General features: G+C 70.4%; 55 protein-coding genes and 4 tRNA genes (2 of these 59 only partly in view). 44 read left to right on the top strand and 15 right to left on the bottom strand.

Features of this window, described 5'->3' with window-relative positions:
• Nucleotides 1–190: the 3' end of a 1-deoxy-D-xylulose-5-phosphate synthase gene (dxs, locus tag GQQ93_RS10130; RefSeq protein WP_157424112.1), read on the top strand. The gene continues 1,760 nt to the left of window position 1, outside the view; the window shows 190 of its 1,950 coding nt (coding positions 1,761–1,950); its start codon lies off the left edge, out of view; the stop codon is at nt 188–190.
• A gap of 176 nt (nt 191–366) precedes the next feature.
• Here dxs and GQQ93_RS10135 read toward each other — a convergent pair whose 3' ends face one another.
• The 4 genes from GQQ93_RS10135 to GQQ93_RS10150 all read right to left on the bottom strand — a co-directional run bounded on the left by GQQ93_RS10135 (nt 367) and on the right by GQQ93_RS10150 (nt 5,570).
• Nucleotides 367–2,508 (bottom strand): 3-hydroxyacyl-CoA dehydrogenase NAD-binding domain-containing protein, encoded by a 2,142-nt coding sequence (locus GQQ93_RS10135; protein WP_157424113.1) that lies wholly within the window; start codon nt 2,506–2,508, stop codon nt 367–369.
• Nucleotides 2,505–3,713 (bottom strand): thiolase family protein, encoded by a 1,209-nt coding sequence (locus GQQ93_RS10140; protein WP_157424114.1) that lies wholly within the window; start codon nt 3,711–3,713, stop codon nt 2,505–2,507. The genes GQQ93_RS10135 and GQQ93_RS10140 overlap by 4 nt, the downstream gene beginning before the upstream one ends.
• 77 nt (nt 3,714–3,790) lie before the next feature.
• Nucleotides 3,791–4,987 carry a ribonuclease D gene (locus GQQ93_RS10145; protein WP_157424115.1) on the bottom strand — a complete coding sequence of 399 codons (1,197 nt, stop codon included), beginning with the start codon at nt 4,985–4,987 and terminating at the stop codon, nt 3,791–3,793.
• Nucleotides 4,980–5,570, bottom strand: a complete 591-nt coding sequence (locus tag GQQ93_RS10150; RefSeq protein ID WP_157424116.1) for a DUF3000 domain-containing protein — start codon at nt 5,568–5,570, stop codon at nt 4,980–4,982. Before GQQ93_RS10150 ends, GQQ93_RS10145 begins: the two co-directional genes overlap by 8 nt.
• Nucleotides 5,571–5,688: 118 nt before the next feature.
• Here GQQ93_RS10150 and GQQ93_RS10155 point away from each other — a divergent pair, with 118 nt between their 5' ends.
• Nucleotides 5,689–6,882, top strand: a complete 1,194-nt coding sequence (locus GQQ93_RS10155) for an alpha/beta hydrolase family protein (protein ID WP_170296171.1) — start codon at nt 5,689–5,691, stop codon at nt 6,880–6,882.
• A gap of 24 nt (nt 6,883–6,906) precedes the next feature.
• Here GQQ93_RS10155 and GQQ93_RS10160 read toward each other — a convergent pair whose 3' ends face one another.
• Nucleotides 6,907–7,347 carry a SufE family protein gene (locus tag GQQ93_RS10160; RefSeq protein WP_157424118.1) on the bottom strand — a complete coding sequence of 147 codons (441 nt, stop codon included), beginning with the start codon at nt 7,345–7,347 and terminating at the stop codon, nt 6,907–6,909.
• A gap of 58 nt (nt 7,348–7,405) precedes the next feature.
• Nucleotides 7,406–8,305 carry a sulfurtransferase gene (locus tag GQQ93_RS10165; protein WP_157424119.1) on the bottom strand — a complete coding sequence of 300 codons (900 nt, stop codon included), beginning with the start codon at nt 8,303–8,305 and terminating at the stop codon, nt 7,406–7,408.
• 139 nt (nt 8,306–8,444) lie between these two features.
• Here GQQ93_RS10165 and zapE point away from each other — a divergent pair, with 139 nt between their 5' ends.
• The 3 genes from zapE to GQQ93_RS10180 all read left to right on the top strand — a co-directional run bounded on the left by zapE (nt 8,445) and on the right by GQQ93_RS10180 (nt 11,566).
• Nucleotides 8,445–9,500, top strand: coding sequence for a cell division protein ZapE (gene zapE, locus GQQ93_RS10170; RefSeq protein WP_157424120.1), 1,056 nt, complete (start codon nt 8,445–8,447; stop codon nt 9,498–9,500).
• 172 nt (nt 9,501–9,672) lie between these two features.
• On the top strand, nt 9,673–10,935 hold the full coding sequence (locus GQQ93_RS10175) for an ammonium transporter (protein ID WP_157424121.1): 1,263 nt from the start codon (nt 9,673–9,675) through the stop codon (nt 10,933–10,935).
• 43 nt (nt 10,936–10,978) lie between these two features.
• On the top strand, nt 10,979–11,566 hold the full coding sequence (locus tag GQQ93_RS10180) for a type II toxin-antitoxin system PemK/MazF family toxin (protein ID WP_246192265.1): 588 nt from the start codon (nt 10,979–10,981) through the stop codon (nt 11,564–11,566).
• Between the two features lie 184 nt (nt 11,567–11,750).
• On the opposite strand, the gene GQQ93_RS10185 is transcribed toward GQQ93_RS10180, so the two are convergent.
• Nucleotides 11,751–11,823, bottom strand: a tRNA-Val gene (locus tag GQQ93_RS10185).
• Nucleotides 11,824–12,063: 240 nt separating this feature from the next.
• Here GQQ93_RS10185 and GQQ93_RS10190 point away from each other — a divergent pair.
• The 3 genes from GQQ93_RS10190 to GQQ93_RS10200 all read left to right on the top strand — a co-directional run bounded on the left by GQQ93_RS10190 (nt 12,064) and on the right by GQQ93_RS10200 (nt 12,366).
• Nucleotides 12,064–12,135: transfer RNA gene (locus GQQ93_RS10190), tRNA-Gly, on the top strand.
• Between the two features lie 57 nt (nt 12,136–12,192).
• Nucleotides 12,193–12,266: transfer RNA gene (locus GQQ93_RS10195), tRNA-Cys, on the top strand.
• A gap of 25 nt (nt 12,267–12,291) precedes the next feature.
• Nucleotides 12,292–12,366, top strand: a tRNA-Val gene (locus tag GQQ93_RS10200).
• 68 nt (nt 12,367–12,434) lie between these two features.
• Here GQQ93_RS10200 and GQQ93_RS10205 read toward each other — a convergent pair.
• Entirely contained in the window at nt 12,435–13,028 is a 594-nt protein-coding gene (locus GQQ93_RS10205; RefSeq protein ID WP_157424122.1) for a hypothetical protein, read from the bottom strand.
• Nucleotides 13,029–13,370: 342 nt separating this feature from the next.
• Between GQQ93_RS10205 and thrS the strand changes: the two genes are divergently transcribed.
• Both thrS and GQQ93_RS10215 read left to right on the top strand, forming a co-directional pair.
• Nucleotides 13,371–15,305, top strand: a complete 1,935-nt coding sequence (gene thrS, locus GQQ93_RS10210) for a threonine--tRNA ligase (RefSeq protein WP_246192278.1) — start codon at nt 13,371–13,373, stop codon at nt 15,303–15,305.
• Nucleotides 15,302–15,883 carry an HIT family protein gene (locus tag GQQ93_RS10215; protein ID WP_157424124.1) on the top strand — a complete coding sequence of 194 codons (582 nt, stop codon included), beginning with the start codon at nt 15,302–15,304 and terminating at the stop codon, nt 15,881–15,883. Before thrS ends, GQQ93_RS10215 begins: the two co-directional genes overlap by 4 nt.
• Before the next feature lie 90 nt (nt 15,884–15,973).
• On the opposite strand, the gene pdxY is transcribed toward GQQ93_RS10215, so the two are convergent.
• Both pdxY and GQQ93_RS10225 read right to left on the bottom strand, forming a co-directional pair.
• The gene (gene pdxY / locus GQQ93_RS10220) at nt 15,974–16,825 is read right to left on the bottom strand and encodes a pyridoxal kinase PdxY (protein ID WP_157424125.1); all 852 of its coding nucleotides are present in this window, start codon (nt 16,823–16,825) and stop codon (nt 15,974–15,976) included.
• Nucleotides 16,822–18,168 (bottom strand): aminotransferase class I/II-fold pyridoxal phosphate-dependent enzyme, encoded by a 1,347-nt coding sequence (locus tag GQQ93_RS10225; protein ID WP_376863332.1) that lies wholly within the window; start codon nt 18,166–18,168, stop codon nt 16,822–16,824. Before GQQ93_RS10225 ends, pdxY begins: the two co-directional genes overlap by 4 nt.
• Before the next feature lie 105 nt (nt 18,169–18,273).
• On the opposite strand from GQQ93_RS10225, the gene pdxS reads away from it, so the two are divergent.
• The 12 genes from pdxS (at nt 18,274) to GQQ93_RS10280 (ending at nt 30,024) form a co-directional block, all read left to right on the top strand.
• Nucleotides 18,274–19,164 carry a pyridoxal 5'-phosphate synthase lyase subunit PdxS gene (gene pdxS, locus GQQ93_RS17935; RefSeq protein ID WP_212277305.1) on the top strand — a complete coding sequence of 297 codons (891 nt, stop codon included), beginning with the start codon at nt 18,274–18,276 and terminating at the stop codon, nt 19,162–19,164.
• Complete coding sequence (pdxT, locus tag GQQ93_RS17940) at nt 19,161–19,802, top strand: pyridoxal 5'-phosphate synthase glutaminase subunit PdxT (protein ID WP_246192267.1); 642 nt, start codon at nt 19,161–19,163, stop codon at nt 19,800–19,802. The genes pdxS and pdxT overlap by 4 nt, the downstream gene beginning before the upstream one ends.
• A gap of 94 nt (nt 19,803–19,896) precedes the next feature.
• Nucleotides 19,897–20,610 carry a hemerythrin domain-containing protein gene (locus GQQ93_RS10235; RefSeq protein ID WP_157424126.1) on the top strand — a complete coding sequence of 238 codons (714 nt, stop codon included), beginning with the start codon at nt 19,897–19,899 and terminating at the stop codon, nt 20,608–20,610.
• An 81-nt stretch (nt 20,611–20,691) separates the two neighbouring features.
• Complete coding sequence (locus tag GQQ93_RS10240; RefSeq protein ID WP_157424127.1) at nt 20,692–21,252, top strand: DUF1697 domain-containing protein; 561 nt, start codon at nt 20,692–20,694, stop codon at nt 21,250–21,252.
• Nucleotides 21,253–21,363: 111 nt separating this feature from the next.
• Nucleotides 21,364–22,119, top strand: coding sequence for a YebC/PmpR family DNA-binding transcriptional regulator (locus GQQ93_RS10245; RefSeq protein ID WP_157424128.1), 756 nt, complete (start codon nt 21,364–21,366; stop codon nt 22,117–22,119).
• 10 nt (nt 22,120–22,129) lie between these two features.
• A complete protein-coding gene (gene ruvC / locus GQQ93_RS10250) occupies nt 22,130–22,759 on the top strand; it encodes a crossover junction endodeoxyribonuclease RuvC (RefSeq protein ID WP_212277306.1) in 630 nt (209 codons plus the stop codon).
• Entirely contained in the window at nt 22,756–23,376 is a 621-nt protein-coding gene (gene ruvA, locus GQQ93_RS10255) for a Holliday junction branch migration protein RuvA (RefSeq protein ID WP_157424130.1), read from the top strand. The genes ruvC and ruvA overlap by 4 nt, the downstream gene beginning before the upstream one ends.
• Before the next feature lie 5 nt (nt 23,377–23,381).
• The gene (gene ruvB, locus GQQ93_RS10260) at nt 23,382–24,413 is read left to right on the top strand and encodes a Holliday junction branch migration DNA helicase RuvB (RefSeq protein WP_157424253.1); all 1,032 of its coding nucleotides are present in this window, start codon (nt 23,382–23,384) and stop codon (nt 24,411–24,413) included.
• Nucleotides 24,414–24,484: 71 nt separating this feature from the next.
• Nucleotides 24,485–24,877, top strand: coding sequence for a preprotein translocase subunit YajC (gene yajC / locus GQQ93_RS10265; protein ID WP_157424131.1), 393 nt, complete (start codon nt 24,485–24,487; stop codon nt 24,875–24,877).
• Nucleotides 24,878–24,940: 63 nt separating this feature from the next.
• Nucleotides 24,941–26,680, top strand: coding sequence for a protein translocase subunit SecD (gene secD, locus GQQ93_RS10270; protein WP_246192268.1), 1,740 nt, complete (start codon nt 24,941–24,943; stop codon nt 26,678–26,680).
• Complete coding sequence (gene secF, locus GQQ93_RS10275; protein WP_157424132.1) at nt 26,680–27,696, top strand: protein translocase subunit SecF; 1,017 nt, start codon at nt 26,680–26,682, stop codon at nt 27,694–27,696. Before secD ends, secF begins: the two co-directional genes overlap by 1 nt.
• Nucleotides 27,697–27,771: 75 nt before the next feature.
• Nucleotides 27,772–30,024 carry a RelA/SpoT family protein gene (locus tag GQQ93_RS10280; protein ID WP_157424133.1) on the top strand — a complete coding sequence of 751 codons (2,253 nt, stop codon included), beginning with the start codon at nt 27,772–27,774 and terminating at the stop codon, nt 30,022–30,024.
• Here GQQ93_RS10280 and GQQ93_RS10285 read toward each other — a convergent pair.
• From GQQ93_RS10285 to GQQ93_RS10295, 3 genes are all read right to left on the bottom strand, one after another.
• The gene (locus tag GQQ93_RS10285; RefSeq protein ID WP_170296172.1) at nt 30,003–30,641 is read right to left on the bottom strand and encodes a type IV toxin-antitoxin system AbiEi family antitoxin; all 639 of its coding nucleotides are present in this window, start codon (nt 30,639–30,641) and stop codon (nt 30,003–30,005) included. The genes GQQ93_RS10280 and GQQ93_RS10285 overlap by 22 nt on opposite strands.
• 97 nt (nt 30,642–30,738) lie before the next feature.
• The gene (locus tag GQQ93_RS10290) at nt 30,739–31,971 is read right to left on the bottom strand and encodes a DUF349 domain-containing protein (RefSeq protein WP_212277307.1); all 1,233 of its coding nucleotides are present in this window, start codon (nt 31,969–31,971) and stop codon (nt 30,739–30,741) included.
• Nucleotides 31,972–32,056: 85 nt separating this feature from the next.
• Nucleotides 32,057–32,836 (bottom strand): peptidylprolyl isomerase, encoded by a 780-nt coding sequence (locus tag GQQ93_RS10295; protein ID WP_157424135.1) that lies wholly within the window; start codon nt 32,834–32,836, stop codon nt 32,057–32,059.
• Between the two features lie 123 nt (nt 32,837–32,959).
• On the opposite strand from GQQ93_RS10295, the gene GQQ93_RS10300 reads away from it, so the two are divergent.
• From GQQ93_RS10300 to aroQ, 11 genes are all read left to right on the top strand, one after another.
• A complete protein-coding gene (locus GQQ93_RS10300) occupies nt 32,960–34,411 on the top strand; it encodes a replication-associated recombination protein A (RefSeq protein WP_157424136.1) in 1,452 nt (483 codons plus the stop codon).
• 187 nt (nt 34,412–34,598) lie between these two features.
• Complete coding sequence (gene rpsD, locus GQQ93_RS10305; protein ID WP_022887983.1) at nt 34,599–35,222, top strand: 30S ribosomal protein S4; 624 nt, start codon at nt 34,599–34,601, stop codon at nt 35,220–35,222.
• A gap of 140 nt (nt 35,223–35,362) precedes the next feature.
• On the top strand, nt 35,363–35,563 hold the full coding sequence (locus GQQ93_RS10310) for a hypothetical protein (protein WP_022887984.1): 201 nt from the start codon (nt 35,363–35,365) through the stop codon (nt 35,561–35,563).
• Nucleotides 35,564–35,621: 58 nt separating this feature from the next.
• On the top strand, nt 35,622–38,279 hold the full coding sequence (gene alaS / locus GQQ93_RS10315) for an alanine--tRNA ligase (protein WP_157424137.1): 2,658 nt from the start codon (nt 35,622–35,624) through the stop codon (nt 38,277–38,279).
• Nucleotides 38,280–38,286: 7 nt separating this feature from the next.
• The gene (gene ruvX / locus GQQ93_RS10320; RefSeq protein WP_157424138.1) at nt 38,287–38,769 is read left to right on the top strand and encodes a Holliday junction resolvase RuvX; all 483 of its coding nucleotides are present in this window, start codon (nt 38,287–38,289) and stop codon (nt 38,767–38,769) included.
• On the top strand, nt 38,766–40,475 hold the full coding sequence (mltG, locus tag GQQ93_RS10325; RefSeq protein ID WP_246192269.1) for an endolytic transglycosylase MltG: 1,710 nt from the start codon (nt 38,766–38,768) through the stop codon (nt 40,473–40,475). The genes ruvX and mltG overlap by 4 nt, the downstream gene beginning before the upstream one ends.
• Complete coding sequence (locus tag GQQ93_RS10330; protein WP_157424139.1) at nt 40,468–41,346, top strand: shikimate dehydrogenase; 879 nt, start codon at nt 40,468–40,470, stop codon at nt 41,344–41,346. The genes mltG and GQQ93_RS10330 overlap by 8 nt, the downstream gene beginning before the upstream one ends.
• 21 nt (nt 41,347–41,367) lie before the next feature.
• Complete coding sequence (gene aroC / locus GQQ93_RS10335) at nt 41,368–42,585, top strand: chorismate synthase (protein WP_157424140.1); 1,218 nt, start codon at nt 41,368–41,370, stop codon at nt 42,583–42,585.
• On the top strand, nt 42,578–43,096 hold the full coding sequence (locus tag GQQ93_RS10340) for a shikimate kinase (RefSeq protein ID WP_246192270.1): 519 nt from the start codon (nt 42,578–42,580) through the stop codon (nt 43,094–43,096). The genes aroC and GQQ93_RS10340 overlap by 8 nt, the downstream gene beginning before the upstream one ends.
• Complete coding sequence (gene aroB / locus GQQ93_RS10345; RefSeq protein WP_157424142.1) at nt 43,093–44,178, top strand: 3-dehydroquinate synthase; 1,086 nt, start codon at nt 43,093–43,095, stop codon at nt 44,176–44,178. Before GQQ93_RS10340 ends, aroB begins: the two co-directional genes overlap by 4 nt.
• Nucleotides 44,175–44,630 (top strand): type II 3-dehydroquinate dehydratase, encoded by a 456-nt coding sequence (gene aroQ, locus GQQ93_RS10350; protein ID WP_157424143.1) that lies wholly within the window; start codon nt 44,175–44,177, stop codon nt 44,628–44,630. Before aroB ends, aroQ begins: the two co-directional genes overlap by 4 nt.
• Before the next feature lie 16 nt (nt 44,631–44,646).
• Here the strand turns inward: aroQ and GQQ93_RS10355 are convergent, their stop codons facing one another.
• Nucleotides 44,647–45,102, bottom strand: coding sequence for a luciferase domain-containing protein (locus tag GQQ93_RS10355; protein WP_246192271.1), 456 nt, complete (start codon nt 45,100–45,102; stop codon nt 44,647–44,649).
• A 150-nt stretch (nt 45,103–45,252) separates the two neighbouring features.
• On the opposite strand from GQQ93_RS10355, the gene efp reads away from it, so the two are divergent.
• The 3 genes from efp (at nt 45,253) to GQQ93_RS10370 (ending at nt 47,037) form a co-directional block, all read left to right on the top strand.
• Nucleotides 45,253–45,816: an elongation factor P gene (efp, locus tag GQQ93_RS10360; protein WP_157424144.1), complete on the top strand. Its 564-nt coding sequence runs from the start codon at nt 45,253–45,255 to the stop codon at nt 45,814–45,816.
• Complete coding sequence (gene nusB / locus GQQ93_RS10365; protein ID WP_022887995.1) at nt 45,816–46,229, top strand: transcription antitermination factor NusB; 414 nt, start codon at nt 45,816–45,818, stop codon at nt 46,227–46,229. The genes efp and nusB overlap by 1 nt, the downstream gene beginning before the upstream one ends.
• A gap of 292 nt (nt 46,230–46,521) precedes the next feature.
• Entirely contained in the window at nt 46,522–47,037 is a 516-nt protein-coding gene (locus GQQ93_RS10370) for a DoxX family membrane protein (protein WP_157424145.1), read from the top strand.
• On the opposite strand, the gene GQQ93_RS10375 is transcribed toward GQQ93_RS10370, so the two are convergent.
• The gene (locus tag GQQ93_RS10375) at nt 47,012–47,713 is read right to left on the bottom strand and encodes a hypothetical protein (RefSeq protein ID WP_157424146.1); all 702 of its coding nucleotides are present in this window, start codon (nt 47,711–47,713) and stop codon (nt 47,012–47,014) included. The two genes, GQQ93_RS10370 and GQQ93_RS10375, sit on opposite strands and share 26 nt — an antisense overlap.
• 149 nt (nt 47,714–47,862) lie before the next feature.
• Between GQQ93_RS10375 and pyrR the strand changes: the two genes are divergently transcribed.
• The 8 genes in view from pyrR to gmk are tightly spaced (each overlapping or abutting the next) and all read left to right on the top strand, a layout consistent with a single transcriptional unit that may run on beyond the window.
• Nucleotides 47,863–48,423, top strand: coding sequence for a bifunctional pyr operon transcriptional regulator/uracil phosphoribosyltransferase PyrR (gene pyrR / locus GQQ93_RS10380; RefSeq protein WP_157424147.1), 561 nt, complete (start codon nt 47,863–47,865; stop codon nt 48,421–48,423).
• Complete coding sequence (locus GQQ93_RS10385) at nt 48,420–49,370, top strand: aspartate carbamoyltransferase catalytic subunit (RefSeq protein ID WP_157424148.1); 951 nt, start codon at nt 48,420–48,422, stop codon at nt 49,368–49,370. Before pyrR ends, GQQ93_RS10385 begins: the two co-directional genes overlap by 4 nt.
• Nucleotides 49,370–50,713: a dihydroorotase gene (locus GQQ93_RS10390; protein ID WP_157424149.1), complete on the top strand. Its 1,344-nt coding sequence runs from the start codon at nt 49,370–49,372 to the stop codon at nt 50,711–50,713. Before GQQ93_RS10385 ends, GQQ93_RS10390 begins: the two co-directional genes overlap by 1 nt.
• Complete coding sequence (locus GQQ93_RS10395; RefSeq protein ID WP_157424150.1) at nt 50,706–51,263, top strand: PH-like domain-containing protein; 558 nt, start codon at nt 50,706–50,708, stop codon at nt 51,261–51,263. Before GQQ93_RS10390 ends, GQQ93_RS10395 begins: the two co-directional genes overlap by 8 nt.
• Nucleotides 51,256–52,503, top strand: a complete 1,248-nt coding sequence (gene carA / locus GQQ93_RS10400) for a glutamine-hydrolyzing carbamoyl-phosphate synthase small subunit (protein WP_212277308.1) — start codon at nt 51,256–51,258, stop codon at nt 52,501–52,503. The genes GQQ93_RS10395 and carA overlap by 8 nt, the downstream gene beginning before the upstream one ends.
• A complete protein-coding gene (carB, locus tag GQQ93_RS10405) occupies nt 52,503–55,793 on the top strand; it encodes a carbamoyl-phosphate synthase large subunit (protein ID WP_157424151.1) in 3,291 nt (1,096 codons plus the stop codon). The genes carA and carB overlap by 1 nt, the downstream gene beginning before the upstream one ends.
• The gene (gene pyrF / locus GQQ93_RS10410) at nt 55,790–56,671 is read left to right on the top strand and encodes an orotidine-5'-phosphate decarboxylase (protein WP_212277309.1); all 882 of its coding nucleotides are present in this window, start codon (nt 55,790–55,792) and stop codon (nt 56,669–56,671) included. Before carB ends, pyrF begins: the two co-directional genes overlap by 4 nt.
• A protein-coding gene (gene gmk / locus GQQ93_RS10415) for a guanylate kinase (protein ID WP_157424152.1) crosses the window boundary here: on the top strand, nt 56,664–56,782 show its 5' end (the start). The gene runs 802 nt beyond the window's last position; 119 of the gene's 921 nt are visible here — the first part of the coding sequence; it begins with the start codon at nt 56,664–56,666; its stop codon lies off the right edge, out of view. Before pyrF ends, gmk begins: the two co-directional genes overlap by 8 nt.

A 56,782-nucleotide genomic window follows, 5' to 3' on the forward strand; every position in this document is an offset into this window, starting at 1 on the left:
GCTCGGACTGCCCGACGAGTTCCTGGAGCACGGTTCACGCGCCGACATCCTCGAGCGGGTCGGACTCACGCCCCAGCACATCGCACGCGACGTGACCGCGATGGTGCTCGGCTCGAAGCTGCCGCACGCCCGGGCGGTCGGCGCCGAGCCGTCCGTGCCGACCGACACCAGCCCGCAGCCGCGCATCTAGCCGACGGACACGGCGCTTCCCCCCTCGCGAACCCGACCCCTCGGTTCGCGGCCTCGGTGGCTGCGGGATGCCCCGGGGTGCTCGTCGAGCGAGGCGGGCGGGAGGCATCCACCCGAACATGAACGCGGCCCCCGGCAGAAGCCGGGGGCCGCGTTCGCGTGCCGTCGTGCGTCGGACTAGGCGCCGACGCCCACCACCTGCGGGTGGTGGAAGGTATCGCCGAAGACGCGCTCAGAGGCGCCGACCCGGTCGAGGTAGGGCGTGACGCCGCCCATCTGGAACGGGAAGCCCGCGCCGAGCACCATGCAGAGGTCGATGTCTTCAGGAGCGGCCACGACGTCGCCGTCGAGCATGAGCTTGACCTCTCGGGCCAGGCCGTCCTGCAGGGCCCCGAGGATCTCCTCGGCCGAACGCGGGTTCTTGCCGCCCGCGACCAGCTTCAGGGCGCCCTTGTCGAAGCCCTTGACCTTGCCCTTGTCGTCCTTGTCGAGCAGCTTGCCGTACTCGGCGAGCTTGTGCAGGTTCTCGCTGCGGTAGAAGCGCTCGGGGAACGCCGCGTGGTGCGTGTCGAGCACGTGCGCGCCGACCTTGAGCCCGACGAGGTCGAGCAGTGCCGACGGTGCCATCGGCAGGCCGAGCGGGGCGATCGCCTGGTCGACCGTCTCGAAGGAGGTGCCCTCGTCGACGGCGCGCATGGCCTCGCCGAGGAGCACGGCGAGCAGGCGGTTGACGACGAAGCCCGGGGTGTCGGCCGTGATGACGGCGTTCTTCTTCAGGTTCTTCGCGGCGACCATCGCGGTCGACAGCGTCGCCTCGTCGGTGTGCGGGGTCTTCACGACCTCGATGAGCGGCATGACCGCGACCGGGGTGAAGAAGTGGAAGCCGACGAGACGCTCGGGGTGGGCGAGCTTGGCGCCGATCTGCTCGACCGACAGCGACGAGGTGTTCGTCGCCAGCACGGCCTCGGGGGAGATGTGCTGCTCGATCTCGGCGAACACGTTCTGCTTGATCTCGAGCTCTTCGAACACCGCCTCGATGACCCAGTCGCAGTCGGCGAAGTCGGACTTGTCGACAGTGCCCGTGACGAGCGCCTTCAGGCGGTTCGCCTCGTCGGGGGAGACCCGGCCCTTGGCGAGCAGCGCGTCGATCTCGCCGGCGATGTAGGCCACACCCTTGTCGACGCGCTCCTGGTCGATGTCGGTGATCACGACGGGCACGCGGAGACGACGCACGAAGAGCAGCGCGAGCTGGCTCGCCATGTACCCGGCGCCGAGCACGCCGACCTTCGTGACCTTCTTCGCGAGGGCCTTGTCGGGAGCACCGGCAGGGCGCTTGGTGCGCTTCTGCACGAGGTTGAAGGCGTAGATCGACGCCTGCAGCTGGTCACCCGCGATGAGTTCGGCGAGCACCTCGTCCTCGCGCTGGAAGCCCTCGGCGCGCGTGCCGCTCTTCGCCGCCTTCATGAGCTCGAGCGCCGCGTACGGCGACTGCGGAACCGAGCCGATGCGGCTCTTCAGCATCTTCGTCGCGATGCCGATCGCGGCATCCCACTTGACGAGCCGCTCCATCTTGCCCGGCTCGTTGGGACGCTTCACCTTGATGCGGCCCGAGATGACGTCGTCGGCCCAGCGGATCGAGTCCTCGAGATAGTTCACTGCGGGGAAGATCGCATCGGCGATGCCGAGGTCGAGGGCGTCCTGGCCCTTGAGCGTGCGATTCTGCTTGAGCGGGTTCTCGATGACCACCTTGAGCGCGTTCTCGATGCCGATGAGGTTCGGCAGGATCGTCGCGCCGCCCCAACCGGGGATCAGTCCGAGGAAGACCTCGGGAAGTGCGAGCGCCGGGGCCGAGGCGTCCACCGTGCGGTAGTCGGCGTGGAGGCCGATCTCGAGGCCGCCGCCGAGCGCGAGCCCGTTGTAGAAGGTGAACGACGGCACGCCCACCTCGCCGAGCTTCGCGAGCGCGTAGTGGCCGAGCTGCACGAACTTCTTCGCCGTCTCTTTATCGGGAATCTCGGCGACCTTCGACAGGTCGGCCCCCGCGGCCAGGATGAACGGCTTGCCGGTGACGGCCACGGCGTGGATCTCGCCCGCCGCCGCTCGCGCCTTCAGCTCGTCGAGCTTCGCCGCGTACTCGAGCAGCGTCGCCGCACCGAGCGTGTTCGGGCGGGTGTGGTCGCGCCCGTTGTCGAGCGTGAGGAGCGCCAGGGTCTTGCCGCCCGACAGCGGCACGTCGCGGACGTACGAGCGGGTCACGACCTCGTCGTCGCCGGCGAGGGCGACGAGCGAGCCGAAGTCGATGGTCGAGTAGTCGGTCATGCGCGCTTCTTCGCCTTCTTGTCGAAGTTCGGGTTCTCCCAGATCATCGTGCCGCCCTGGCCGAGGCCGACGCACATGCTGGTGATGCCGTACTGCAGCTCGGGGCGCTCGGCGAACTGGCTCGCGAGCTGGTTCATGAGCCGCACGCCCGAGGAGGCGAGCGGGTGGCCGACGGCGATCGCGCCGCCCCACGGGTTCACCCGCGGGTCGTCGTCGTCGATGCCGTAGTGATCCATGAACGAGAGCACCTGCACGGCGAACGCCTCGTTCATTTCGAAGAGGTCGATGTCGTCGATCGTGAGGCCGGCCTTGCGCAGCGCCTTCTCGGTCGCGGGGATGGGGCCGATGCCCATGATCTCGGGGTCGACGCCGGCGAAGGCGTAACTCACGAGCTTCATCTTCGGGGCGAGCCCGAGCTCCTTCGCCGTCGCGCCTGAGGCGAGCAGGGCCGCGGTCGCGCCGTCGTTCAGGCCCGAGGCGTTGCCCGCGGTGATGCGGCCATGGGGGCGGAACGGGGTCTTCAGCCCGGCGAGGCCCTCGAGCGTCGTCTCGGGGCGCATGACCTCGTCGCGAGTCGCGAGACCCCAGCCCTCCTCGGTGCGGATCGCGACGGGGACCAGGTCCTGCTGGATCTTGCCGGCCGCGTAGGCCGCGGCGGTCTTCTGCTGGCTCGCGAGGGCGAACCGGTCGCTCCGCTCCTTCGTGAGCTGCGGGAAGCGGTCGTGGATGCGCTCAGCGGTCGCGCCCATGACGAGGGCGTCCTCGCCCACGAGACGCTCGCTGAGGAAGCGCGGGTTCGGGTCGACGCCCGAGCCCATCGGGTGGTGGCCCATGTGCTCGACGCCGCCCGCGATCGCGAGGTCGTACATGCCGTAGCCGATCGATCCGGCCAGCATCGCCGTCGCGGTCATCGCGCCGGCGCACATGCGGTCGATCGAGAAGCCGGGCACCGTCTTCGGCAGCCCTGCGAGGATCGCGGCGGTGCGACCGAGGGTCAGGCCCTGGTCGCCGGTCTGGGTGGTCGCCGCGATGGCGACCTCGTCGATTCGGTCCTTCGGGACGTTCGGGTTGCGTTCGAGGAGTCCGACGATCGCCTTCACGACCAGGTCGTCGGCTCGGGTGTTCCAGTACATGCCCTTGTCGCCGGCCTTGCCGAACGGGGTGCGGACCCCGTCGACGAACACGACTTCAGCTTGATCAGCCACGCTGCAGCTCACTTTCGATCAGGATTGACTCGATCCTACGAAGGGCGTCGCGGGCGTGCTGAATCGCTTGACGGATCCTACGAACCGTCGGAGGCGGCGTCGAGCAGGGCTTGTGACGCCTCCACAAACGCGGTGGCGATAATCTGTGCGGTTGCGGCAACCTGCCAGGGGCGGGCGCCGAGCTCGGCGAGCGCCGAACCGATCGACTCGGCGTCGGCGGGAGCCGGCGGCGACCAGGCCACGCGCCGCAGGAAGTCGGGGGTGAGGAGGTTCTCGACCGGCATCCCGAGCGACTCGGCGACCTCGGCGACGGCCGTCTTCGCGAGCTTCAGCCGTGCGTCGGCCTCGGGGTGGCGCGCGGCCCACGAGCGCGGCGGCGGCGGCGCATCGTTCGGCACCCGGACCGCGGGGAGCTCCGTCGTCGCGAGTCCACGCTCGACCGCCGCCCACCAGCGGTCGAGCTCGCTGCGGCTCTGCCGCCCGGTGAACTCGCGCAGATCGGCGAGGGCACGGCGCGTCGACGGCAGCGACTTCGCGACCGCGACGATGGAGGCGTCGGGCACGAGCCGGCCGGGGGCGACGTCCGTCGAGGATGCGAGCTCGTCGCGGGAGAGCCAGAGTTCGCGGGCGACGGCGAGATTCCGTCCGTTGCGCATGGCGTGGATGCCGGAGAGACGGCGCCAGGGCTCGGCGGCGGCCGGCTTCGCCGCTCGATGCAGCACCGCGTCGAACTCCTGGGCGCCGATGTCGGTCTTCCCAGCCTCGGCGAGGCGGTCGACGAGGCGGTCCCGCACGTCGACGAGGAGTTCGACGTCGAGCGCCGCGTACTTCAGCCACGACTGCGGCAGCGGCCGCGTCGACCAGTCGGCCGCGGAATGCTCCTTGGCGAGCTTGATGTCGAGCAGCTCCTCGACGACCGAGGCGAGGCCGACCCGCGGCATCCCGAGCAGCCGCGCAGCGAGCTCGGTGTCGAAGATGCGATCGGGGTCGAGCCCGACCTCGCGCAGGCATGCGAGGTCCTGGCTGGCGGCGTGCAGCACCCACTCCTCGGAGCGGATGCCGGCCTGCAGGGCCGAGAAGTCGGGGATCTGCGGCGGGTCGAAGAGGAAGACCCCCGAGCCGCGACGGTACATCTGGATGAGATAGGCGCGCTGCGAGTATCGGAAGCCGCTCGCCCGTTCGGCGTCGACCGCGATCGGCCCCTCGCCCGCAAGGAGGCTCGCGACGGCGTCGTCGAACTCCGCGGGGGTCTCGATCACCCGGTAGTCATCCACGATTCGACCTCCGACGGGGCAGTGCGGTCACCCCTTCAGACCGGGGCGGAAGCCCTGCGAGCATGCACAGCAACTCGCCCCAGCCTTCCACATGGGCCTTGATCTCGGCGTCGAGGGGAGTCCACGACGCCCGCAGCTCGATCTGCGCCCCGTCGCCCTGGGCCGCCAGTTCGCCGAACCCGGTCGAGAGGATCTTGGTCGCGGTGCCGGACGCGGCGATGTAGTGCGCGCCGCGGGCGTCGAGCGCGTCGATCAGCCACGACCAGGCGACCTCCGCCAGGAAGGGGTCGAGTCCGATGTCGGTCTCGAGCGGCGCCTGCGCGAAGCACACCACCCGGAAACGGCCGCCCCATGCCTCGGGCTCGCTGGGGTCGTAGAGCAGGATGAACCGCCCGGTGCCGAGCTCGGAGTCGTCGCCGTGGCGCGTGGGCGACACATCGGCCGACAGGGCGGCCGCGTGCGGTGCGAGCCCGCCGGGCGCCGGGATCTCCGAGACCGCGAGCTCGGCGCGCGGGACGGCTGCTCGGATCGAGGCGAGCGCTGCCTCGAACTCGGCGGGAAGCGAGGACGGGTGGTCGGGCACGAGTGCAGACTAGAGTCTCGACCGGAGCCGGTGACGGCGGCACGCCGCATCGCGACGCACACGGGACGGGTTGACGGGGAGGATGCCGATGGCGCAGCGCGGAGTTCGAGGCGGAGCGGTGCGGACGATCGTCGGAGCGGCGGCGCTGCTCGCGGGGGTGATCGCGCTCGCGACCGGTGCGACGGCCGCCATGCTCGCCGTCGTCTTCGCCCGCAAGGTCGTCACGCCGCCGACCCGGCGGGAGGAGGACCTCCGGATCCTCGGCGTCGACTCGGCCGTCGGTGAGATCACGCTCGCCGCGGGCGACGAGGCGCGGATGCGCGGAGTCTACGGGCTCTGGTTCGAGCGCGACTCGGGCCACGCGCGACTCGGCGACGTGATCGAGGAGCGCGACGGCCGGGTGCGCCGAGCACTCACCTCGACCGACTTCGGGCGGCCGGAGCGAGCCGCGCGAGGGCGGATCGACGGCTGGTACCACCTCGGTCCCTGGGAGCTCGACGTCCCGTACGAGGACGTCGTCGTCGAGACCCCGCTCGGCCCGGCGCCGGCGTGGTGGATTCCGGCGGACGTGCCGAGCGATCGCTGGGTCGTGCAGGTGCACGGGCGCGGCGCCAAACGGCACGAGGCGCTGCGAGCGGTGGAATCGACGCGCGAGGCCGGCTGGAACAGTCTCCTCATCTCGTACCGCAACGACGGTGAGGCACCCGAGAGCTCCGATCGCCGCTACGGGCTCGGCGGCACGGAGTGGGCCGACGTCGTCTCAGCGGCGCGGTACGCGACGGAGCACGGCGCCCGCGAGATCGTGCTGATGGGGTGGTCGATGGGCGGCATGATCTCGCTCCAGGCGGTGCTGCGGTCGGCCGAGGTCCGCGAGCACCTGGTCGGCGTCATCCTCGACTCTCCGGCGATCGACTGGGTCGACATCCTCCGCTTCCAGGGCGGTGCACTCGGGCTGCCGCGGCGGCTCGGCGACGCCGTGGCGCGGCTTCTCGGCGCACCGTACGGCGGGGGCCTGACGGGGCTCGCGGCCCCGATCTCGCTCGAGGAGCTCGACCCCGTCGCACGGGCGAGCGAGTTCTCGGTGCCGATCCTGCTGATGCACAGTGTCGACGACGGGTTCGTGCCCATCGACGGATCGCGCCGTCTCGCGGCATCCCGACCCGATCTCATCCAGTTCGAGGAGTTCACGGGCGCCAGGCACACGAAGCTCTGGAACCACGATCCAGAGCGGTGGAACGGCCTCATCGCGGGATGGCTCGCCGCGCGGACGTCCGCCGACCACGACGGTGCTGCCGTCGAGATCGTCGGCTGAGGGCGGCCTCGGGGACCCGGCGCCTCAGAGGGCGGCGACGCGCTCGCGCAACTGGCGCTTCGTGCGCGCGAGCATTCCGGTCATGCCGCGAACCCGCAAGGGGGAGACGGCTTCGCCGAGTCCGAGGGACTGCGGGTAGTCGGCGGGGATGTCGAGCACCTGCTGCACGGTGAGCCCGGCGAGGCCCTGCACGAGGATGGAGGCGAAGCCGCGCGTCGTCGGCGACTCGGCCGGCGCCGTCGCGTAGAGGTGCACGATGCCGCCGTCGACCTCGACGAAGATGAACACGGGCGACTGGCATTCTTCTACGCGTTCGAGCAGATCGGGGTGCTCGGCGTAGCGCTCGGGGAGCTCGGGCAGTTCGTTCGAGAACTCGAGCAGCAGCTGGAGCCGGTCGCGGACGCCGAGCGCGAGGAAGTCGTCGCGGGTCTCGGCGAGGCGTTCGGGGAGCGTGGTCTGGTCCATCTCCTCAATCCTCCCACGGGCGCGGCCTGCGACGGCCGCCGCTGTGGACCTGCGCCGGTCAGCGCGCCGGCACCTCGCCGCGATCGGTGCCCGTCACGATCGGCACGCGCACCGCGCTGCCCCACTCGGTCCACGAGCCGTCGTAGTTGCGCACCTTGGCGAAGCCGAGCAGGTGCGTCAGCACGAACCAGGTGTGGCTCGAACGCTCGCCGATCCGGCAGTACGCGACGATGTCGTCGCCGTCGGCGAGCCCGACCTCGTCGCGGTAGATCGCGTCGAGCTCGGCACGTCCCTTGAAGGTGCCGTCGCCCGCGGCCGCACGGGCCCACGGCACGGACGCCGCCGTCGGGATGTGCCCGGCGCGCAGCGCGCCCTCCTCGGGGTATGCCGGTGCCGTCGTGCGCTCGCCGCTGTACTCCTCGGGGGAGCGGACGTCGATGAGCGGGTTGCCGAGGTGGGCGAGCACGTCCTCCCTGAAGGCGCGCACCGCGCGGTCGTCGCGAGCGACGACCGGGTAGTCGACCGGGGTCACCTCCGGGGCATCCGTGGTGATCTCGCGGCCCTCCGCGATCCAGAGATCGCGGCCGCCGTCGAGCAGCCGGACGTCTTCGTGGCCGAAGAGGGTGAACACCCACAGCGCGTACGCCGCCCACCAGTTGCTCTTGTCGCCGTAGACGACGATCGTCGTATCGCGCGAGATGCCCTTCGAGCCGAGGAGCGCCGCGAACCGCTCGTCGCTGACGTAATCGCGCACGACCGGGTCGTTGAGGTCGAGGTGCCAGTCGATCTTCACGGCGCCCGGGATGTGGCCGGTCTCGTAGAGGAGGACGTCCTCGTCGGACTCGACGACGACGAGGCCGGGGTCGCCGAGGTGCTCGGCGAGCCAGCCGGTGGAGACGAGCCGCTCGGGGTGGGCGTACTCGGCGAACTTCGCGGCGGAGTCGAACTCGGCGGGCATGGGGACCTCCTGGGATCGCCTGGTCGGCGGGCTGGGCGGGGGAGCGGACTAGGCTGATCACCTGTCCACCCTCGAATCTACGCGGCCCGCAGGGCGCAGTCACGGCACCCGTCATCCGGTGCAATACGGAGCTCACAGCATGACCTCGGCCTCCAGCCACGCCCCCATCCGGCTCGTCGACCGCAACCCGGCCATCTCGGGCGCCGAGATCGCCTCCGAGCTCGTGCCGCCGCCGCAGTTCGAGCACGCCTCCTTCGAGTCGTATCGACCCGACCCCGACTTCCCGTCGCAGCAGGCCGCCCTCGAACGGTTGAACCAGTTCGCGGGCGCGTGGCGCGCGGCCCAGCGGCCGGGCGGCTTCTTCTCGCGCAAGCGCCCCGCCCGCATCGAGTTGCCCGGCGTCTACCTCGACGGCGGCTTCGGCGTCGGCAAGACCCACCTGCTCGCCGCGCTCTGGCACGTCGCGCACGGCCCGAAGTACTTCGGCACCTTCATCGAGTACACCGCGCTCGTCGGCGCGCTCGGCTACCAGCCCGCGATCGAGCTGCTGCGCGGCGCGAAGCTCATCTGCATCGACGAGTTCGAGCTCGACGATCCGGGCGACACGATGCTCATGACGCGGTTCCTCGGTGAGCTCATGGCGAGCGGCACGCGGGTGGCGGCGACGTCGAACACACCGCCCAACGCACTCGGCGAGGGCCGGTTCGCCGCCGCAGACTTCCTCCGCGAGATCCACGCGCTCTCCTCGAACTTCGAGACCCTGCGCATCGACGGCCTCGACTACCGCCGCCGCGACACCGAGGGGCACGCGATCGCACTCGCGACCGACGACGAGGTCGCCCGCACCGCGCAGGCCCTCGCCGCACGCGACCACCGCGTCTCGCTCGACACCTTCGACGAGCTGATCGCGCACCTCGCGACCGTGCATCCCTCGAAGTACGTGAAGCTCGTGCAGGGGCTCGACACGATCGCCCTGCAGGGCGTGCACGAGCTCACCGACCAGAACGCGGCGCTGCGGCTCGTCGCCTTCATCGACCGCGCCTACGACGCCGAGGTGCCCGTCATCACGAGCGGCCTCGCGCTCGACCGGGTCTTCGGCGGCGACATGATGTCTGGCGGCTACCGCAAGAAGTACCTGCGGGCGATCTCGCGCATGATCGCGCTGACCTCCGGCGAGCTCCCGCCGCACGACTGAGCGGTTGCACGGCGAGTTCCTCGCCGTTGCGCAGCATCCCGAAACGCGCTGTTCACACAGCGCTGCGACCCGTAACGGGCCGGAAACATCGCACGATCCCTCTCGAAACGTCCTCTCGTGAAACTGGGGCGCACAGGGTCCCCCGCCCTGCAATCCGAGAGAGGTTCGAGAGATGGATCAAGGCAACACCGCGTTCCTGTTGATCGCCGCAGCCCTGGTGCTGCTGATGACCCCAGGGCTCGCGTTCTTCTACGGCGGGCTCGTCAAGGCCAAGAGCGTCATCAGCATGATGATGCTGAGCTTCGGCGCGCTGGGCCTCATCGGCGTGCTCTGGGTGCTCTACGGCTACGCCATCGCGTTCCCCGGCGCCGAGGGCCTCGTCGCCCCCTGGTCGATCGACTGGTCGGCGATCGGCCTCACGAGCCTCCTCGAGACGCCCGAGGGCGCCGCGTACCCGCCGCTCGCCTTCGTGGCGTTCCAGGCGACCTTCGCGATCCTCACGGTCGCCCTCATCTCGGGTGCGATCGCCGACCGCGCGAAGTTCGGCGCGTGGATGGTGTTCGCCGGCATCTGGGCGACGATCGTCTACTTCCCGGTTGCGAGCTGGGTCTTCAACTTCGGCCTCGCAGACGACGGCAGCTTCGCCTACGGCGGGTGGATCACCTACGGCATGCAGGAGTTCTTCGGCGTCGGCGCGATCGACTTCGCGGGCGGCACCGCGGTGCACATCAACGCGGGCGCAGCGGCCCTCGCCCTCGCGCTGGTGCTCGGCAAGCGCGTCGGCTTCTCGAAGGGCGCCCACGTCCCGCACAACCCGCCGTTCGTGCTCCTCGGCGCCGGCCTCCTGTGGTTCGGCTGGTTCGGCTTCAACGCGGGTTCGGAGCTCGCCGCCGACGGCACCGCGGCCCTCGCCTTCGTGAACACGATCGCGGCTCCGGCGGCGGCGCTGCTCGCCTGGCTCCTGGTCGAGAAGATCAGGGACGGAAAGCCGACCTCGGTGGGCGCGGCCTCCGGCGCCGTCGCGGGCCTCGTCGCCATCACCCCCGCCTGCGCCTCGTTGACGCCCGTGTGGGCGATCGTGCTCGGTCTCGTCGCCGGTGCGGTCTGCGCCCTCGCGATCGACCTGAAGTTCAAGTTCGGCTTCGACGACTCGCTCGACGTCGTGGGCATCCACCTCGTCGGCGGCCTCATCGGCACCCTGTACCTCGGCATCTTCGCCAACGGCACGGGTCTCGTCTACAGCGGCGACTTCACGCAGCTCGCGGTGCAGGCGATCGCGGCCGTCTCGGTGCTCGCCTACTCGTTCGTGCTGACCTTCGCGATCGGCACGATCATCCAGAAGACCATGGGCTTCCGGGTGAAGAACGAGGACGAGATCGCCGGCATCGACACCGTCGTGCACGGTGAGGACGCCTACAAGCTCGAGACCGTCTGAGCGTTCTCCGGCCGCCCGAGGGCGGTGGGGTAGTGTGCCCGGTGTGTCAGACACCAGCCGCTTCCTCACCGCCCTCGGGCGCGTTCTGCGGGCGATCGTCTCGCCCTCCTCGACCAGGTCGTCGACGGCGTCGGCCCCCTCCGGAGCCGGCAGGTCGTCACAGGGTTCGGATGCCTCGCGGCCGACGCCGTTCGCCGGGGAAGAGGCTTCGCCCGGGCAGTTCGGCGACGACGCAACGATCGAGATCGACGCCGATCGGCTGCGCGGCGTCGAGCTGAGCTACGCGCCGACCCCCGACGGCGATCCCGACCCCGGCGAGGTCGTGTGGACGTGGGTGCCCTTCGAGGAGCGAGACGGGCGCGGCAAGGACCGCCCCGTCGTCATCGTGGCCGCCTCGCAGGCGGGGGACTACCTGGCCGTGCAGCTCACGAGCAAGGCGCACGACGGCGACCGCGACTACGTCTCGCTCGGCGAGGGCCCCTGGGATGCCTCGGGGCGACCCAGCTGGGCGAAGATCGACCGGGTGTTCCGGGTGCGCGCCGGCGGCGTGCGCCGCGAGGCGGCCTCGCTCGACGAGCGTCGCTTCGACCTCGTCGCGGGGGCGCTCTCGCAGCGCTACGGGTGGCGCTGAGCGCCAGGCGCGTCCGGCGCGCTGCCACCGCCGCGCCACTGCCACTGCCTCGGAGATCGCCGTGAAGTCGGACGGAAGTGCGTCGGAGGATCCGAGATCGCGGTGATCTCCGAAACTGCGGCGGAGAACCTCCCCCCGAAACGCAGAACGCCCCCGACCGAGGTCGGGGGCGTTCTGTTCTCAGTGGGCGATGCCGGGCTCGAACCGACGACCTCTTCCGTGTGAAGGAAGCGCGCTACCAGCTGCGCCAATCGCCCTGAGGGATTCGCGGCAACCTCTCGGTGACCGCGGACTCGATACTAGCCGACGATCGGGGACGATTGCACATCGAGCGGTACCTGAGGGGTGCTCGCCTCGCTCCCTGGCCTCGACACGCCCGGGAATCGGTCGCGGAATGACCGGTTGACCGGCCGGAACGGCGTTCGGCGGGCGCTCGGTTTGTGAATCGCTCCAAGTGTGTATAAAGTCTTCTCTGCACGCAGAAATGCGAAAGCAACGCGGATGTGGCGCAGTGGTAGCGCATCACCTTGCCAAGGTGAGGGTCGCGAGTTCGAATCTCGTCATCCGCTCTGATCAGGATCGGGCGTAAGCCCGACTCCTGTTCTTTTGGTGGAGAACCCATTCACGGTGGATTGGCCGAGAGGCGAGGCAGCGGCCTGCAAAGCCGTATACACGGGTTCGAATCCCGTATCCACCTCCAGATCGAGAGCCTCGCACTCGATTCTGGGCGATTGGCGCAGCGGTAGCGCGCTTCCCTGACACGGAAGAGGTCACTGGTTCGATCCCAGTATCGCCCACCATGGAAAGCCCCGGCATCGGCCGGGGCTTTTCTCGTTTCCGGAGGCGCGCGGTTGTTTCCCCCTCGTCGTCATCCGACCTGTTCGAAGACGAGCGGGGGATACGCGATACGGGTCGAGTACCAGACCCACGACGCGCCCGCGGTCTGCTCGATCGCGGCCCAACCGCCGTAGGCGGGCAGGTTCTTCAGGGTGAGGCTGACCGTCTGCTTGCCGTTTACGCTCCTGGGGCCGGCGCCCACGACCGTGCCCGAGGCGGCGTAGCCGCTCGCGTTCAGCGTCACCGGGGCGCCGGACTCGACGGTGAAGGTGCAGACGTACGTCCCGACGCCGGTGATGCCGTAGGCGGCGGGCTCGAAGTGGATCGAAACGGCGGGATTGCGCGTGGGCGACTCGCGGCGGTCGAAGCCGGCGTAAGGCGTGACGGCGTCGGTCTGCATGATCGTCGGACGGATGAGGGTGAGATTCGTTCTGCCCTTGCCGACGGTGTGGACGGGGGAGAGGAAGTCGATCGGCGCCCAGAAGATCGGGCCGAGCACGAGCTCGCCGATCCGGTACTTCTCGATCCAGTCCTCGAGGCGGAGGTCGGGCTCGAAGTCGGCGAATTCGATGACGCGCTCGTCGAACTCGGTGCGGGAGCCCAGTTCTTCAGATGACTCATACATGAGCGAAACTCTAGAACTTCGGTTGCCGGGCCGTCTCAGGGCCAGCACCGAGGAACTGGGGAGGAGAGGGGCCGGATCCCGGTGACCGGCTTTCGCTTTCACCGGAACCCGGTGGTCCGGCCAGCGACCGGTCCACAGGGATTGTCCCCCGAATCGGCGCTCTCGGGGTACACCCCCGTTCGGGGTGGTCGGTCGCGACGGCGAGCGATCCGTGCCGACGGACCCCGGCGCGGGACAGTGCGCGCGCACGACTACAGTTGAAGGGTTCGTTTCGAGAATTCCAAGGAGTGGATCCAGGTGGCTGACGGCTTCGAGCTCTTCACCGACCGTTCCGTTGTCGCGATGCGCGTCAACGGCGAGCTCAAGGACCTCGCGACGACGGTGACCGACGCCGACCTCGTCGAGCCGGTCACGATCGACTCGCCCGACGGCCTGAACATCCTCCGTCACTCGGCGGCGCACGTGCTCGCGCAGGCCGTGCAGTCGATCAACCCCGAGGCGAAGCTCGGCATCGGCCCGCCCGTGACCGACGGCTTCTACTACGACTTCGACGTCGCCGAGCCGTTCACCCCCGACGACCTCAAGGCGCTCGACAAGGAGATGGCACGGATCATCCGTGCCGGACAGCGCTTCATGCGTCGCGTCGTCACCGACGACGAGGCCCGGGTCGAGCTCGCGGAAGAGCCATACAAGCTCGAGCTCATCGGGCTCAAGGGCTCCGCGTCGTCGGGCGACGACAACGAGAGCGTCGAGGTCGGCGCAGGCGAGCTCACGATCTACGACAACGTCGACCCGAAGACCGGCGAGACGGTCTGGAAGGACCTCTGCCGGGGCCCGCACCTGCCGAACACCCGCATGATCGGCAACGGCTGGTCGCTCGCCCGCATCGCCGCCGCGTACTGGCGCGGGTCCGAGAAGAACCCGCAGCTGCAGCGCATCTACGGCACCGCGTGGCCCACCAAAGACGAGCTGCGCGCCTACCAGCACCGCCTCGAGGAGGCCGCGAAGCGCGACCACCGCAAGCTCGGCCGTGAGCTCGACCTCTTCAGCTTCCCCGAGGAGATCGGCTCGGGCCTCTCGGTCTGGCACCCGCGCGGCGGCGTGGTCCGCATGGAGATGGAGCAGCACGCCCGTCGCCGGCACATCGAGGGCGGCTACACCTACGTGTACACGCCGCACATCTCGAAGGAGGATCTCTTCCTCACCTCGAACCACCTCGTCACGTACAAGGACGGCATGTTCCCGCCGATCGTGATGGACGAGGAGCGCGACGCCGAGGGCAACATCACCAAGCAGGGCCAGGACTACTATCTGAAGCCCATGAACTGCCCGATGCACATCCTCATCTACAAGGAGCGCGGGCGCAGCTACCGCGACCTGCCGATGCGGCTCGCCGAGAACGGCACCGTGTACCGCAACGAGCTCTCGGGCGCGCTGCACGGCCTCACCCGCGTGCGCGGCTTCACCCAGGACGACTCGCACCTCTTCGTCACCCCCGAGCAGCTCGAGGAGGAGGCGACCAAGGTCATCGACTTCGTCATCTCGATGCTGCGCGACTTCGGTCTCGACGACTTCGAGCTCGAGCTCTCGATGCGCGACGACGAGAAGGAGAAGTGGATCGGCTCCGACGAGTTCTGGGACTACTCGACGAACGCGCTCCGCAACGTCGCCCGCGCCAGCGGGCTGAAGCTCACCGAGATGCCCGGCGAGGCGGCGTTCTACGGCCCGAAGATCGACCTGAAGACGCGCGATGCGATCGGCCGCACCTGGCAGCTGTCCACCGTGCAGGTCGACCCCAACCTCCCCGAGCGCTTCGACCTCGAGTTCACCGATCGCGACGGGCAGAAGAAGCGCCCGATCATGATCCACCGAGCGCTGTTCGGGTCGATCGAACGGTTCTTCGCGATCCTCCTCGAGCACTACGCGGGCGCCTTCCCGGTGTGGCTCGCGCCGGTGCAGGTCGTCGGCATCCCCGTGGCCGACGAGTACGCGCCGTACCTCGGTGCGATCATCGAGCAGCTGAAGGGCTTCGGCGTGCGCGCCGACCTCGACGTGAGCGACGACCGCATGCAGAAGAAGATCCGCACCCACACGACGCAGAAGGTGCCGTTCCAGCTCATCGCGGGCGAGAACGACCGGTCGGCCGAGACGGTGAGCTTCCGCTTCCGCGACGGCACCCAGGAGAACGGGGTGCCGATCAACGCTGCGATCGAGAAGGTGCGCGGCGCGATCGCCGAGCGCCTGCAGGTGAACACGCGGGACGACCTGTTCGCATGACCGGCGACGGGGCGAGCTACGGGGCCGGCGAGTTCGAAGGCGTTCCGACGGATGCCTCGGCGGATCTCGCGGGCGTGCCCGACGCGTTCCAGCGGCTCTGGACCCCGCACCGGCTCGTCTACATCCAGCACGGGCAGCAGCCCGACGAGCACTCGTGCCCGTTCTGCCGCGCGCCCGAGATGAGCGACGAGCAGTCGCTCATCGTGGCGCGCGGAGCGCACGCCTACGTGCTGCTGAACCTGTTCCCGTACAACAGCGGGCACCTGTTGGTCTGCCCGTACCGCCACATCGCGACGTACGACGAGGCGAGCCCCGAGGAGGTCGCCGAGATCGGCCTGCTCACGCAGATCGCGATGCGGGTCGTGAAGGAGGTCTCGCACTGCGACGGCTTCAACCTCGGCATGAACCAAGGCCGTATCGCGGGTGCGGGCATCGCCGAGCACCTGCACCAGCACATCGTGCCGCGGTGGGCGCTCGACTCGAACTTCTTCCCGATCATCGCGGGCACGAAGGCGCTGCCGCGCCTCCTCGGCGAGGTGCGTCAGGAGATCGCCGACGCCTGGCCGGTGGCCGAGTAGCGCCGAAGTCGGTCGAGGAGCGCAGAGCGCGTATCGAGACCACGGAAGTGGTCTCGATACGCTTCGCTACTCGACCGACGAAGGTCGCGCTCAGCGCACCTGACGCACGTCGAACTGCATGCGCGGGTGCGCGTAGAACTCCTGCGACTCGACGAGCTGCAGCTCGCGCTCGCCCGACTCGTGGGTGCGTGTGAGCAGGTCGAACACGCTCGAGGTCGTGCGTGCGAGGGCCTCGGCCGCGTCGCCCGTGCGGCGGTAGTGGGCCGTGAAGAGGGCGGCCGTGACATCCCCCGAGCCGTTCGCCTTCATCGGCAGGCGCGGGGTCTGCACGATCCAGGCGCCGTGCTCGTCCACGGCGAGCATCTCGATCGTGCCGTCCTCGCGGTCGGGGCGCTCGACGCTCGTCACGAGCACGGTGCTCGGACCGCCCGCGCGGGCGAGATCGACCGACGCGAGCGTCGACTCGAGGGTGTCGGGTTCGGTTCCGGTCAGGTAGCCGAGCTCGAACTGGTTCGGGGTGATGAGGTCGGCGGCGGGGACCACGCGCTCGCGCAGCAGCACGGGGATGGCGGGGGCCACGAAGCATCCGGATTTCGCATTGCCCATGACCGGGTCGCACGCGTAGATCGCGGTGGGGTTGGCGGCCTTCACCTTCGCGACGGTCTCGAGGATGACGTCGGCGATGCCCTCGCCGCCCTGGTAGCCCGAGAGCACGACGTCGATCTCGCCGAGCACCCCACGGTCCTCGATGCCGGCGACGACCTCGCGGACGTCGTCGGGTGCGATGAGCGGGCCGCGCCACGCGCCGTAGCCGGTGTGGTTCGAGAAGTTGACCGTGTACACGGGGAGCACCTCGACGCCGATGCGCTGCAGGGGGAAGACGGCGGCGGAGTTGCCGACGTGGCCGTACGCGACCGCCGACTGGATGGAGAGAATCTTCACCGATCGATCATCGCACTTCGCTCGCGCACGGCGCGCACCGAGGCGGCGAGGTCAGCGGCGAGGCGCTGCTGCTCGGCGTCGTCGAGCTCGTGCACGGTGAGGCGCAGGCGCTCGGATGCCCCGTGGTCGCCGAGCGCGAACTCGTCGCCGGGCCGCACGAGCCACCCGCGTCGCATGAGCTGTTCGGAGACCGCGCGCGCCGGTGCGCCGAGCGGGACCCAGACGTTGAGCCCGTCGCCGGCGCGGGTCGGGAGCCCTTCTGCGGTGAGCAGCGCGGAGAACGCGGCGTTGCGCGCCGCGTAGTGCTCACCAGCCGCGCGGATGCCGGCGGCGACCTCGGGATCGGTCGCGAGGGCGTGCACCAGTCGTTGCAGGAGGTGACTCACCCAGGTGGTGCCGGGCGTGAGGCGCATCGCGAGCCGGTCGGCGGTCTCGGGGTCGGAGGCCGTCACGGCGAGGCACATGTCGGGCCCGAGGAACTTCGAGACCGAGCGCACGAGGGCCCAGCGCCGGTGCTCGGCGCTGATGAGCGTGTGGTGCGGCTGCTGCGAGAGCAGCGAGTAGTGGTCGTCCTCGATCACGAGCACGTAGGGATGCTCCGCCAGCACCTCCCGCAGGGCGGCCGCCCGGCCGGCGGTGAGGCTCGCGCCCGTGGGATTCTGCGCCCGCGGGGTGCAGATGACGGCGCGGACGCCCTGGTCGAGTGCGGCGCGGAGCCCCTCGACCGTCATGCCCTCGTCGTCGACGGGGACCGGCACCGGGCGGTAGCCGGCGACGCGGACGGTGTGGATGCTGGTGAGGAAGCAGGGGTCTTCGAGCGCGACGGCGTCGTCGCGGGTGAGCGCCTGGGCGAGCAGGCGCTCGACGGCGTCGGCGGCGCCGCTCGTGACCGTGAGACGGAGGGGCGTGCCCTCGGGCAGGTCGCCGCCCATCCAGGTGAGTGCGGAGCGTTCGAGGTCGGGGTCGATGACCGGTTCGCCGTAGAGCACGGGGCGACGGGCGATGCTCGCGAGGACGCCGGAGGGGTCGGGGATGAACGAGGCGTCGGGGTTGCCGGTGCCGAGGTCTCGCAGGGCCGTGTCGGCGGCGAAGCCCTCTTGCGCGACGGCGGCGGCGCCCGCCACCCGTGTGCCGCCGCGGCCCAGCGTGACGACCACGCCGGCGCTGGTCAGCTGCCGATACGCCGAGACGGCGGTGTTGCGATTGACGCCGAGCTGCTCGGCGAGCGCACGGACGGGAGGGAGTGCGTCGCCCGGGCGGAGGGCACCGCGTTCGATGAGCGTGCGCAGGCTGTCGGCGATCTCGGCCGCCGAGCGGCCCTCGATGTCGATGATCTCGAGCACCGTCCTTCCTCGTGTCTTCGACCATGCTATCTTTTGGCCTAGGACAAACAATCGTTTTGTCTGAATCGTTGTGCGACGTCCCGCGCACCTCCGAGAGGATTCCTTGTGACCGTACCCGAGACGGGCTCGAGCCGCGTGAAGCGCGGCCTTGCCGAGATGCTGAAGGGCGGCGTCATCATGGACGTCGTCACGCCCGAACAGGCCCGCATCGCCGAGGACGCCGGCGCCGTCGCCGTCATGGCCCTCGAGCGCGTCCCCGCAGACATCCGTTCGCAGGGCGGCGTCGCCCGCATGAGCGACCCCGACCTCATCGACGCGATCATCGCCGAGGTGTCGATCCCCGTCATGGCGAAGGCCCGCATCGGCCACTTCGTCGAGGCGCAGGTGCTGCAGGCGCTCGATGTCGACTACATCGACGAGTCCGAGGTGCTCTCGCCCGCCGACTACGTCAACCACATCGACAAGTGGTCGTTCAACACGCCGTTCGTCTGCGGTGCGACGAACCTCGGCGAGGCGCTCCGCCGCATCAACGAGGGTGCGGCGATGATCCGCTCGAAGGGCGAGGCCGGCACCGGCGACGTCTCCGAGGCGACGAAGCACATCCGCAAGATCTCCTCCGAGATCAACCAGCTGAAGTCGATGACGCGCGACGAGCTCTACGTCGCCGCGAAGGAGCTGCAGGCCCCCTACGAGCTCGTGCTCGAGGTCGCCGAGACCGGCAAGCTCCCCGTCGTGCTCTTCGTTGCGGGCGGCGTGGCCACCCCGGCGGATGCCGCGATGATGATGCAGCTCGGCGCGGACGGCGTGTTCGTGGGCTCGGGCATCTTCAAGTCGGGCAACCCCGAGGCGCGTGCGGCGGCCGTCGTCAAGGCGACGACCTTCTACGACGACCCCTCGGTCATCGCCGACGTGTCGCGCGGTCTCGGCGAGGCGATGGTCGGCATCAACGTCGCCGACCTCGCGGCGCCGCACCGCCTCGCCGAGCGCGGCTGGTGACGACGACCCTCCGCGAGGAGTCCGTCGGCGCGGGGGAGTCGGCTGCGGCCGGCCCCCGCGTCGGCGTGCTCGCCCTGCAGGGCGACTTCCGCGAGCACGCCCTGGTGCTGGCCTCGCTCGGCGCCGAGGTCTCGCTCGTGCGCCGGCCCGAGGAGCTCGAAGCCGTCGACGGGCTCGTCATCCCCGGCGGCGAGTCGAGCGTGATCGACAAGCTCTCGCGCACCTTCGGCCTGGCCGAACCGCTGCGCGCGGCGATCGCGGGCGGGTTGCCCGTGTACGGCACCTGCGCCGGGCTCATCATGCTCGCCGACCGGGTGCTCGACGGCATCGCCGGGCAGGAGACGCTCGGCGGGCTCGACGTCGTCGTGCGGCGCAACGCCTTCGGCTCGCAGAACCAGTCGTTCGAGACCGAGCTCGAGGTGCCCGCACTCGGTGCGACGCCCGTGCGCGCGGTGTTCATCCGCGGGCCGGTCGTCGAATCGGTCGGCGCGGCGGCGACGCCGCTCGCGCGACTCGACGACGGCCGGGTCGTCGCGGTCGAGCAGGGCAACCTCCTCGGCACGAGCTTCCACCCGGAGATCACGGGTGAACATCGCTTCCACGAGTACTTCCTGTCGAAGGTGCGCGCCCGCCGCTGAGGCGTGGTCGCACCGGGATCGCCCCGCGAAGTGGGGGCGGCCGCTCAGTGTGAGCACCGATTCCGCCGTATGGCGGCGAATCTACGGTCGTGGCATGACCAAGAGACTGCCGAGCACCGGCGCCGACGATCGCGTCGTCGACGAGACCGGATGCGACACCAGCGACATCCTTCTCGTGCATCGCATCTTCCGTTGGGGCTTTCGCGAGATGCCCGCACTCGTCCGGGCCGTCCCCGCCGGCGATCTCGAGCGAGCCGAGATCGTCGCCGCCGCCGTGGAGCTCATCGACAAGGCCCTGCACATCCACCATGAGGGCGAGGACCGGTTCATCTGGGACAGGCTCGAACGGCGCGAGCCCGGCTGCTCCCTGCACGTCGACGTCATGAAGGCGCAGCACGCCCAGGTCGCCGAGCTGCTCGATGTCGCCGACGGGCTGGTCGCTGAGTGGCGCACGGGCGCCGACCCCGTGACCGGGGAGCGGCTCGCCACGGCGCTCGAATCCGTCGGCACGACGCTCGGGGTGCACCTCGGGCGCGAGGAAGCCGACATCGTGCCGATCGTCTCCCGCGTGTTCACGCAGGCCGAGTGGGACGAGATCGGCGAGCACGCCCGCGGCGAGTTTCCGAAGGAGACGATGCCGGTGCAGATGGGACTCATGATCGATGCGGTGCCCGCGGGGGAGCGCGACGAGTGGCTGCACGAGAACCTGCCGTTGCCGGTCCGAGCGCTCTGGTCGCTCGTCATGCGCCGCAAGTACACGGCATGGCAGCGCTCGCTCTTTCCCGAGGGGATGCCGGCGCTCGCCTGAGCGGCGTCGGCCGAGGCATCCACGTCACCGCGGTGGCAGCTGCTGCGACGAGTGTCGGCGGCGGGCGCTACGCTCGCGCTCGTGACCGAATGGATCGCCCTGCTGCGCGGGGTCAACGTGGGCGGGATCACCGTGCGTTCCGCCGAGCTCGCCGCGCTCTTCCGGGAGCTCGGCTTCGACGGCGTGCGCACCGTGCTCGCCTCCGGCAACGTGGCGTTCTCGACGGGCGGGCCCGGCGCGAACAACGGTGCGGCGGTGCCGCCCGAGTCCGGCTCGGAGCTGAAGTCGCGCATCGAGCGCGCGCTGTCAGACCGGTTCGGGTACGAGGCGTGGATCGTGCTCGTCACTCGCGACGAACTCGAGCGGGTCATCGCATCGTTCCCGTTCGACGCCGACCGTGAGGGCTGGCACCCGTACGTCGTCTTCTCGTCGTCGCCGGACGCGCTCGACGAACTCGTGGCGGCGGCCGGCGGGCTCGATGCGGCCGACGACATCGTCGCCCGAGGGGTCGGCGTGCTCTATTGGCACAACCGCCGCGAACGTGGGGTCGACAGCGCGTTCTCGAAGGTCACGGCGAAGGCCCGATTCAAGCCGAGCATCACGACGCGCAACCTGCGGACGCTGCGCAAGCTCACCGCGTGAGCAAGGAGCATGGGCGAGACATCCGGGCCGTGCGCCCGAGCGCGACCCGCGCGCTCGTCTAGAATGAACCGTCGGCGGGCGCCCCCGCCGAGAAGTCGATACAGGAGCAGCATGTCCGGGCATTCCAAGTGGGCGACGACCAAGCACAAGAAGGCCGTCATCGACGCGCGCCGCGCGAAGTCGTTCGCGAAGCTCATCAAGAACATCGAGGTCGCGGCCAAGCTCGGCGGCGCCGATCTGAACGGCAACCCGACGCTGTACGACGCGGTGCAGAAGGCCAAGAAGACCTCGGTGCCGAACGACAACATCGATCGCGCGATCAAGCGCGGCGCCGGCATCGGCGGCGAGGCCGTCGAGTACCTGAGCATCACCTACGAGGCGTACGGCCCGTCTGGCGTCGCGCTCATGGTCGAGGTGCTGACCGACAACAAGAACCGCGCCGCAGCCGAGGTCCGCACCGGGCTGAACCGCAACGGCGGCACGCTCGCCGACCCCGGCTCGGTCGCCTACAACTTCACCCGCAAGGGAGTCATCGTGGTCTCGGGCGAGGGCACCACCGAAGACGACGTCATGATGGCCGCGCTCGAGGCCGGCGCCGAAGAGATCGAACCGCACGCGCAGGGCTTCGAGGTCGTCACCGATCCCTCCGACATGGTCGAGGTCCGCAAGGCGCTGCAGGAGGCCGGGCTCGACTACGAGTCGGCCGACATCGAGTTCGTGCCGAACCTGAAGGTCGAGATCGACGCAGAGACGGCCCGCAAGGTGTTCCGTCTCATCGACGCGCTCGAAGACTCCGACGACGTTCAGAACGTCTACAGCAACTTCGACCTCACCCCCGAGGTGCAGGCCGAGCTCGAGGCGGAGTAGGCCGATCGCCGTGCGGGTGCTCGGCATCGACCCCGGGCTCACCCGATGCGGCGTCGGCGTGGTCGACGTCTCGCCGAACCGTACGGCGCAGCTCGTCGACGTCGTCGTGCTGCGTTCGCCGACCGACGCGCCGATCGAGCGGCGACTCGCGCGAATCGCCGACGGGCTCGAGGCGATCTTCGAGGAGCACCGCCCGCAAGCGGTCGCGCTCGAGCGGGTCTTCGCTCGATCCGACGTCTCGACGATCATGGGCACGGCGCAGATCTCGGGCGTCGCGATGCTCATCGCGGCGCGCCGCGAGCTTCCGGTCGCATTGCACACGCCCTCCGAGGTGAAGGCCGCCATCACCGGGTACGGCCGCGCCGACAAGAAGCAGGTCGGGGCGATGGTCGCGCGCATCCTCGGGCTCGAGTCGGTACCGAAGCCCGCCGACGCGGCCGACGCGCTCGCGCTCGCGATCTGCCACGCGTGGCGCACCGGCGGGGTCGCCGGGGCCGCGATCCGCGATGCGGCGAGCGGCGGCGCACCCGGTGCGGCGTCGGCGGCGGATGCCTCGGGGCTCACCCCGGCGCAGCGGGCATGGCTCGCCGCGGAGCGCTCCGCGGCGGTGTCGGGGGCGGCCCGTAGGCTGAAGGAGTGATCTCCTCCCTCCGCGGGCGCGTCCTCGCCGCAGCCGGCAGTTCGCTCGTCATCGACGTCGGCGGCGTCGGCTTCCAGGTCAACACCACCCCCGCGCTCGTGCTCGCGAGCCGCGAGGGTCACGAGCTCGCGGTGCACACCTCGCTCATCGTTCGCGAAGACTCGCTCACGATCTTCGGCTTCGCGACGCGCGACGAGCTCGAGGTGTTCGAGCTGCTGATCGGCGTCACCGGCGTCGGTCCGAAGTCGGCGCTGGGCGTGCTCTCCTCGCTCTCGCCCGAGCAGGTGGCTGAGGCCGTGCATCGTGAAGACGACGCGGTGTTCCGCAAGGTCAGCGGCATCGGTCCGAAGACGGCGAAGCTCATCACCGTCTCGCTCGCCGGCAAGCTCGCGCCGCCGACGATGCGCAGCACTGCGACGCCCATCGCCTCGGGCGGGGTCGCCGACAGCGTGCTCGCGGCGCTCACCGGCCTCGGGTGGACGGAGCGGGTCGCCGCAGACGCGCTCGACGAGACGCTCGCCGAGGCGAGCGAGGCGGAGTCCGCCTCGGTGCCGACGATGCTGCGCCTCACGCTCGCCCGCCTCGGGCCCGCGCAGCAGGGCGGGAGGAGCCGGTGAACGGCATCGACGATCCGACCGACCCCGAGCTCGCCTCCGAGGCCGAGCTCGCGTTCGAAGGCGCGCTGCGCCCGCGCAGTCTCGAGGAGTTCGTGGGGCAGACGCGCGTGCGCGGCCAGCTGCAGCTGCTCCTGACTGCGGCGACCATCCAGCAGCGCACCCCCGATCACATCCTGCTCGCCGGCCCGCCCGGCCTCGGCAAGACGACGCTCGCGATGATCGTCGCCCACGAGGGCGGTCGCCCCCTGCGCATGTCGAGCGGCCCGGCGATCCAGCATGCCGGCGATCTCGCCGCGATCCTCTCGTCGCTCGTGCCGGGCGAGGTGCTCTTCATCGACGAGATCCACCGCATGGCGCGTTCGGCCGAGGAGATGCTCTACCTCGCCATGGAGGACTTCCGCATCGACATCATGGTCGGCAAGGGGGCAGGGGCCACTTCGGTGCCGCTCGACCTCGCACCGTTCACCCTCGTGGGTGCGACGACGCGCGCGGGCCTCCTGCCCAACCCGCTGCGCGATCGCTTCGGCTTCACCGCGCACCTCGAGTTCTACGCCGAGTCCGAACTCGAGCAGGTGCTCGCACGGGCGGCCGTGATGCTCGGACTCGACACCGACCGGGCCGCACTCGCCGAGATCGCGGGGCGCTGCCGGGGCACCCCGCGCATCGCCAATCGGCTGCTGCGGCGCGTGCGCGACTACGCACTCGTGCACTCTGGCCGCGCCGATCTCGGGGCTGTGCGGGCCGCGCTGGAGCTCTACGACGTCGACCCCCTCGGCCTCGACCGGCTCGACCGCGCCGTGATGGAGACGATTCTGACTCGATTCGGCGGCGGTCCGGTCGGGTTGAACACGCTCGCGGTCTCCGTCGGAGAAGAAGCCGAGACGATCGAGGCGGTCGTCGAGCCGTTCCTCGTGCGCATCGGACTCATCACCCGCACGCCGCGCGGGCGCGTCGCGACCCCCGCCGCGTGGCGGCATTTCGGGCTCGCCGAGGCCGCTCCCGACGCGGCAGCGGCACTTCCGATCGATGACCTATAATCCATTGAGGCTCGTCCCTCAACGCCACTGACTTCGTGCGCCTCGCGCACACCGGAAGGTATCTCAACCTCATGACGTTCGACCCGTTCACTCTCATCATGCTCGCCGTGCTCGCGGTGCTGATCTTCTTCATGTTCCGCAACTCGCGCAAGCGTCAGGCCGAGGCGAAGGAACTGCAGTCGAAGGTCCAGGTGGGTGCGAAGGTGATGACCAACTTCGGCGTCTTCGGCACCATCCTCTCGATGGATGAAGAGGAGAACCAGGTGCTCCTCGAGACCTCGCCCGGCACGATCCTGACCGTGCACCGCCAGACCGTCGCGCGCGTCGTCGAGCCCGCCGAGGGCACCGACGAGGAGCCGGCAGCGGTCGAGGGCGAGCCCGAGTTCGGTGAGCGCGTCTCCGACGCCGCCGACGAGACTCCGACCACCGACGAGACGCCCGACACCAAGAAGTCGGACGACTAAGACTCACCCCCGAGGCTCGGCCCGCGCACTGCTGCGCGGGCTCCTGCAGAGAAAGCAGAACACGTGGCTGCACCATCGAAGCGGTCATCCCGGCCGACGCCCGTCCGCAAGGCCTGGCGGTCCCTCACCTGGCTGGGCGTCATCATCGCGCTCCTGTTCGGTATCAACGCGGCCGGGGTGATCTGGGGCGAAGGCTCCTGGACCCCGAAGCTGGCGCTCGACCTGGAGGGCGGCACGCAGATCATCCTCGCCCCGCAGGTCGAATCGGGCGCCGATGTCTCGCAGGAGCAGCTCGACCAGGCGGTGTCGATCATCCGTCAGCGCGTCGACGCCTCCGGCGTGGCCGAAGCCGAGATCAACACCGAGGGTGACAACGTCGTCGTCCGCATCCCGGGAGAGCTCGACGAGCAGACGCGCGCCCGCATCGAGCAGTCTGCGAAGCTCGAGCTGCGCGCTGTCCTGCTCGCCGACGCGGCGACGAACCAGACGATCGAGCCGAGTGGGAGCCCCTCGCCGAGCGACGCGCCCGAAACGGAGCTCGAGTCGACGCCGACGGCGGTGCCGACCGACGGCAGCGACCCGGCATGGGTCACCCCGGCACTCCAGGCCGAGTTCGACTCGTACAACTGCTCGCAGCTCGACGAGAACACCGAGATCGCCCCGGCCGACGAGCCGCTCGTGACCTGCGACGTGAGCCGCACCGCGAAGTACCTGCTCGGACCGGTCGAGGCGAGCGGCGAGAACATCGTCGACGCGACGAACGGCATGGTGCAGACGCAGACCGGCGCCTCCACCGGCCAGTGGGCCGTCAACATCGTCTTCGACGATGAGGGCACCGAGGACTTCGCGAAGGTCTCGACCCGACTGTTCGGCCTCCAGGGCCAGACACCCCGAGACCAGTTCGCGTTCGTGCTCGACGGTGCGGTGCTCACCGCTCCCGCCATGAACGGCGCGATCACCGACGGCCGTCCGCAGATCACCGGCAGCTTCACCCAGGAGAGCTCGAAGGCGCTCGCCGACCAGCTCAAGTTCGGTGCGCTCCCGATCAGCTTCACGGTGCAGTCGACCGAGACGATCTCGCCGACGCTGGGCACCTCGCAGCTCCAGTCGGGCCTGCTCGCAGGCCTCATCGGCCTCATCCTCGTCGTCATCTACACGCTGTTCCAGTACCGTGCGCTCGGCTCCGTGACGATCGCGTCGCTCGTGATCGCGGCGGTCATCACCTACCTCACGATCACGATCCTGTCGTGGCGCGAAGGCTATCGCCTCTCGCTCGCGGGCATCGCCGGCCTCATCGTGGCGATCGGTTTCACGGCCGACTCGTTCATCGTGTACTTCGAACGAGTCCGAGACGAGCTCCGCGACGGCCGCCCGCTCGTCGGAGCCGTGGAGGCCGGCTGGAAGCGCGCGTTCCGCACGATCCTCGCCTCGAAGGGCGTGAACCTCCTCGCCGCGGTCGTGCTGTTCATCCTCGCGGTCGGCAGCGTCAAGGGCTTCGCCTACACGCTCGGTATCACCACGGTCATCGACGTCATCGTCGTGATCCTCTTCACCCACCCGATGCTGCAACTGCTCGCGCAGACGCGGTTCTTCTCCAGCGGCAACCCGTGGTCGGGTCTCGACCCGAACGCGCTCGGTGCCGTCTACCGGGGCCGTGCCGAGTTCCGCAAGCCCACCGCCGAGGTGGCGGGCAAGAAGGCGGCCTCGAGCGCCAAGGAGGCGCAGCGGCGCCAGACGATCGCCGAGCGGAAGGCCGCGGCGGTCGGTGCCGGCGATACTTCGAACGAAGGGAAGGAGTCCTGATGGCGAACCGTCTGACCACCTTCGGCAATGACCTCTACACCGGCAAGCGCTCGTTCAACTTCGTCGGCGGCCGCAAGAAGTGGTACGCGATCATCGGCGTGTTCGTGCTGCTCTCGGTCGTCGTCCCGCTCTTCACCGGGGTGAACTTCAGCATCGAGTTCCGCGGCGGATCGCAGTTCCAGATCTCCGGCGTCGAGAACGCCACCGCCGAGCCCGCGATCGAGGCCGTCGAGTCGGTGGTACCCGAAGCGACCACGAAGGTCACCGTCGTCGGCGGCACCGGTGTGCGCGTGCAGACCGACCAGCTCTCGCAGGACGAGTCGCACGAGGTGAGCACGGCGCTGGCCGAGGCCTACGACGTGCCCGAGTCCGAGGTGACGAGTTCGTTCATCGGTCCGACCTGGGGTGCCGATGTCACCCGGCAGGCCGTACTCGGCCTGATCGCCTTCGTGCTGCTCGCCGCAGTCGTCATGGCGCTGTACTTCCGCACGTGGAAGATGTCGGCGGCGGCGATCATCGCGCTCATGGTCGACCTCGTCGTGACGACGGGCATCTATGCCGCGGTCGGCTTCGAGATCAGCCCCGCGGCGATGATCGGTATCCTCACGATCCTCAGCTACTCGCTTTACGACACCGTCGTGGTCTTCGACAAGATCCGTGAGAACACCGCCGAAGACGGGCAGGAGTCGCGTCGCACCTTCGCCGAGTCGGTGAACCTCGCCGTCAATCAGACTCTGGTGCGTTCCATCAACACGAGCGTGGTCGCAGCACTGCCGGTCGCGGCGATCCTCTTCATCGGTGCCGGTGTGCTCGGTGCCGACACGCTCCGCGACATCTCGCTGGCTCTGCTCATCGGCATCCTGGTCGGCACCTGGTCGACCGTGTTCCTCGCGGCGCCGCTGTATTCGCAGCTGCGCGAGGGTGAGCCGGCGATCCGCCGACACGACCAGAAGGTGCTGAAGGAGCGCGAGCGCGCCGGGGCTTCGGCCTCGGCAGAGGCCCTGCCGACCGCATGACGTTCGCCCCCGGCGTTCCTCCCCGTGCACGCCTCACCCTCCGGAGCGGTGATAATTGAGTTCTGGAGGTGAGGCGTGACGGAGACCGGGGTCAACTCAACCGCTTCGCTGCGCCGCCTGGTGCCGCGGATCTTCTCGAAGGCGCAGCCTTCGGGAGCCGTCGACACGCTTCTTCGCACGGTGCGGATGCACCATCCGAAGGCCGACCTCGCGCTGGTCGAGCGGGCGTACACGGTCGCCGACCGTGCGCATGAAGGGCAGAAGCGCAAGAGCGGCGAGCCGTACATCACCCATCCGATCGCGGTGGCGCAGATCCTCGCCGATCTCGGCATCGGGTCGAAGACCGTCGCTGCGGCACTGCTGCACGACACGGTCGAAGACACGGCGTACACCCTCGATGAGGTGCGAGCCGACTTCGGCGACGAGATCGCGATGCTCGTCGACGGCGTCACGAAGCTCGACAAGGTCAAGTACGGCGACTCCACCCAGGCCGAGACCGTCCGCAAGATGATCGTCGCGATGTCGAAGGACATCCGAGTGCTGATCATCAAGCTCGCCGACCGCCTCCACAACGCGCGCACCTGGGGCTTCGTGCCGGCAGCTTCGGCGAGTCGCAAGGCGACCGAGACGCTCGAGATCTACGCGCCGCTCGCGCACCGTCTCGGCATCCAGGCGATCAAGTGGGAGCTCGAGGACCTCTCGTTCGCGGTGCTCTACCCGAAGCTCTACGCCGAGATCGAGAGTCTCGTCAAGCAGCGTACGCCGCAGCGCGAAGAGTTCGTCCAGAACGTCATCGACCTCGTCAACGACGACCTCAAGGCGGCGAAGATCCGCGGCAAGGTCGTCGGCCGTCCGAAGCAGTACTACTCGATCTATCAGAAGATGATCGTCAGGGGCCGCGACTTCGACGAGATCTACGACCTCGTCGGCATTCGCGTGCTCGTGAACTCGGTGCGCGACTGCTATGCCGTGCTCGGTGCCATCCACGCCAGGTGGACGCCGCTGCCCGGCCGCTTCAAGGACTACATCGCCACGCCGAAGTTCAACCTCTACCAGTCGCTGCACACCACGGTTCTGGGACCGAAGGGCCGCGCGGTCGAGCTCCAGATCCGCACCCACGACATGCACCAGCGCGCCGAGTACGGTGTCGCCGCGCACTGGAAGTACAAGGAGCAGACCACCGGCAAGTCCTCGGGCGGCCCCGCGATGCAGAGCGAGACCGACATGGCCTGGCTCGCGCACATCTCCGACTGGCAGGCCGAGACGGCCGACCCGGGGGAGTTCCTCGACTCGCTCCGCTTCGAGATCGGCGCGAAGGAGGTCTACGTCTTCACCCCGAAGGGGCGGGTCATCGGCCTGCCGGCGGGTGCGACCCCCGTCGACTTCGCGTATGCCGTGCACACCGAGGTCGGCCACCGCACGATGGGCGCCAAGGTGAACGGCCGGCTCGTGCCGCTCGAGAGCGAGCTGTCGAGCGGCGACGTGGTCGAGGTCTTCACCTCGAAGAACCCCGACTCCGGCCCGAGCAAGGACTGGCTCAACTTCGTCAAGAGCCCCCGTGCTCGCAACAAGATCCGTCAGTGGTTCACGAAGGAACGTCGTGACGAGGCGATCGAGCAGGGGCGCGACTCGATCGCCCGCGCGATGCGCAAGCAGAACCTTCCGCTGCAGAAGCTCATGAGCCAGGAGTCGTTCGCCGAGGTCGCCGCACTGCTGCGTTACGACGATGTGTCGTCGCTCTATGCCGCCGTCGGCGAGGGGCACGTCTCGACGCAGTCGGTGCTCGAGAAGGTCGTCGCGCTGGTACGCGATGTCGATGACGTCGATGAACCCGACCTGCCGCTGCCGGTCCGCACGCGGCCGCTGCCACGGCATGCCGAGTCGGGCGTGCTCGTTCGCGGTGCGCCTGACATCCTCGTGAAGCTCGCGCGCTGCTGCACCCCGGTGCCCGGCGACGAGATCGTCGGATTCGTCACCCGCGGAGCCGGCGTCTCGGTGCACCAGGCGAACTGCCACAATGTGCAGTCGCTCCTGCGCGAACCCGAGCGGATGATCGACGTCGAGTGGGCGCCGAGCTCCAAGAGCGTCTTCCTCGTGCAGATCCAGATCGAGGCGCTCGACCGGGCCGGGCTGCTCTCCGACGTGACGCGCGTGCTCTCCGAGCATCACGTCAACATCCTCTCGGCCAACGTGTCGACCTCGACCGACCGCCTCGCGCTCAGCCGATTCGTTTTCGAGATGGGCGACACGACGCATCTCGATCGCGTGCTCAACGCGGTGCGACGGATCGACGCCGTCTACGACGTCTACCGGGTCAGCGACGGCTGATCCGAGCCCGAGTCCGAGCCCGAGCCCGGGCCAGAGGCCACCGCCTGGCGAGCGGCATCGACGGCGACGCCCGCGGGCCTCGTCCGCTCGAATCGGGCACGAGCGAGCGCGAGGTGCGGCAGCCGATGCGCCGTCGCGAGACGGGCTCGCAGCGCGTCGCCCGAACCCGCATGCGCCTCGAGGAGGCGTGACACCACGAGCTCGGCGAACGAGTCGTCGAGCGTCGCATCTCGGAGGAGATCGAACGCGGTGCGCGACGGCGTCGTGCACCGTGCGCCGCCGAGTTCGAGGACATCGCCGGAGTCGATGACGACCTCGCGCACACTGGTGCGCGGACTCGAGACGACCGCGACGCGGTCGTGCAGGGGCACGCAGAACTGCGCCGTTCGCGGCGGGACGTCGAGTGCGCCGTGCACCCATGCCGCCGAGAGGCGCTCGATGATCAATCGCCTCGGCACGCGCAGCGCGGCGGCTGCGGCTCGAGTGCTCGGCAGCTCGGGCTCATCGACCGGAGCCCAGCCCTCGTCGATCACGAAGAGCTCGCCGTCGATGCGCGCGGCGCAGAGCTCGGCGAGCGGAAGGTCGTCGGTGCCGAGCACCTGGGGGAGTCGAGCCATCTGCCCATGCTGGGGCATCCGCACGGGAACGAGCGAGGGAGGCGGGATTCTGTGGAGAATCCCGCCTCCCTCGAAACGGTGCGGAGGAGTCGGCGGATCAGCCGCCGACGGCCTTGAGCCAGGCGCGTCGGGCATCGAGGGCCTCGCGCGCAGCAGCGGCCGCCTTCGCGTCGCCGGCGGCCTCGGCGGCCGCGACCTCGGACTCGAGCTTCTCGATCGCGTCGTTGAGCTGGCCGAGCATGCCTTCCGAGCGAGCCTTCTTCTCAGGGTCTTCGCGCTGCCAGCGCTCGTCCTCGAGCGAGCGGACGTGGTTCTCGACCTTGCGAAGTCGGTCCTCGACCGCGCGCACCTGGTCGCGGGGGACCTTGCCGATCTCGTCCCACTTGCGCTGGACGCGGTTCAGCGCGGCGCGGGCCTGCTTCGCGTCGGTCTCGGTGAGCAGCGCCTCGGCCTCGGTGAGCAGCACGAGCTTCTCGTCGAGGTTGGCACGGTACTCCTCGTCGTCCTTCGCGTCGATCTCGGCCTTCGCACTGAAGAGCACGTCGCCGGCGGCCTTGAACTTCGCCCAGAGCTGGTCGTCGAGCTTCTTGCCGGCGCGGCCCGCCTGCTTCCACTCGTCGAGGAGGCTCCGGTAGTCGCCGACCGCGTCGGCGCCGCGGGGTGCGAGCGCCTCGGCGCGTTCGATGAGGCGCTGCTTGCGCGTGCGCACGTCGCGGTGCGCGGCGTCGAGCTCGGCGAAGAACGCCTTGCGGTGCTGCTCGATCGTCGAGCGGGCGGCACGGAACCGCTTCCACAGTTCGTTGGCGTCGTTCTTCGGCAGGCGGGGGCCGTCCTGCTGGTGGCGCTGCCAACTCGCGAAGAGCGCGTCGAGCTCGGCGGTCGCCTGCTTCCACTGCGTCTTCGCCGGGTCCTGCGCTGCGAGGGCCTCGGCCTGCTCGACGATCGTCGTGCGTTCGGCGACGGCGACCTCGAGGGCGGCCTTGGCCTCGGCCTGCTGCTGCTCGGTGAGCTCCTTCGTGGTGCCCGAGAGCGCCTCGAGGCGACGCGAGAGCGACTCGAGGTCGCCGACGGCGTGCGCGTCGGCCACCGAAGTCGAGAGCGTCGAGACGGCCTTGGCGACATCGGCGGCGGGAGCCCCGCGGCGAACGCGCTGCTCGAGCAGCCCCACCTGGCCGGCGAGGTCGGCGTACTTGCGCTCGAAGTAGGCGAGGGCCTCTTCAGGCGTTGCGTCGGGGTACTGACCGACCTCCCGCTCGCCGTCGCTCGTGCGGACGAACACGGTGCCCGTCTCGTCGACGCGGCCCCACGGTTGCTGATCTGATTCGGTCACGGCCTCACCCTTTGCAGGTCGGATGCCGCCGGTACGGCGGCGTGTGCTGTCAAGCCTATTGCACCGCTCGGCGGCGGCGCGGTGCTCACTCGATCGTGAAGCCGGTGATCGTCGTCGGCACCACGGGCGCGCCGTCGGTCGCGCCGTCGGCCACGCCCTGGTCGATGACGCCCGCGCGCAGTGCGTCGAGCCCGCTCGTGACCTGTCCGATCACGGTGTAGCCGCCCGCGGAGTCGGTGGGCAGGGTCGTGTCCTCGTACACGATGAAGAACTGGCTGCCGTGGCTGTAGCCGTTGTTCGACTGCCGTGCCATGGCGAGCGTGCCTGCGGGGTAGACGCCGTCGGCGGGGGCGTTCTCGACCGGCCCGTAGCTGTACCCGGGGCCGCCGCCGCCGGTGCCGTCGGGGTCGCCGCACTGCAGCACGTAGAGCCCCTCCGTGGTGAGCCGGTGGCAGGAGACATCGTCGTAGAAGCCCGACTGGATCAGGCTGATCTCGCTCGCGACCGCCTGGGGCGCCGCGGCACCGTCGAGCTCGACGCCGAGCGGGATGTCGTTGAGGGTCAGCGTCCCCGTCCAGGTGCGCCCCTCGGCGAGGTCGGGGCTCGGCACCTCGCCCTGGTTCTCACCGGCCGCCTCGGTGGGGGCGGGGGTCTCGCTCGCAACGGGCTCGGGGGTGCCGGGGCCGCCGTTGAAGAAGAAGAGCTGCGCGCCCACTGCGAGTGCGAGCACGACGACCAGCGCGAGGACCGCGATCAGGTTGTCGCGGCTCCGCCGCCGCTGCTTGCCGGCGTGGACCTCTTGCCGTGCCTGGTAGGTGCGCAGGCGCGCGCGTTCCTCGCGCGCCTGTCGGTCGTTCGATGCCACGCCTGCTCCTTCTCCGGAATCCTGCGAGCCGACTCTACTTAAGCCCGCGTGACCGCACCAATCGCCGCACCGCGGGAGGGCGGCTGGGATTCGGTGTCGGATGCCACGACTACGCTTGAATCCATGGTCGAATCCGGTCCGGGGCTGCGCTCAGGCGCGACGCCGCTCGCGGTGCGCATGCGTCCGACGAGCCTCGACGAGGTCGCCGGACAACGTCATCTGCTGACACCGGGCTCGCCGCTCGTCGCGCTCGCGGGCGACCGATCGGGCGAATCGGGCTCGGTCTCGGTGATCCTCTGGGGGCCGCCCGGCACCGGCAAGACGACGTTGGCCCAGTCGATCGCGCGCTCGTCGGGGCGCAAGTTCGTCGAGCTCTCCGCGGTGACCGCGGGCGTGCGCGACGTGCGTCAGGTGATGGAGGAGGCCCGGGCCAGCCGCGACCTGTACGGGCTGTCGACGGTGCTCTTCCTCGACGAGATCCACCGGTTCACGAAGGCCCAGCAGGACGCACTGCTGCCGGGGGTCGAGAACGGCTGGGTCATCCTCGTCGCCGCGACGACCGAGAACCCGTCGTTCTCGGTGATCTCGCCGCTGCTGTCGCGCTCGCTGCTGCTCACGCTCGAGCTGCTGAGCGACGACGACCTCGGCCTGCTCGTCGACCGCGCCGTCGCCGACGCCCGCGGCCTCGCCGGCAAGGTGGAGCTCGATCCCGAGGCGCGTGCGGCGATCGTGCGTCTCGCCTCGGGCGATGCGCGGCGGGCGTTGACCGCGCTCGAGGCCGCGGCGGTCTCGGCCGCGGCGATGCCCGCAGCCGGTGCCGGGTCGGCGGAGTCGGCGGCGGCGAGCGGCGACATCGAGCCCGGCGGCGAGGGCGAATCCGACGATGGCGAGCCGGGGGAGCCGGCGGCCGGCGACGACGCCGAGGCATCCGCAACGCCCCGCATCACCGCCGACATCGTCGCGCGTGCCGTCGACCGCGCCCTGCTGCGCTACGACCGCAACGGCGACGAGCACTACGACGTCATCAGCGCCTTCATCAAGTCGGTGCGCGGCAGCGACGTCGATGCCGCGCTGCACTACCTCGCCCGCATGATCGAGGCGGGAGAGGACGCGCGCTTCATCGCCCGGCGCATCATCGTCCTCGCCTCCGAAGACATCGGGCTCGCCGACCCGCAGGCGCTCGGCGTCGCCGTCGCCGCGGCCGATGCCGTGCAGTTCATCGGCATGCCCGAGGGGCGCATCCCGCTCGCGCAGGCGGTCGTGCACCTCGCGACCGCGCCGAAGTCGAACGCGGCGTACCTCGGCATCGACAAGGCGATCGCCGACGTGCGCGCGGGCAAGGCCGGGCGCGTCCCGAAGCACCTCCGTGACGCGCACTACCCGGGCGCGAAGCGACTCGGGCACGGCAAGGGCTACCGCTACCCCCACGACGACGCGATCGGAGTGGTCGCCCAGGAGTACCTGCCCGACACGCTTCGCGGCGCCGTCTACTACGAACCGACCGAGCACGGCAACGAGCGCGAGGTCTCGGCACGGCTCGCGAAGCTCCGCCGGATCGTTCGAGGCGGGCGCTGAGCGCTCATGCCCCGCATGGTACGATGGTCGCTGGCCTGAAGCCAGATCCTCGAGCGCGGCTGCGAGAGGGTCACCGGCGAGTGGGTGCGATCTGTAGCCGATCCACCCCTGGCGAATCCCTCTGACACAGATTTCCGGCGCACGAACGTGCCGGCGATTCACTTGAGATTCTTCCGAAAGGACATTCGTGTCGAACCAGTCACGCAGCAAGACCCGCCTCTCCCGTGCGCTCGGCGTCGCCCTCACCCCGAAGGCCGCCCGCTACATGGAGAAGCGCCCCTACGCTCCCGGTGAGCACGGCCGCACCAAGCGCAAGCAGGACAGCGACTACGCCGTGCGTCTGCGCGAGAAGCAGCGTCTCCGCGCCCAGTACGGCATCCGCGAGAAGCAGCTGAAGATCGCCTACGTCGAGGCCAAGCGCACCGCCGGCCAGACCGGTGAGAACCTCGTCGAGCTGCTCGAGATGCGTCTCGACGCCCTCGTGCTCCGTGCCGGCTTCGCCCGCACCATCACGCAGGCCCGCCAGTTCGTCGTGCACCGTCACATCCTCGTCGACGGCCAGCTCGTCGACCGCCCCTCCTTCCGCGTGAAGCCGGGCCAGCTCGTGCACGTCAAGTCGCGCAGCGAGGGCACCGAGCCGTTCCAGGTCGCCGCCGCCGGTGGTCACGTCGACGTGCTCCCCAAGGTTCCGGGCTACCTCGAGGTCGAGCTCGACAAGCTCCAGGCGCGTCTCGTGCGTCGCCCGAAGCGCGCCGAGGTCCCCGTGACCTGCGACGTGCAGCTCGTCGTCGAGTACTACGCCGCTCGCTGACGCGAGTCGTCTCGAACAGGGGTCGCGGGGTTTCCCGCGGCCCCTGTTGCGTTCCCGGCGAGGGTCGCCCGCTCGCCGCTAGACTGATTCGAGGCGTGCCGAGCGCACCGCGCCGGCGAAAGAACGAAGAGGGAGCACCCGTGAAGAGCATGCTGTGGTTCACCGTCGGCGTCGCGGCCGGTTTCGTGGTCGCGCACCAGGTCAACCAGACCAAGCAGGGTCGCGACTTCTTCTCGTCGATCGACGCGAAGGCCCGCGCCTTCGGCAACGCCATCGCCGAGGGTTATCACGCTCGCGATGCCGAGCTGCGCGCCGACGGCGACGCCTCGGCCGCTCGCTGAGCCAACCCTCACCCTCCCCTCCGGCCCGGACTCCCGGGCGCGACCCCAGAACGGAACCATGCAGACTGCCGACATCCGCCAGCGTTGGCTCGACTTCTTCGCCGAGCGCGGTCACACCGTCGTCCCTTCGGCCTCGCTCGTCTCCGACGACCCGACGCTGCTCTTCACCGTCGCCGGCATGGTGCCGTTCGTGCCGTACCTCACGGGCATCGTCCCGGCCCCGTACCCGCGCGCGACGAGCGTGCAGAAGTGCATCCGCACCAACGACATCGAAGAGGTCGGCAAGACGCCGCGTCACGGCACGTTCTTCCAGATGAACGGCAACTTCTCCTTCGGCGACTACTTCAAGGAAGGCGCCATCTCGATGGCGTGGGAGCTGCTCACCTCCGCCGAATCGGCCGGCGGGTACGGCTTCTCGCCCGACGATCTCTGGGTCACCGTCTACGAGGACGACGACGAGGCGATCGAGATCTGGAAGCGCGTCGCGGGTCTGCCCGACGAGCGAATCCAGCGGCTCGGCAAGGAGACCAATTACTGGCACACCGGGCAGCCCGGCCCCGCGGGCCCCTGCTCCGAGATCTTCTTCGACCGCGGCCCGGCGTACGGCATCGACGGCGGCCCCGCGACCGACGACGACCGCTACGTCGAGATCTGGAATCTCGTGTTCATGCAGTACCTCATCACCGACGTGAAGTCGAAGACCGACTTCACCGTCGTGAAGGAGCTGCCGAAGAAGAACATCGACACCGGCATGGGGCTCGAGCGCGTCGCATTCCTCAAGCAGGGCGTCGACAACATGTACGAGATCGACCAGGTTCGGCCCGTCCTCGACCGCGCATCCGAGATCTCGGGCCGCCGCTACGGCGCCGACCGCGAAGACGACGTGCGCATGCGCGTCATCGCCGACCACGTGCGCTCGGCGCTCATGCTCATGAGCGACGGCGTGAGCCCGTCGAACGAGGGGCGCGGGTACATCCTGCGTCGTCTGCTCCGCCGCAGCATCCGGGCGATGCGCCTGCTCGGGGTCGAGGGTCCGACGTTCCGCGAGCTGTTCGCCGCATCGCGCGACGCGATGAAGGCCGCCTACCCCGAGGTCGCGCGCGACTACGCCCACATCGAGCAGCTCGCGCTCGGCGAGGAGGAGACGTTCCTCCGCACGCTGTCGTCCGGCACCTCGATCCTCGACCTCGCCGTATCGAAGACGAAGGACGCGGGACACGCGGAGCTCGCGGGCGACACCGCGTTCCTGCTGCACGACACGTACGGCTTCCCCATCGAGCTGACGCTCGAGATGGCAGAAGAGGCCGGCCTCGCGGTCGACCGCGCCGCCTTCGACGAGCTCATGACGGCGCAGCGCACCCGCGCGAAGGCCGATGCGAAGTCGAAGAAGAAGGTGCTCGCCGATCTCTCGGTGTACGCCGACTTCCGTGCGAAGGGCGAGACCGTCTTCACCGGCTACTCCGAGCTCGCGACCGAGTCGAGCGTGCTCGGCCTGCTCGTCGACGGCCGACCCGCGCAGCGGGCCGTCGCGGGGCAGACCGCCGAGGTCATCCTCGCCGAGACCGCGCTCTACGCCGAGTCGGGCGGGCAGGCGCCCGACCAGGGCCGCATCGTCGGCGACGGCTTCGAACTCGAGGTGCTCGACGTGCAGAAGCCCGTGAAGGGGCTCATCAGTCACACCGTCAAGGTCGCCTCGGGCGAGGTCGGCGTGGGCGAGCGCGCGACGAGCCTCGTCGACGAGGACTACCGTCGCGGCGCGACCCAGGCGCACTCGGGCACGCACATCGTGCACGCCGCGCTCCGCCAGGTGCTCGGCCCGAACGCCCACCAATCGGGCTCGTTCAACAAGGCCGGTTACCTGCGCCTCGACTACGGCTGGAACTCCGCGCTCTCGGCGGAGACGCGCAGCGAGCTCGAGGAGATCTCGAACGCCGCCATCCGCGACAATCTGCAGGTCGTCACGCGCGAGATGCCGCTCGACGAGGCCAAGTCCCTCGGCGCCATGGCGCTGTTCGGCGAGAAGTACGGCGACGTCGTGCGTGTCGTCGACATCGGCGGCCCGTGGTCGCGCGAGCTCTGCGCCGGCACGCACGTGTCGACGAGCGCCGAGATCGGCATGATCAACATCGTCGGCGAGTCGTCGGTCGGCGCCTCGAACCGCCGTGTCGAGTCGCTCGTCGGCCTCGAGGCGTTCCGTCGCTTCGCAGCTGAGCGAGCACTCGTGAACGAGCTCACCGCGTCGCTGAAGACCCGCCCCGAGCAACTCGTCGACCGCGTCGGCGAACTCGTGGCGAACCTCAAGTCCGCCGAGAAGAAGATCCAGGCGTTCGAGGCGAAGGCCCTGAACGACCGGGTGCCGGCGCTCGCGGCGAAGGCCGGCCGGGTCGGCGAGGTGCTGCTCGTGGCCGAGTCGGTCGGGCAGCTCGGCTCCGGTGATGAGCTGCGTTCACTCGCGCTGTCGGTCCGTGGCCAGCTCGGCGACGCGGCGAGCGTCGTGGCGCTCGCGGGCGAGGTCGGCGGCAAGCCTCTCGCGATCGTGGCGACCTCGCCGGCGGCGCGCGATCACGGCGCGAACGCCGGGGCCCTGGCGAAGGCGGCGGCCGGCGTGCTCGGCGGTGGTGGCGGCGGCAAGCCCGACCTCGCCCAGGGCGGCGGCACCGACGCGTCGGCGATCCCGGCCGCGCTCGAGGCCGTGCGACGCGGCCTCGGCGGGTAGTCGCGGCATGCGCTCCGGGGCCCGGCTCGGCATCGACGTCGGACGCGCGCGCATCGGGGTCTCGCGGTGCGACGCAGGCGGTCTGCTCGCGGTGCCGATCGAGACCGTCGCCCGCGCGAACGACGGCGACGCAGACCTACGTCGCATCGTCGAACTGGCGGGCGAGTACGACGCGATCGAGTTCGTGGTCGGGCTGCCGCTCTCGCTCTCGGGTGGGTCGACCCCGTCGACCGACGACGCGCTCGCGTTCGCCGAGCGGCTCGGGCGCGCCGGGGGAGGGCTTCCGGTGCGCCTCGTCGACGAACGGCTCTCGACGGTGAGCGCCCAGCAGGCGCTGCGCGCGAGCGGGAAGTCGTCGAAGAAGCAGCGTCCCATCGTCGACCAAGTCGCAGCCGTTATCATTCTGCAACACGCGATCGACGCCGAGCGGGCCGCAGGCCACGCACCCGGCCGCGTGCTCGACCTCGACGAAGGGCTCCCACCCCTGTGACCCAGCTCCCCCCAGAGCACCCCGACGCCGACGCCCTCGCTGCCGATTGGCGTGCGTTGCTCGGCAGCGACGCACCGACGACGGGCGCCGTGAGCGCACCGACGACGGGCGCCGTGAGCGCCCCGACGACCGGTGCGACGCCTCCTGCCGGCGCGCGGCCGATGACACGTCGCGAGATCCGCGAGGCGGAGCAGCGGGCGGCCGCGCAGGCCGAGGCCGGGAGCGCCGCAGCCGCTGAGCCCCAAGCATTCCAGCCCCCTCAGCCGGCCGTTCCCGCCCGTCCTGAGACCGCGCCGCCGCCGCAGCAGCCTCAGCTGGAGCTGCGCCGACCGCAGACGTCGCCGTCGTTCCCCGAGCCGGCCGCAGCCCCACAGCCCGCCGCGCCCGCTCAGCCGCGTTCCGCATTCGACGCTCACCTCGCGGGGGAGGCGCCGCCGATCGTGCCGCGCCCCGAGCCTGCAGCGGCACCTGCGCCGGCCGCCTCGGCGTCGCCGTTCGCCGACCTCCTCGGCGACCCGCACCAGTCGCTCGATCCGATGGCCGACCCCGAACCCGAGCCCGCGCGGCGCAAGCCCTCGCGCGCCGAACGCCGGGCCGCGGCATCCGACCCCTACGATCACGACCACGACGAGAAGCCGCGCCGTCGCGGCGCGTGGGGCTGCCTCATCGGCCTGCTGGTCGTCGCAGCGCTCGGCGTCGGCGCGTTCTTCTTCCTGCAGGGGCCGATCAACGCGGTGATCGAGCGCTTCCAGCCGGCGGCCGACTACGAGGGCACGGGCACCGGCGAGCTCGTCTTCATGATCCACGAGGGCGACACGGGCGAGTCGATCGGCGCGAACCTCGTCGACGCCGACGTCGTGGCCTCGACCGACGCCTTCCTCGAGGCGATCGACGAGGCCGCCACGGCTCCGGTGTTCTACCCGGGCGCGTACCGCCTGGCCGAACAGATGAGCGCGAAGGCGGCGCTCGACGCGCTCGTCGACCCCGCGAACAAGCTCGAGAACACCTTCGTGATCCCCGAGGGCACGGCGACCGTCGATGCGCTGCCGCGCATCTCCGAGGGCACGGGCATCCCGCTCGAAGAGCTGCAGGCCGCTGCGGCCGAGCCGCCCGCGGACTACGGGCTGCCCGCCGAGGCCACGAGCCTCGAGGGCTTCCTGTTCCCGGCGACGTACACGCTCGACCCGAACCTCGACGCGCATGCCGTGCTGCAGACGCTCGTCGACCGGCAGTTCCAGGCGCTCGACGAGGCCGGCGTCGCACCCGCCGACCGGTGGAAGACGATCGTGCTCGCGGCGCTCGTGCAGCGCGAGGCGGGGCTGAAGGACGACTTCTACAAGGTCTCGCGCGTGTTCCTGAACCGCCTCGACCCGGCGAAGTGGGAGAGCGGGCTGCTGCAGTCCGACGCGACGGTCGCCTACGGCACGGGCAACACGCACCTCGTCACGACGACCGACGCCGAGCGCGCCGACCCGGCGAACAAGTACAACACCTACGTGCATCCGGGGCTGCCGGTCGGGCCGATCTCGAACCCGGGCGATCTCGCGATCGATGCGGCGGTGCATCCCGCCGACGGGCCGTGGCTCTTCTTCGTGACCTGGAACCTCGACACCGGCGAGACGATCTTCTCCGAGACCGTCGAACAGCACGACGCCGCGGTCGAGAAGTGGCTCGCCTGGATGGAGGAGCACCCCGAGTATGGCTGAGTCTCGGGCGACGCCCGGCGCGGGCCCGAGCGCCCGCCTCGCGGTGCTCGGCTCGCCGATCTCGCATTCGAAGAGCCCCGCGCTGCATCGCGCCGCGTACGCCCGGCTCGGCCTCGACTGGGAGTACTCGGCGGCCGAGGTCACCGGCGAGCACCTCCCGGCGTTCCTCGACGGGCTGGATGCCGCGTGGCGGGGTCTCTCGCTCACGATGCCGCTCAAGCAGGACGTGCTGCCCCTGCTCGACGAGGTCGACGAGCTCGCAGCGCTCACCGGCGCGGCGAACACGGTGCTCCTCGACGGCGGGCGGCGCCTCGGCTTCAACACCGACGTCGGGGGCATCGTGCGCACGCTCCAGGAGTCCGGGGTCGGCAGGGTCCGCCGTGGAACGCTCATCGGCGCGGGCGCGACGGCCGCGTCGGCGCTCGTCGCGATGGCCGAACTCGGGGCCGAAGAGGTGCGGGTGCTCGTGCGCCGGCCGGGCTCCGCCGCCGAGCTCGAATCGCTCGGACACCGCGCCGGTCTGGTCACGACGGAGCATCCGATCGCTTCGCTCGCCGACGAGCCCGGCGGCGGCGCCGCTGCGGCCGCCGGCGAACTCGTCATCAGCACCGTGCCCGGCGGCACCGATCTCGGCGTCGTGCCCTCGGCGGCCCTCGTGGCGGGCGCCGTCCTCCTCGACGTCGCCTACGATCCGTGGCCGAGTGAGCTCGCACGGGCGTGGCTCGACGCCGACGGCACGGTCGTGCACGGTCTCGGCATGCTGCTGCACCAGGCGCTCCTGCAGATCCGCATCTTCGTGAACGGAGATCCTTTCGCTGAGCTGACCGACGAGCATGACGTGCTCACCGTCATGCGCGAGTCCGTCGCCTGACGCTGTGGAAGGATAGGAGTCATGCTCCGTTGGCTCACTGCCGGAGAGTCGCACGGGCCTGAGCTCGTCGCGATCCTCGAGGGTCTTCCCGCCGGTATCCCCGTCTCACTCGATTCCATCCGCGCCGATCTTGCGCGCCGCAAGCTCGGCTACGGCCGCGGGGCGCGCATGAAGTTCGAGCAGGACGAGCTGGCGATCTCGGGCGGCGTCCGCCACGGTCTGAGCCTCGGCAGCCCGATCGCCGTGCGCGTCGGCAACACCGAATGGCCGAAGTGGCAGGAGGTGATGAGCCCCGAGCCGATCGACGCCGAGCGCCTCGGTCGCGGGCGCGGTGCGCCGCTCACCCGACCCCGCCCCGGCCATGCCGACCTGGTCGGCATGCAGAAGTACGGCTTCGACGAGGCCCGCCCCGTGCTCGAGCGGGCGAGCGCCCGCGAGACGGCCGCCCGGGTCGCGCTCGGCGCGATCGCGAAGTCGTTCCTCGCCGAGCTCGGCATCCAGACGATCGCGCACACCCTCTCGATCGGCCCGGTGCGCGTGCCCGAGGGCGCCGCGCTGCCGTCGCCGTCCGACGTCGATGCGGTCGACGCCGATCCGCTGCGCTGCTTCGACGCCGAGACGAGCGCTCGCATGGTCGCCGAGGTCGACGACGCGCACAAGTCGGGCGACACGCTCGGCGGCGTCGTCGAGGTGCTCGCCTACGGCGTTCCGCCGGGCCTCGGCTCGCACGTGCACTGGGACCGCCGCCTCGACGCGCAGCTCGCCGCGGCGCTCATGGGAATCCAGGCCATCAAGGGCGTCGAGGTCGGTGACGGCTTCGAGACGACGCGCCGCCGCGGATCGGTCGCGCACGACGAGCTGCACACGGCCGACGGCCGGATCGTGCGCGCGAGCGATCGCGCGGGCGGCACCGAGGGCGGCATGTCGACCGGCACGGTGCTGCGGGTCCGCGCCGGAATGAAGCCCATCGCGACCGTGCCGCACGCGCTGCCCACGATCGACGTCGCCACCGGCGAGCCCGCAGCGGCCCACCATCAGCGTTCCGACGTGTGCGCGGTGCCCGCCGCGGGGGTCGTCGCCGAGGCGATGGTCGCCCTCACCCTCGCGAACGCCGTGCTCGAGAAGTTCGGCGGCGACTCGGTCGACGAGACGCGCCGCAACCTCGAGTCGTACCTCGCCGCGATCCCCGAGACCCTGCGCACCGCCGGGGCTCCGGGCGCGGCCGATGCACGTGTCTGACCAGCCCCGCATCGGGCTTCCCCTCGTGCTCGTCGGACCGATGGGGGCCGGCAAGTCGCGGGTCGGGCAGCGGCTCGCCGCCACGGCGGGCGCGCCGTTCATCGACACCGACGCCCGCATCGCCGAGCGCTACGGCGCCATCGACGAGATCTTCGCCCGTGAGGGCGAGGAGTACTTCCGCGTGATCGAACGCGAGGTGGTCGCCGAGGCGCTCCGCGAGGAGGCCGTCGTCTCGCTCGGGGGCGGCGCCGTGCTGCACGACGACACCCGTGACGACCTCGCCCGCCTCGCCGTCGTGTGGCTGCAGGTCTCGCGCGAGGCCGTCGCCCCGCGGCTCGCCGGCGGCAACCGGCCGCTCATCGCCGACGGCGGGCTCGACCGCTGGTCGGCCATTCTCGAGGCCCGGCGTCCGCTGTACGCGGCGGTCGCCGACCTCACCATCGACACCTCCCGGCGCTCGGTCGGTCGGATCGTCGACGACATCACCGAGCGCTTCGGAGGAGAACGATGACGGCAGGCGACGAGCGCACGGCGATCAGGGTCGGCGGCGAGTCGGGCTACGACGTGGTCGTGGGACGCGGTGTGCTCGCCGAGCTCGGCGACGCGCTGGGCGGCTCGGTGAAGAAGGTGCTGGTCGTGCACCCGGCGACGCTCGGCGCTCGTGCGGCCGCGCTCCGGGAGGCGCTCTCCGACCGCTTCGAGGTGCTGCTCGCCGAGGTGCCCGACGCCGAGGCCGGCAAGCGCGTCGAGGTCGCCGCATTCTGCTGGCAGGTGCTCGGCCAGGCCGACTTCACCCGCAGCGACGCCATCGTCGGCTTCGGCGGCGGCGCGATCACCGACCTCGCGGGCTTCGTCGCGGCGACCTGGTTGCGGGGCGTTCGCGTCGTGCAGGTGCCGACGACGGTGCTCGGCATGGTCGATGCGGCCGTCGGCGGCAAGACCGGCATCAACACCAACGAGGGCAAGAACCTCGTCGGCGTCTTCCACCCGCCGGCCGCCGTCCTCTGCGACCTCGACCTGCTCGACACCCTGCCGAAGAACGAGATCCTCGCCGGGTTCGCCGAGATCGTGAAGGCCGGGTTCATCCGCTATCCCGAGATCCTCGACATCGTCGAGGCCGACCCCGAGGTCGCGACCGATCCCGCGACGCCCGAGTTCCGCCGGGTCGTCGAGCTCGCGATCCAGATGAAGGCCGACGTGGTCTCCGAAGACCTCACCGAGCAGGGGCTCCGCGAGATCCTCAACTACGGTCACACCCTCGGCCACGCGGTCGAGCACGCCGAGCGCTACCAGTGGCGGCACGGCGCGGCCGTCGCCGTCGGCATGATGTTCGCCGCCGAGCTCGGCCGGCTCTCGGGCCGGCTCTCCGACGAGGTTGCCGATCGGCACCGCCGGGTCCTCGACCTGCTGAGCCTGCCGACCAGCTACCCCGCCGGCCGCTGGAACACGCTGCTCGCGACCATGCAGCGCGACAAGAAGTCGCGTGCCGGCCAGCTGCGGTTCATCGTGCTCGACGACCTCGCGAAGCCGACGGTCATGCTGGCGCCCGATCAGTCGCTGCTCTTCGCCGCCTACCAGGAGATCGGCTCGTGACCGAGCGCCGGCTGCTGCTCGTCAACGGCCCGAACCTCAACCTGCTCGGCACCCGAGAGCCAGAGATCTACGGCTCGCAGACGCTCGACGACGTCGAGCGCATCGTCGCGGATGCCGCGGCCGCACGCGGCTTCGAGGTGCGCGCCGTGCAGTCGAACCACGAGGGCGTGCTCCTCGACGCGATCCATGCGGCGCGTCTCGACTGCGCCGGCATCGTCATCAATCCGGGCGGGCTGACGCACACCTCGGTCGTGCTGCGCGACGCCCTCGCGGGGGTCGACCTGCCGGTCGCCGAGGTCCACATCTCGGATGTCTCGCAGCGCGAGCCCTTCCGTCACCACTCCTACGTCGCGGACGTCGCGGTCGTGCACGTCGCGGGGGAGGGCGTCGCGGGCTACGCGACCGCGGTCCGCCTGCTCCTCGACGTCGTCACGGGGCGCGCCGAGGGCTGAACTCGGGCGCGCGGCCTCACTCGCCGCGGGCGAACGCCAGGCTCTCCTCGACGATCGACACGACGATCTCGACCTCGGCCCCGTCGCGCGGGCCGTAGATCATGAACTCGGTGCCGAAGTCCTCGTACTGGTGGGGTTCGGCCCAGCCGAGTTCGGTCGGCCGTGCGCCGCGCGCGGCGGAGAGCACGAGATGCACGCTCGTGTCGTCGACGCCGTGCAGGTGCACCGGCTCGAGCCGGCCGTCTGGGAACAGTGAGGTCTCGGGCGCTCGCGCGACCTCGAGCCCGTCGAGGAAGACCGCGCGAGACGACTTCGGCGAGACCTGGCTGTGCCCCTCGACGACGCCGTCGAGGGCGAACACGCTCGCGACGAGGCGCCCCCACAGTTCGGGCGTCGCCCGCTGCTCGAGCTGGCGTTGCGGCCCCTCGGTCGAGACGGTCGGGCGGGGTCCGGGGCGCGGCGTGTCGATCACCACGACAGGCTCGGGCATCGCGGCCGGCGCGAGCGCGAGGCATCCGGGGCGCATTGGCGTGCCCGGAGCGCAGCGACTACACTCGATCGACTGAACTTTCTCGGGCCGATTCCGGCCGAGCCTCTTCGCAACTGAATGGATCGTATTCGCATGGCAAGCACCGCTGACATCAAGAACGGCGTCGTCCTCTCGATCGACGGCCAGCTCTGGAGCGTCATCGAGTTCCAGCACGTCAAGCCCGGCAAGGGCGGCGCGTTCGTGCGCACCAAGCTGAAGAACGTCGTCAGCGGCAAGACCGTCGACCGCACGTACAACGCCGGTGCGAAGATCGAGATCGAGAACGTCGATCGCCGCGACTTCACCTACCTGTACAACGACGGCGACGGCTTCGTGTTCATGGACGCGACCGACTACGACCAGATCACCGTCTCGTCGACCGTCGTCGGCGATGCCGCGAACTTCATGCTCGAGAACCAGGCCGTCACCATCGCCCTGAACAACGGCAACCCGCTGTACATCGACCTCCCGGCCTCGGTCGTGCTCGAGATCACCTACACCGAGCCCGGCCTCCAGGGCGACCGCTCGACCGGCGGAACCAAGCCCGCCACCGTCGAGACGGGCTACGAGATCCAGGTCCCGCTGTTCCTCGAGACGGGCACCAAGGTCAAGGTCGACACCCGCACGGGTGACTACCTCGGCCGCGTGAACGACTAGTGAGCGCCCGTACCAAGGCGCGCAAGCGCGCGCTCGACATGCTGTACTCGGCCGACATGCGCCAGGTACCGGTCGAGCAGATGCTCGTCGTCGAGGCGCAGAAGGCCGCCAACGAGCCCGAGCGGGCTGCGTCGTGGCTGTACGCGCGCGAGATCGTCGACGGCATCGTCGACCACCGCGCCGAGATCGACGAGCTCATCGAGACGAACTCCCGCGGCTGGACGCTCGAGCGCATGCCCGCGGTCGACCGCGCGCTGCTTCGCATCGGCGTCTGGGAGATCGTCTACAACGACGAGGTGCCCGACCCGGTCGCGATCTCCGAGGCCGTCGAGGCGGCGACCGTGCTGTCGACCGACGACTCGGCCGGCTTCGTGAACGGCCTGCTGGCCGCCATCTCGCACGCGAAGGCCTGATCGGCCCCGAAACTCCGACCGAACGCGGTCGATCCCGCTCACGCGGGGTCGGCCGCGTTCGTCGTGCGCGCCGTGCGAGCTCGACGACTTCACCGGGTCCGTCGTACGCGCGCCGACGGCGCACCCCGCACTCGGGGGGTTCGGCGTCCAATGCCCTGAGAGGGCGTTCGGGGGAGACCACGAGCCGGAATCAGCGGTCGCCATGGCGACCGGGGGCCGCCTCGCCGATGTGATGGATGTGCTGCCGCATCCGGCTGCCACTCCCACATCACTCCGTCAGAAAGGCATTACCATGTCCAGCACCGCTCTCGGCACCGGACGCGTCTCGACCGCTTCGGGTCTCGACTCCGTCCTCGAACGTGCGAACGCCGCACAGGCCGTCGTCCAGCGCTTCCTCGCCCGCATCGGCGTCCCGGCGCTCCGGGTCTCGCTCGGCCTCGTCTTCCTCGTGTTCGGCGCGCTCAAGTTCCTCCCGGGGGTCAGCCCCGTCGAGGAGCTCGTCATGCGCACCTGGAACGCGCTCTCGTTCGGCCTCGTCGACGGCTACGCCGCGATGGCGATCACCGGCTCGCTCGAGGTGTTCGTCGGCGTCGCGTTCATCACCGGCATCCTGCTGCGCGTCGGTCTCCTCGCCCTCGCCGCCACCTTCGTCGGCATCTTCTCGCCGCTCGTGTTCTTCGCGGGCGAGCTCTTCACGACCGCGGGCCCGACCCTGACCGCGCAGTACATCCTGAAGGACGTCGTGCTGGTCGCCGCAGCGGTGGTCGTCGCGGCCTCGGCGCTCACGCGTCCGATCGGCCGTCGTTGAGGTCGGTGGATGCCCCGGGGCCCGCGTCGTTCGCACGCCAGCCCCGGGGCATCCGCCGTTCTCGACCGCGCTCATCGGTTCGGCGGCCCCAGGCCGCGAGGACCGCGGCCACGAGGCCGAGCCCGATGAGGCTGCCGTGCGGCCAGTAGCCGAACAGCACGGTCGATCCCACGATAACCGGCAGGGTGGCGGCGAGCAGCAGACGCTCCCAGAGCGGCACGGTCCCGTCGCGAGGAGCCACGACGGCGACGGCCAGCGCCCACACTCCGATCGCGAGCAGCGCGAAGCCCTCGGCACCCCAGAGCAGATGCAGCGGGGCGTCGATCGGGTGGTTCGCGTACGAGAGCACGGTGATCGGCGCTGATGCCAGCACGATCCAGCCGAGCACGCGGCCGCTCCAGCCGAACGGCGTGAATGCGGGCCCGGTGGCGAACCAGATGAGCGCGAACGAGAGCGCGGCGGCGGCACCGAAGACCAGGTAGTCGTCGCGGAGGCCCATGGCGTGCAGCCCGGCGCGCAGGCCGTCGTACACGGGTGAGCCGTCGAGCGCGATCGACCAGGCGGGGGCGCCGGGGCCCGACCAGACCGCCTGCTGCGGGGGCAGGAGGAAGAACGCCCACGAGGCGGCGGCGAACGCCGAGACGACGGCCCACGGCCGGGAGGGGATCGTGCGCATGCACGAACCGTACCCGCAGGCGTCTCCGATGCGCCATGGGGCACGCGCGCTCCGCCGGCGCACCGCGCGCGGAGGAGGCGGGGCCGCTGGTAGACTCGTCGGAGTTGGCAACCTTTAAGGCCGTCCTGTGAGGCGGAGAAGGGAGTCGGTTGATGGCACGTGCTGTGCTCAGTCAGGCTGACATCCAGCGGGCGTTGACCCGCATCTCGCACGAGATCCTCGAATCCAATCGCGGTTCGAGCGATCTCGTCCTCCTCGGCATCCCGACGCGTGGCGTGATCCTCGCCCGTCGGATCGCCGAGACCATCGCCCGAATCGAACCCGATGCGCCCGCCGCGCTCGCCGGTGCGCTCGACGTCACGATGTACCGCGACGATCTCTCGCACACCCGGATGCGCACACCGGCGCCGACCGAAGTGCCGCCGGGCGGCATCGACGGCAAGACGGTCGTGCTCGTCGACGACGTGCTCTACTCGGGGCGCACCATCCGTGCCGCGTTCGACGCGCTCGCCGACCTCGGCCGCGCTCGCGCGGTGCGCCTCGCGGTGCTCGTCGACCGCGGTCACCGCGAGTTCCCGATCCGTGCCGACTTCGTCGGCAAGAACCTGCCGAGCTCGACGCGCGAACGCATCAACGTGCGGCTCGAGGAGATCGACGGCGACGACGCCGTCTCGATCGAGGATGTCCCGACGGCGGGTGGTGCGCGATGAAGCACCTCCTCGGCACTCGCGAACTCGACCGCGACGAGGCGATCGCGCTGCTCGACATCGCGGAGGACATGGCCGCGGTGCAGGACCGCGAGGTCAAGAAGCTCCCCACTCTCCGCGGCAAGACCGTCGTGAACCTCTTCTTCGAGGACTCGACGCGCACCCGCATCTCGTTCGAGGCCGCCGCGAAGCGCCTCTCGGCCGACGTCATCAACTTCAGCGCGAAGGGCTCGAGCGTCTCGAAGGGCGAGAGCCTGAAGGACACGGCGCAGACGCTGCAGGCGATGGGCGCCGACGGCGTCGTGATCCGCCACCACGCCTCCGGGGCTCCGCAGACCCTCGCGACGAGCGGCTGGATCGACGCCGGCGTCGTCAACGCCGGCGACGGCACCCACGAGCACCCCACGCAGGCGCTCCTCGACGCGTTCACCATCCGTCGGCGGCTGCACGGGGCATCCTCGCGCGGCCGCGGCCTCGACGGGGTGCACGTCGTGATCGTCGGGGACATCCTGCATTCGCGGGTCGCCCGATCGAACGTGTGGCTGCTCACGACCCTCGGCGCGAACGTCGAGCTCGTCGCACCGCCGACGCTCGTGCCGGTCGCGACGGGCGCCTGGCCCGCCGAGGTCGGCTACGACCTCGACGCGGCGCTCGACGGCGCACCCGACGTCGTCATGATGCTCCGCATCCAGGCGGAGCGCATGCACGCGGCGTTCTTCCCGAACAGCCGCGAATACGCACGCACCTGGGGCCTCGACGACGCCAGGTTCGATCGACTGCCCCCGACTACGATGGTCATGCACCCCGGGCCCATGAACCGCGGGCTCGAGATCTCGGCCCGCGCGGCGGATTCGCCGCGGTCCACGGTGCGAGAACAGGTCGCGAACGGAGTATCAGTGAGAATGGCCGCCCTCTACATGCTGCTGTCGGGCGAACGGGGTGAGAGCTGATGCCGATGCGTCACCTCATCACCGGTGCGACCCTCCCGAGCGGCGAGCGCGCCGACATCCTCATCGACGGCGGGGTCATCGCCGAGGTCGGCAGCATCTCGGGCGCCGCAGGCGCGACCGTGCACGATGCCGACGGACTCATCGCGCTGCCCGGGCTCGTCGACCTGCACACCCACCTCCGCGAACCCGGCTACGAGCAGAGCGAGACGGTGCTCACCGGCTCGCAGGCCGCCGCGGCCGGCGGCTTCACGGCGGTCTTCGCGATGGCGAACACCTTTCCCGTGGCCGACACCGCGGGCGTCGTCGAGCAGGAAGCGAGCCTCGGCCGCTCGGCCGGCTACGCCACGGTGCAGCCGATCGGCGCCGTCACCGTCGGTCTGAAGGGCTCGGAGCTCGCCGAACTCGGCGCGATGGCCCGCTCGCGTGCGAACGTGCGCGTCTTCAGCGACGACGGCTTCTGCGTCTCCGACCCGCTGCTCATGCGCCGCGCGCTCGAGTACGTGAAGGCCTTCGACGGCGTCATCGCCCAGCACGCGCAGGAACCGCGCCTCACCGAGGGTGCGCAGATGAACGAAGGCGCGCTCTCGGGCGAGCTCGGCCTCGCCGGATGGCCCGCGGTCGCGGAGGAGTCGATCATCGCGCGCGACGTGCTGCTCGCCGAGCACGTCGGCAGTCGCCTGCACGTGTGCCACGTGTCGACCGCCGGTTCGGTCGAGGTCATCCGCTGGGCGAAGGCCCGCGGCATCGACGTCACCGCCGAGGTCACCCCGCACCACCTGCTGCTCACCGAAGACCTCATCAGGGGATACGACCCCCGGTTCAAGGTCAACCCCCCGCTGCGCCGTGCCGAAGACACGCTGGCCCTGCGGGCCGCGCTCGCCGACGGCACCATCGACATCGTCGCCACCGACCACGCACCGCACCCGGTCGAGGCGAAGGAGAGCGAGTGGGATGCCGCGGCGAACGGGATGGTCGGCCTCGAATCCGCCCTCTCCGTGGTGCACGCCGCGGTCGTCGAGAACGGCCTGCTCGGGTGGAGCGACGTCGCGCGCGTGCTCTCGCAGGCGCCCGCGAGGATCGGCCGCCTGCGCGGTCAGGGCGAGGCGATCGCCGTCGGCGCGGCGCCCGAACTGACCCTCTACGACCCGAACGCCTCCGCGGTGTTCGACCTCGATCGGCTCGCCGGGCGCAGCACCAACTCGCCCTACCTCGGCCGCACCCTGCCGGGGCGGGTGGTCGCGACCTTCCACGCCGGATACGCGACCGCGCTCGACGGACGCGTGCGCCCGAGCGAGGAGATCGCAGAGCTCGCGATCGCGGCGAACGGGGGTGCGCATGGATAAGTGGATCGGCGCGCTCGTCGCGGTCGCCGTACTCGCGGTGGTCGCCTGGCTCATGGTGCGCTCGTGGCGCCGACGTGCGAAGCGCGACTCGGTGCTCTCGGCCTACCCGGTGCCCGCGGTGCGGGGCGAGATCGAGCTCGAGGCCGAAGTGCTCTACGTCGCCACCACGCCCGCGGGCGAGCCGCTCGAGCGGCTCGCCGTGCAGGGCCTCGCCTTCCGCGGCGCCGGACGCATCGAGGTGATGCCCGAGGGCGTCGCCCTCCGCATCGCCGGCGAACCGGTGAGCTTCATCCCCGCCGACCGGGTCGCGGGCGCCGAGACCGCGAGCTACGCGATCGACCGCGGCGTCGAACCCGAGGGCCTCATCGCCCTCAGCTGGATCGCCGCCACGAACGACGAGCCCGAGGGCGCGGCGCCCCGGGTCGACAGCTACCTCCGAGCCCGGTATCCGGGCGACCAGGCCCGCATCCTCCGGGCCATCCACGACATCGCCGCGGCGCCAGCCGCACCGCGGCCGGAACAACACGAGAGCGAGGCCTCGGATGACTGAGACCACCACACCTGCGGGCGAGCCGCTCGGCACGCCCGAGACCGCCGCAGCGCCCGACACCGCCGCGGCGCCCGAGGCGGTCGCGACGACCGGCTTCGGCCTGGCGGGCGAACCCGCCGTGCTCGTCCTCGAAGACGGAACGCGCTACGAGGGGCGCGCCTACGGCGCGCGGGGGCGCACGGTCGGCGAGGCCGTCTTCGCGACCGGCATGACGGGCTACCAGGAGACGCTCACCGATCCGTCGTACGCCGGCCAGATCGTCATGATGACGGCGCCGCACATCGGCAACACGGGCATGAACGACGACGACGAGGAGTCGAACCGCATCTGGGTGGCGGGCTTCATCGTGCGCGACCCCTCGCGCGTCGTCTCGAACTTCCGTGCGCAGCGCAGCCTCGACGACGACCTCGTCGCCTCGGGCGTCGTCGGCATCTCGGGCATCGACACCCGCGCGCTCACGCGTCACCTCCGCTCGGCGGGCGCCATGCGCGCCGGCATCTTCTCGGGCGACGACGCCGCACTGAGCTCCGGCGAGCAGCTCGCCGTCGTGCAGTCGGGCGCGCAGATGGCCGGACAGAACCTCTCGGGCGCCGTCTCGACCGTCGAGCCCTACTCGCTGCCCGCGACGGGTGAGCGCGTCGGCTCGGTGGCCGTGCTCGACCTCGGGGTCAAGACCTCGACGCTGAACTACCTCGCCGAGCGCGGCTTCGACGTGCAGGTGCTCCCGCAGACCACGACCGCCGACGAGGTGCTCGCACTCCGCCCCGACGCGCTGTTCTTCTCGAACGGTCCGGGCGACCCCGCTGCATCCGACCAGCACGTCGAGATCCTCCGCACCGCCCTCCGCGCCGGCGTGCCCTACTTCGGCATCTGCTTCGGCAACCAGCTGCTCGGTCGAGCGCTCGGTTTCGGCACCTACAAGCTGCCGTTCGGGCACCGCGGCATCAACCAGCCCGTGCTCGACCGTGCGACCGGGCGCGTCGAGATCACCGCGCACAACCACGGCTTCGCCGTCGACGCGCCGACCGACCGCATCAGCGAGTCGAGCGAGGGCTTCGGCCGCGTCGAGGTGAGCCACGTCGGCCTCAACGACAACGTCGTCGAGGGACTCAACTGCCTCGACATCCGCGCGTTCAGCGTGCAGTACCACCCCGAGTCGGCCGCCGGCCCGCACGACGCCAACTACCTCTTCGACCGGTTCCGCGACATGGTCATCGCGAGCAAGGAGAACGGCAACTAATGCCCAAGCGCGACGACATCAATTCCGTCCTGGTCATCGGCTCCGGGCCGATCGTCATCGGCCAGGCGGCCGAGTTCGACTACTCGGGCACGCAGGCCTGCCGCGTGCTGCGGGCCGAGGGCGTCCGGGTCATCCTCGTGAACCCGAACCCGGCCACGATCATGACCGATCCCGACTTCGCCGATGCGACGTACATCGAGCCGATCACGCCCGAGATCATCGAGAAGATCATCATCAAGGAGCGCCCCGACGCGGTGCTGCCGACCCTCGGCGGCCAGACCGCCCTCAACGCCGCGATCGCGCTGCACGATGCCGGCATCCTCGAGAAGCACGGCGTCGAGCTCATCGGCGCGAAGGTCGACGCGATCCGCAAGGGCGAAGACCGGCAGCTCTTCAAGGAGCTCGTCGTCGAGTGCGGCGCCGACGTCGCCCGCTCGCACATCGCGCACACGATGGACGAGGTGCTGGCCGCGGCCGAAGACCTCGGCTACCCGCTCGTGGTGCGCCCCTCGTTCACGATGGGCGGACTCGGCTCGGGCTTCGCGTACGACGAGACCGACCTCCGTCGCATCGCGGGGGCCGGCCTGCACGACTCGCCGACCACCGAGGTGCTCCTCGAGGAGTCCATCCTCGGTTGGAAGGAGTACGAGCTCGAGCTCATGCGCGACACGCACGACAACACCGTCGTCGTGTGCTCGATCGAGAACGTCGACCCCGTCGGCGTGCACACGGGCGACTCGATCACCGTCGCACCCGCCCTCACGCTGACCGACCGCGAGTTCCAGAACCTCCGCGACATCGGCATCGACATCATCCGCGCAGTCGGCGTCGACACCGGCGGCTGCAACATCCAGTTCGCGATCGACCCGGTCGACGGCCGCGTCATCGTCATCGAGATGAACCCGCGCGTCTCCCGCTCGAGCGCGCTCGCCTCGAAGGCGACCGGCTTCCCGATCGCGAAGATCGCCGCGAAGCTCGCCATCGGCTACCGCCTCGACGAGATCCCCAACGACATCACCCGGGTGACGCCCGCGAGCTTCGAGCCGACGCTCGACTACGTCGTCGTCAAGGTGCCGCGCTTCGCGTTCGAGAAGTTCCCGGCCGCCGACCCGACCCTCACGACGACCATGAAATCGGTCGGCGAGGCGATGGCGATCGGCCGCAACTACGCGACCGCGCTGCAGAAGGCGCTCCGCTCGCTCGAGAAGCGAGGCTCGTCGTTCCACTGGGGCGAGGAGGCGCGCACCGTCGAGGAGCTCCTCGAGCAGGCGAAGGTGCCGACCGACGGCCGCATCGTGCTCGTGCAGCAGGCACTCCGCAAGGGCGCGACGATCGAGGAGGCCTTCGAGTCGACGAAGATCGACCCCTGGTTCCTCGACCAGATCGTGCTCATCAACGAGGTCGCCGCGCACGTCGCCGCGGCCGAGGCGCTCGACCACGACACGCTGCTGCTCGCGAAGGACCACGGGTTCTCCGACGCGCAGATCGCCGAGCTCCGGGGCTTCGGAAGCGAGGCCGACGCCCGCGAGGTGCGTCACATCCTCGGCATCCGCCCGGTGTACAAGACCGTCGACACGTGCGCGGGGGAGTTCCCTGCGCTCACGCCGTACCACTACTCGAGCTACGACCAGGAGACCGAGGTCGCTCCGAGCGATCGCCGCAAGGTCGTCATCCTCGGCTCGGGACCGAACCGCATCGGACAGGGTGTCGAGTTCGACTACTCCTGCGTGCACGCCTCGTTCGCGCTCTCGGCCGCCGGCTTCGAGACGATCATGATCAACTGCAACCCCGAGACGGTCTCGACCGACTACGACACGAGCGACCGGCTCTACTTCGAGCCGCTCACCCTCGAAGACGTGCTCGAGGTCATCCACGCCGAGTCGAAGTCGGGCGAGCTCGTCGGCGTCGTCGTGCAGCTCGGCGGCCAGACCGCACTCGGCCTGGCCAAGGGCCTCGAAGCCGCCGGCATCCCGATCCTCGGTACCACGCCCGAGGCGATCGACCTCGCCGAGGAACGCGGTCTCTTCTCCGGCATCCTCGACGCCGCCGGCCTCCTCGCGCCCAAGAACGGCACCGCCGTCGACCTCGCAGGCGCCGTGCACGTGGCCGAGGGCATCGGCTACCCGGTGCTCGTGCGCCCGAGCTACGTGCTCGGCGGCCGCGGCATGGAGATCATCTACGACACCGCCTCGCTCGCCGACTACTTCGTGCGCATCGAGGGCCAGGGCATCGTGGGCCCGAGCCACCCGCTGCTCGTCGACCGCTTCCTCGACGACGCGATCGAGATCGACGTCGACGCGCTCTACGACGGCACCGACCTCTACATCGGCGGCGTCATGGAGCACATCGAGGAGGCCGGCGTGCACTCGGGCGACTCGAGCTGCACCCTCCCGCCCGTGACGCTCGGCCGCGCCGAGGTCGACCGGGTCCGCGAGGCGACGCGGGCGATCGCCGAGGGCATCGGCGTGCGCGGGCTGCTCAACGTGCAGTTCGCGATCGGTGCCGGCGTGCTCTACGTGCTCGAAGCCAACCCGCGCGCGAGCCGCACCGTGCCGTTCGTCTCGAAGGCGCTGGGCATCCCGCTCGCGAAGGCCGCAAGCCGCATCATGGTGGGCGCGACGGTCGCCGAGCTCATCGCCGAGGGGATGCTGCCGGCATCCGACGGATCGCGCGTGCCGCTCGACGCCCCGGTCGCGGTGAAGGAGGCGGTGCTGCCGTTCCACCGCTTCCGCACCCGCGAGGGCATCATGGTCGACTCCGTGCTCGGCCCCGAGATGCGCTCGACCGGCGAGGTCATGGGCATCGACCGCGACTTCCCGCGCGCGTTCGCGAAGAGCCAGCTCGCCGCGTACGGCGGCATGCCCGAGACCGGCACGGTCTTCGTCTCGGTCTCCGACCGCGACAAGCGGGCGATCATCCTGCCGGTGCTGCGCCTGCAGCAGCTCGGCTACGAGATCACGGCGACCGAGGGCACCGCCGAGGTGCTGCGCCGCAACGGCATCCGCGCCCGCGAGGTGACGAAGTTCAGCGAGAAGCCGAACGACGACGCGATCTCGGTGGTCGAGCTCATCAACCGCGGCGAGGTCGACATCGTGGTGAACACGCCGAGCGGTCGCTCGGCGCGTGCCGACGGGTACGAGATCCGCGCCGCAGCGGTCGCCGCCGACATCCCGCTGTTCACGACGATCGCCGAGCTCTCGGCCGCCGTCGCGTCGCTCGACGTGAACGGCGACGGCTTCGAGGTCACGAGCCTGCAGGACTACCAGGCGAAGCGGGAGGCTTCAGCGTGAGCGTCGAACCGTTGCCGTTCGGCGAGCGGCTCGAAGCCGTCATCGCCGCGTACGGCCGACTGTGCGTCGGGGTCGACCCCCACGCGTCGCTGCTCGCATCGTGGGGCTACGACGACTCCGCCGCCGGCGTGCGCGAGTTCGGTCTGCGCACGATCGACGCCGCGGCGGGCCGCGCGGGCATCGTGAAGCCGCAGGTGGCGTTCTTCGAACGGCACGGCGCAGCCGGGTACGCCGCGCTCGAACGCGTGCTCGCCGAGGCCCGCGACGCGGGGCTCCTCGTGATCGCCGACGCGAAGCGCGGCGACATCGGCTCGAGCGTCGACGCCTACGGTGAGGCGTGGCTGCGGCCCGGTTCGTCGCTCGAGGCCGACGCCATGACGATCAGCGCGTATCAGGGCCTCGGCTCGATCGAGCAGGTCATGGTCGCGGCCGAACGCGCCGGCAAGGGCCTCTTCGTGCTCGCGGCGACCTCGAACCCCGAGGCGGCCGCCGTGCAGCGCGCGGTGCTGCAGCAGTCGAGCCGCGCCGGCTCGACGGTCGCGGGCGCGATCACCGCGGGCGTCGTCGCCTGGAATCAGGGTCGTGCGGATGCCGCGGAGCGCTCGCTCGGCTCCATCGGCGTCGTCATCGGTGCGACCGTCGACCTGCGTGCGGCGGGCCTCGACCGCGACGGCGAGCCGCCGCGTCCTGGGCTGCCGGTGCTCGCTCCGGGCTTCGGCCATCAGGGCGGTGAGCTCCGCGAGCTCCGTACGATCTACGGGGCGTACAGTTCCGGCGTCATCGTGAGCGAGTCGCGTTCGCTGCTCGCCGCCGGCCCCGACGGCCTCGCCGACGCCGTCGCCCGCCGGGTCGACGAGGTCGGGAGCGTCGATGTCTGACGCCCGCCCCACTGCATCCACCCCGCCCGAGGTCGACCGGGTCGCCGCGTCGCGCGCGGCGGTCGCCGCGCGACGCGCCCGCGCGAGCGTGAAGGCCGAGGTGGCCTCGGG

It is taken from the genome of Agromyces lapidis (genome assembly GCF_009749405.1).
In the GTDB taxonomy this organism is placed as follows: Bacteria; Actinomycetota; Actinomycetes; order Actinomycetales; family Microbacteriaceae; genus Agromyces; species Agromyces lapidis.

Coding starts and splice junctions, on each gene's coding strand:
- GQQ93_RS10135 (WP_157424113.1), bottom strand. CDS start 2,508: ATGACCGACTACTCGACCATCGACTTCGGCTCGCTCGTCGCCCTCGCC.
- GQQ93_RS10160 (WP_157424118.1), bottom strand. CDS start 7,347: ATGGACCAGACCACGCTCCCCGAACGCCTCGCCGAGACCCGCGACGAC.
- GQQ93_RS10165 (WP_157424119.1), bottom strand. CDS start 8,305: ATGCCCGCCGAGTTCGACTCCGCCGCGAAGTTCGCCGAGTACGCCCAC.
- zapE (WP_157424120.1), top strand. CDS start 8,445: ATGACCTCGGCCTCCAGCCACGCCCCCATCCGGCTCGTCGACCGCAAC.
- GQQ93_RS10175 (WP_157424121.1), top strand. CDS start 9,673: ATGGATCAAGGCAACACCGCGTTCCTGTTGATCGCCGCAGCCCTGGTG.
- GQQ93_RS10205 (WP_157424122.1), bottom strand. CDS start 13,028: ATGTATGAGTCATCTGAAGAACTGGGCTCCCGCACCGAGTTCGACGAG.
- thrS (WP_246192278.1), top strand. CDS start 13,371: ATGCGCGTCAACGGCGAGCTCAAGGACCTCGCGACGACGGTGACCGAC.
- GQQ93_RS10215 (WP_157424124.1), top strand. CDS start 15,302: ATGACCGGCGACGGGGCGAGCTACGGGGCCGGCGAGTTCGAAGGCGTT.
- GQQ93_RS10235 (WP_157424126.1), top strand. CDS start 19,897: ATGACCAAGAGACTGCCGAGCACCGGCGCCGACGATCGCGTCGTCGAC.
- GQQ93_RS10245 (WP_157424128.1), top strand. CDS start 21,364: ATGTCCGGGCATTCCAAGTGGGCGACGACCAAGCACAAGAAGGCCGTC.
- yajC (WP_157424131.1), top strand. CDS start 24,485: ATGACGTTCGACCCGTTCACTCTCATCATGCTCGCCGTGCTCGCGGTG.
- secF (WP_157424132.1), top strand. CDS start 26,680: ATGGCGAACCGTCTGACCACCTTCGGCAATGACCTCTACACCGGCAAG.
- GQQ93_RS10285 (WP_170296172.1), bottom strand. CDS start 30,641: ATGGCTCGACTCCCCCAGGTGCTCGGCACCGACGACCTTCCGCTCGCC.
- GQQ93_RS10300 (WP_157424136.1), top strand. CDS start 32,960: ATGGTCGAATCCGGTCCGGGGCTGCGCTCAGGCGCGACGCCGCTCGCG.
- alaS (WP_157424137.1), top strand. CDS start 35,622: ATGCAGACTGCCGACATCCGCCAGCGTTGGCTCGACTTCTTCGCCGAG.
- ruvX (WP_157424138.1), top strand. CDS start 38,287: ATGCGCTCCGGGGCCCGGCTCGGCATCGACGTCGGACGCGCGCGCATC.
- GQQ93_RS10330 (WP_157424139.1), top strand. CDS start 40,468: ATGGCTGAGTCTCGGGCGACGCCCGGCGCGGGCCCGAGCGCCCGCCTC.
- aroC (WP_157424140.1), top strand. CDS start 41,368: ATGCTCCGTTGGCTCACTGCCGGAGAGTCGCACGGGCCTGAGCTCGTC.
- aroB (WP_157424142.1), top strand. CDS start 43,093: ATGACGGCAGGCGACGAGCGCACGGCGATCAGGGTCGGCGGCGAGTCG.
- efp (WP_157424144.1), top strand. CDS start 45,253: ATGGCAAGCACCGCTGACATCAAGAACGGCGTCGTCCTCTCGATCGAC.
- GQQ93_RS10370 (WP_157424145.1), top strand. CDS start 46,522: ATGTCCAGCACCGCTCTCGGCACCGGACGCGTCTCGACCGCTTCGGGT.
- GQQ93_RS10375 (WP_157424146.1), bottom strand. CDS start 47,713: ATGCGCACGATCCCCTCCCGGCCGTGGGCCGTCGTCTCGGCGTTCGCC.
- GQQ93_RS10385 (WP_157424148.1), top strand. CDS start 48,420: ATGAAGCACCTCCTCGGCACTCGCGAACTCGACCGCGACGAGGCGATC.
- GQQ93_RS10390 (WP_157424149.1), top strand. CDS start 49,370: ATGCCGATGCGTCACCTCATCACCGGTGCGACCCTCCCGAGCGGCGAG.
- GQQ93_RS10395 (WP_157424150.1), top strand. CDS start 50,706: ATGGATAAGTGGATCGGCGCGCTCGTCGCGGTCGCCGTACTCGCGGTG.
- carA (WP_212277308.1), top strand. CDS start 51,256: ATGACTGAGACCACCACACCTGCGGGCGAGCCGCTCGGCACGCCCGAG.
- carB (WP_157424151.1), top strand. CDS start 52,503: ATGCCCAAGCGCGACGACATCAATTCCGTCCTGGTCATCGGCTCCGGG.